We start from the raw sequence: 57,671 nt of genomic DNA on the forward strand, positions 1-57,671 counted from the left end.
CATAAAAAAACTATTGAAATGGACTTAGTTTTCGCTTATATTTGACTTATCAACAATTGACTAGTCAAACATTGATGGCTCAACTAAATATAAAGGGAGAGTAACTATTATGAAACCATACCAACAAACAAACGATTTTAACGAAATTATTTATGGACGTCGCTCCATTAAGACATACGATTCATCCGTAAAAATCAGCAGGGAAGAAATGACTCAAATCATCAATGAAGCTAGCACTGCCCCTTCCTCCATCAACATGCAGCCTTGGCGCTTCCTTGTGGTGGATACTCCAGAGGGAAAAGAAAAACTCGTCCCACTGTCCCGCTTTAACAAAGAAAAAGTCGCTCAAGCTTCTGCTGTCATTGCTGTGTTTGCAGACAAAAACAATTTCGATTATGCAGAAAACATCTATGGAAAAGCTGTTGAGCATGGCTTAATGCCACTAGATGTTAAGGACTTTCAGTTGAAGGCATTCAAACCGATCTATAACAACATGTCCGATGCTGAAATGAACGATGTCATTATGCTTGATGCCGGTCTGGTTTCCATGCAATTGATGCTGGTTGCCCGTGCACATGGGTATGACACCAATCCTGTCGGTGGTTATGAAAAAGATCAAATTGCTGAAGTGTTTGGCTTGGATAAAGAACGCTATGTACCAGTCATGCTACTGACAATTGGAAAAGCTGCAAGCGAGGGATACACCTCCTACCGTATGCCAGCCGAAGAGACCACGTTTTGGGCATGATTCAAAGCGATAGTGCGAGTAGTCTCCACATTGTGATATAGTTGCCTTTAGTTGTTGAATGTCTTGGAAGGAATCTGCCCTTGTTACATGAAGCTTTTCAAGACATTCTGCACCATTCAAGGAGGGGCAAACATGAATTGTTCGCTGGAACAAGAAACCTTATTAATATTACTTAAAAATATAAGCAATCAGCTGAAACCTAAATTTGAACGTTGTACGGGGATCAGCTCCTCACGATACGTTCTGCTGTATCATCTCTATCTTCATGAAGAAGTTACACAAAGCCATTTGCAGAAGGCCATTCATATTGACAGTGCTGCTGTTACACGCCATTTGAAGCAACTGGAAGCAGACGGTTTGGTGTCACGAAGAAGAAACCCCGACGATCATCGGGAAACCTTCGTCCGGTTAACAGAACAAGGGCTAACACATATCGCCAATTTCAAACAGGATCGAAACCAGTTTCTTCATCAGATGATACTGGATTTCAGTGAAGAAGAAGTTGCAATGATGACCGACATGCTTACACGCATGCAATATAATCTGAAGGATCTGTAAATTTACGATGACAGTCAGCCTTCTTCAGATTACTTTTCATAAATGAATAAAACTAGTTAGATGAGATGATACAATATCTCAGATTAACAAGAGATTATAGACCATATATTATTCAGGCAAGATCAAAACAAACCGCTTAGTGTTTCATTACATGGCGGTTTGTTTTAATTTATCAACAGCTAGCTTTTCGAAATATTACAAGTTGGACTAGCACATACTAAGGAAACAGTTGGCTGAAGCTTACATAATGGAGGTCTCATCATGGTATTTACAATCACAATTATCATCGTTGCACTGTTTGCAATATGGGGAGCCGTCGCTCCTGATCAGCTAGCGGATGTGGCTAATGTTGCCTACAACTTCTCTATTCAGAATTTTGGCTGGTTTTATTTGCTAGCGACACTGTTCTTCCTGATCTTTGCTTTCTATCTGGCGTTCAGCCGATTTGGCGGTATTAGGCTTGGGGATGACGATGATGAGCCGGAGTATTCTACGGTTTCCTGGCTGTCCATGCTGTTTAGCGCAGGTATGGGCATTGGGCTGGTTTTCTGGGGAGTTGCTGAACCGCTGTCCCACTATTTATCTGCACCTGAGGGGGCGGTACCCGAAACAACGCAAGCAGCCATACTTTCAATGCGTTATTCCTTTTTCCACTGGGGGCTGCATCCTTGGGCTATCTATACCGTCATTGGCTTAGCACTTGCTTACTTCCAGTTCCGGAAAGGATACAAAGGGCTGATCAGTTCCACCTTTATTCCTCTGATCGGTGAGCGTCTTGCTGCTGGCTGGCTTGGTAAGGTTATTGATATTCTGGCGGTCATATCCACCATCTTTGGTGTTGCGACCTCGCTTGGATTGGGTGCTCTTCAGATCGGCGGGGGTCTGAATCACTTATTCGGTATTCCTAACTCGACTCTGTCTCAGGTTGTCATTATCATCGTTGTAACCGTACTGTTTTTAATCTCGGCAACCTCCGGTCTGGATAAAGGTATTAAGATTCTGAGCAACGTCAACCTCGTTATAGCTTTGTTATTGATGTTGTTTGTATTGGTGACTGGACCGACTTCTTTTATATTTGACACATTCACAACAACCTTGGGCAGTTACATGCAGAATATTATTAACATGAGTTTGAGACTGACGCCGTTCTCAAGAGAAACCTGGATTGGAGCATGGACGTTATTTTACTGGGCATGGTGGATCTCGTGGGCTCCTTTTGTCGGCACTTTTATCGCAAGGGTATCCAGAGGAAGAACCATAAAGGAATTTGTAATTTACGTCATGGTTATTCCAAGTCTTTTCGGATTTATCTGGTTCTCCGTCTTTGGCGGAACAGGACTTCACATGGAATTGTTCAATGCCGCTCATCTGGCGGAGGCTGTCAAGGAAGATACGACAACCGCTTTATTCCTAATGCTGGAGCAGCTGCCTTTGGGCACGATCGTGGCATTCATCGCCACAATGCTGATCATGATCTTCTTTATTACGTCGGCTGATTCAGCTACCTTTGTACTGGGCATGCTCACTTCAGATGGCAAACTGGACCCAAGTACAAGAGTGAAATTAACCTGGGGAATTATGCAGTCCTCCATCGCGGTAGTACTGCTAATCAGCGGGGGGTTAACTGGCCTCCAGACGGCATCCATTGTAACCGCATTGCCGTTCGCTATTGTCCTTATCGGTATGTGTTTCTCCCTGCTCAAGGCTCTAAAGGCTGAGGACAAAGAGCGCCGTCAGAAGGAAAAACGGCAGCGCCAAAAGCTGAAACGACTGCTGGAGGAACAAGAAATCTCGCTGAATGAAATTTCCGGCAGGTAATGTGTACTTGATCTTAAAATTAACAAAAGCCCGCGTTCTTGCGGGCTTTTTATTATTTCATGGTATTGATTTTTTGATTACTTGTTGCTCTTATACCAACTATAAAGAGTAACACCGAAGCCCCAAGAAGAATGAAAAGTGGCAGGTTCCAACTATTTGTTGCATCGTGCAGATATCCTATAAGGGCTGGACCGATTGCGGCAAGAAGATATCCGATCGATTGGGCCATGCCAGATAGTTCCGCTGCTTGATGTGCATTTTCAGTACGCAACCCGAAAAACATCATGGCCAAACTAAAGGCGAAACCTCCACCAATTCCGAGTATGACGATCCACAACAGAATGACATTAGAACTATTCACCTCAACAAAAAAACTATATAGCTAGTATATTGTTTATCTAGATTCTTTTCCATTCCCGTTCAATAGAAGTGATGATATTTTCTTGATAAAATTGTATTAAAAGGATAAAATGACGAGCATCAATGGTTTTATTTGAAGAATGGTATAGCTTATGAAAGGTGGTTTAGCAATGAAAATTCTCATCGTTGGCTATTTTAGCGAGACCTCAAAATCAAATATTGCAAGGTGTTTTCCGCAAGACTGGAACGTTGTAATTGTTCCGCCCGGAAAAGAAATGCTGCATCATATTGAAGATTGCCAAGTAATCATTCCTGAACATATTAAAGTGGATCACAGTCTGCTTTCTAACGCAAAAAAATTAAAATTGGTACAGACAGGTGCAGGATTTGATAATGTGGATGTCCCTGCCTGTACACAGCGCGGCATTTGGGTGGCCAATGCTGGAGGAGTGAATGCACAGGCAGTGGCCGAGCACGTCATGGCACTGATATTGTCTTATTATAAAAACATACCGTTTCTTGATACTTTCATGAAAAACAAGATGGATGAAAATCAATTGGACTATACAGGGAGTGAATTAAAGGGCAAAACGATTGGGATTATCGGTTTGGGTGCTATTGGAAAAAAAGCAGCTGCGTTTTCCAGGGTTTTTGACATGAATGTGCTGGCGTATGCGAGAAATGCCATTGTACAATCTGATGGTTTTGTGAAAATGACGGATTTCGATACTCTTGTAAGTACATCGGACATAGTCAGTGTACATGTACCCTTGAATGAGCAAACCAAACAACTGATCAACAAAGCGGCATTCAAAAAAATGAAAAACACCACTCTTTTTATCAATACAGCACGCGGCGGCATTGTCAACGAAAGAGACTTGATTGATGCATTAAAAAACGGGGATATTTCAGGCGCATGCCTGGATGTGTTTGAATCTGAACCGCTTCCGATTGACAGTGAGCTCCGGAGTCTGGGTAATGTGATACTTACTCCCCATACAGCGGGAATGCCTGATGGTCGGAAATTTCATAAAACAAGATATGATTTCTTTATAAAGAATATAAAACGTGTAGAAAATGGTGAAGAGCCTGAAAGCAAGCTCAATCAATTATGATGTTTTGGTGTAGGGGTACCTTTCCCCTGCCCGTTTTGCACAGCAATTTACCGCAAGATCCGTAGCGTAAGTGTCCACTTTCTTGACAGAGGTACATCATACAGATTGATTCGAACTGTCCCACTATTTATGATTTTGCTTAAGTTGGTATTCAAGTTCATGAAGTTTGATCTATTATTGCCAACGGTTAAATCGGTACCAAGTGTTAATATCTTTCCCTGCGTTAAGCGTTCCCTCACCTCTCGTAATGTTGAGCTGTTAATACTCGTTATCTGGTGTTTTGTAGTAAGCAACTAATTGTGACTGCTTGGATTGCCGTTTTTCCTGGTTGGTCATTTCCAGTTCCGTGTACATTAGATTGGACTTTGCGTCAAGGTAAATGGTGGTCAAGCGTTCACGGACTTAGGTCTGCATTTTTTCAATGCCTAATGATACAGAAAAAAACCTCAGCCGGGTTAACCGAGATGAGGTTCTTTTAACTTTCTAGCAGGTCTCTCACGTATGCTTTATTTAATAACTTCAACCTTTTTATCCCCTGCTGACTTCGCTACTTCTAACGTTGTTGTACCCTGAATAGCGACTATCACGCCAGTAGCCAGCATAGAAACGATTAAAGCTGCACTGAGTGCTGTGGACATTTTCTTCTTGACCATAATCATACCTCCTATATTTATTAAGTAATAAGTGGCTCAAGACGATGACGAGCCGTGGGTGACTAATCAATTACAATATTTCACTTTTTTATTGAGTAATTCACCTAATGATTGTAGTATAACGTACTGACAATGATTGTAAAACAATTTTTTCCATTTGGAGTCTCATCCCATCGTTCCCACCTTACAGCAGTTCAAAATGAAGTTGAGTCTCAGGTAACTTCGTATTTCCTTTCCACTGATTTGCACCGTATCCCAATTCCAGAACCGCAGCAATGCGCTCGTTACTTAGTACACCAAACATTTCAGTACGGCTCGGGTCGTACATCCAGTCATGCAAGGTACAGCGCACACCCAGACTTTGCTCATGAGCCAGCAAGCGGAAATTCTGAATTAGGCAGCAGACAGCTGCAAAGTCCTCTTCCCGCTTATATTGATCCGCCTCTTCCTTCACCAAGACCAGAAGATACGCAGGAGCCTGATTCTGTAATCCCTGCATGATGTCCCCATACGGGTTATCAGCAAAGATGAATCGCCACGGCTCTCGGAGGCCATCATTTGGCGCCCATACGGCATGATTGAGCAACTCAAGGATTAGATCCTGCGATACCGGTTGATCCAAAAACTCACTCGGACCGTCCATGTCTCCTTCCAAATCTGACAATTTCATTTTTACATCCTCCTCTTCTATGTAGACTGTCCTCGCAATACGGTCCACTTCTGCTCGGCTGGTGTTCTTTTCCGACTTCTTGGTGCTTTATCGTAATATCCTATATGAAGAATACCAACAAATCTTTCATCCTCACATAAGCCAATTCCATTGAAGAACCCTTCATGCTGAATCATGGACTCTGTATCCCACAACATTCCTAACCCTCGTTCCCAGCCCAACAGTTGGAAGCTCTGCATCACCCCGCAGGCAGCCGCATAATTACGGTCATTGGTCAGACGATTCGGTCCTACAGTCGACATAACAATGACGTGCGCAGGAATATCGGTAAATCTCTTTTTAAAAACATCCAGAAGTTTCCCTGGAATCAGCTTGCCGAGCTTGCTTTGTGACATCTGTTCCAGCATGCAGTCCACCAACCGTTTGCGTGCTTCTGGAGTTCCGGCATAAACTACACGCCATGAGCCAGACTCAACAAATGGTTGAAGCCTTGTAGCCTTACGCAGTAATTCTACAATTAACTCCTGGTCCACCGGCGTAGAGTTACATTTACGAATACTCCTGCGCTCCCTGATCAATTCCGCCAGACTCATATGCTTCACTCTCCTTTGTTCTATCTGGATTCAATATTTATACTGCTGTCTTGAAGAAATTGATGGATTACTTTTAGCTCCGTTTCCGAATATTTGTCGAGAGTACGATAGAAGCGCTCAGCCTCATGTATATGAAGACGTTCATGCAGTTCAAAGATTTTTTTGCCTTGCGATGATAACCGAAAATAGCTCTCCTTTTTGTTGTCGTTCATTTTCGTACGTTTGACGAATCCTTCCTCTAACAGTTTGTTTCCAATTTTGGTGATACTTGCTTTGGACAAATTCATCGCCTCAGCAATACCCGTGTTGTTAATGGGCTCATTTTTGCCTATGCAATCTATCATATGAACCGCGGTCAAATGCTGAGGGATTTTCTCGATGCTTTCTCGCTGGGCGATACTTAGGAAATGCTCGATTTCTGTATCCTTGTGGTTCTCATACACATGTAAAAAACGGATAAATTGGTCATAAAGCAACTGTTTTGTTCTATCTTTTGAGATCATTCTTTGATCGCTCCTTATTTACTTGTAAACAAAAATATTCTTTAAAAAATAGAGTTATTCTAAATAAATTCTTATATTTAGTTTACTGGTTAACAATATATCATGAATGATAATGCTTATCAACTATATTCTCTGACATTACAACATTACTCTATAATCCAGGACAGAGACCTGCCTTGAACGGATTATCTTTTAATCTGCTCGTTAGTTAAACAAAAGCAGCCGATCACGCTGATCGGCTGCTTTCTTGCTTTCTTAAACTTGGGTTATTGGACTCAGTATCGTTCTCTCTACTTAAATTATATCGTTATTTATTATTTTTTTATAGACTGTTTTTTTTGAAATTCCTACACTATACTGCTAAATACAAAACTAAAAAAAGAGGTGGATCCGTATGGATGACAAAAAAGTGATCATAGACCAAGGTCCTTTTTTTCATGGTACAAAAGCAGGACTGCAAATTGGTGATTTATTAGAACCACAATTTTTATCAAATTACCAAGAAAAAAATTCTAACCATATATACTTTACTGCAACATTAAATGCTGCCAAATGGGGTGCTGAATTGGCACGATCTAATGCAAAAGAAAGAATCTACATTGTAGAACCATTAGGAGATTTTGAAAGTGATCCTAACGTAACTGATAAAAAGTTTCCTGGAAATCCAACACGTTCATATCGATCTAAATCGCCACTTAAAATAATAGCTGAATTAGCTTCATGGGAAAGACACTCTGAAGAAGAGATTAATCACATGATTACATCTTTGAGAAAACTAAGTGAAGAAGGAAAAAATATAATATATGATTGATCCCTCTCGTTTCGTTAAAAAAAAGCCGCTATAATAGCGACTTGAATTGAACAATGTCCCTTCCCACGACACTTCTTTATTTCTTTATTGGAATATCTATGAGATACGCCATCATGGAATAAACTTTATTATTTTACTAATATCCATTTTTGTCGATCAAGTGATGGATTCAGTTCACTTAGGAAAAGTTCGGTCCCATCTTCCGATACTTCTAATGCTTTTTGATGATGAGATGAAGTAATATGAACTGATCCGTCTTTGTTCTCGTGAAGGAGCCAACGCTGGTTGTTGTACCCTAAGTAATGATATAGCTGAAGTTTGTTTTGCCCTATATCCAGATCAAGCGTCTGCCCGGTCGTAGTACGAATTGAATACGAACCTGCTTCGTCGCCTGTCGGAACAAATACCCACTTCTGGACGGAAGCTGCACTTGCATCCTGCAAGGTAACCGGCTCCCCGTTGACAAGGTTAACTGTATAAATGGATTTCTGCGTTGCGGCATTTACAAGGCTGGACTTGGTGAGGTTTGCAGCTTCACCATTGCTGACATTGACGTTCTGATAAGATGCGGAGCCGCCAAATACATTCAGTCCAAAGTGGCCTTCTGCAAAAGTACCATCCATGATATCTATCACTTTTTGACTGTTTACGTGAACTACAATATGCGGACCATTCGCTTCTATTTTCACCTTATACGTTTGACCTGGCTGAATGAAAGTTGGTACTTTTGCAAGAACCTGACGTTCTTCAAATCCTCCATTGATTTTATAGAACAAACGAATGGCCTTCATGTTAGGGTCTAGATTCAGATAATAACCACTGCGACCATCTTCGCTAGCCCTGAACAAAATAGAACCTGCCCCTCCTGTTTCACCGAGCTTCATGTCTGCTTCATACGTAAAGTTCCCAGCCTTCTCTTTGGCAATATAATTCGCATCGCTAAAATATTTACCACGAATCCCATGTTCACTAACTAACCATGAAGCAGCAGACAGATCTTTAGTCCATCCACTCAGGTTTGTCCGGAACTCGCCACCTGAGACTTTAATGAGCACACTACTGGAAGTTTTACCATTCGGAGTAGATACAGTGACTGTGGACTCCCCTTCTTTTTTTGCCTTAATAACTGCATGTGAATTGTCTACCAAGTCTATGGCTATTACGTCGTTATTACTGGAATTCCACTTCAGCGGTTGAACGCCTAGACCTGGGCCATACTCGACCATCGCTTGCAGTGTATCCGACTCGCCTACCCCCAGTTCCCGAACCCTTGTATCCATCTTTATTTGAGCTTTTGAAGGAATGTCCTCATTCCAGACAGATTGAAGTTGATGCACTTTCAAGGAAACAACGTTCACAATCCCACCTTTCACGTAAAAACTCATCGCTCTACTAGCAGGATCCGGAAATATTACATCTGAAAAGACGACTTTGCCGTCGTTACCAAAGGCTTCAACAGAAGACTCATCCACAAGAATACGCATCTTGATCCGGTTATTCTCCATTTGCGCAGGCGCTTCATGTTTCTTACTGAAAAGATTAGAAAAATCCGTTTCACCGGATGCAGTTCGGTCCACAAACATACGACTATCGCTTGCCTTATAACCCACGACCGTCTTCTGATTTGCACCCTCACGAATGTTAAAGCCAAACTCGGTCACTGTGCTGGTTTCAGGGATTTCAATTTCAGCTTCAATTTCGTAAGCACCTGAAATAATACCTTTTAGCAGATTCCCGGAAGAAGGACTCACCGACTTGTTAGAAGCAGAGTACAAAGGTTTACGCAGTGATTCCAATTCTTTGATTGGACTTTGCGCCATCCGAATTCCATCTTTGGTCGTTACCAATGATACTTCTCTCGGAATGGTTAGTTCACCTTTCCAATTGGACGTTGGGAAAGCGAACGGATAGTCCCAATTCGTCATCCACGCCATCATCACTGTGCGATTATCAGGCATATTAGCAAAAGACATCGAAGCGTAAAATTCTTTACCAAAATCTGTTCTTAGCACCTTACCCGCGGGATTATCGTTCACGAATTTACCATCAGCTGTTAAATGACCGATAAAATACTCGGCATCTGATCCGCCTGTTTTGGGATTCGCTCCTGTACTGATCATCATAACCCACTTCTTCTGTGACGTTCCGTCTACCGGAAGTTGGAACAAATCAGGGCATTCCCATACGCCTCCGCGTACGTAATCCCCATATCCCCAATTATCTGTCAATGTCCAGTCAAGTAAATTCGCTGACGTATAGAAACGAATATGATCTCCTCCGGACACAACCATAACCCAGCGGTTATTCTCATTATCACGGATCACTTTCGGATCGCGGAAATCCCAATTCCCAGCTTCATTTCCGCTCTTACCCGGGTTCTCGATCACAATCGGGCGTTCCTTCGAATACTCCCAAGTACGACCTTGGTCTTTACTGTATGCCAGACCTATACGCTGGTTCCCATTCGGGCTATCTGGGTTAAAGGAAGTATAATATGCAATAAGGCCTTTGCCTCCTGAATCTCCGAATAAACCAGATGCATTTGTTATATCCGCAATAGCCGACCCAGACCAGACATGTCCGTGATCATTCCAGGGAAGTGCAATCGGAAGCCGTTTCCAGTTCAGCATATCTTTACTTACCGCATGCGCCCATGTTCCTCCATCCTGATGGAAGAGATGATATTCTCCTTCAAAGTAGACAAGTCCATTTGGATCACTCGCTGAACCACGTATTGGCGTGTAATGATATTGTGGACGATATATCTCATTGTAATATTGGCTCAGTTCCGTCACATAAGTATCCTGAAAGTAAGCCGTCCCCTTTTTTACGACGATTCCGGTACTTCCACTCCTGTAGGTTGAATCTTTCACGTCAATCGCGGCCGTAGTGTATCCGTCCAGGAAGACCTGAATTCGATCTCCCTTTGCCTTGATTTCCACATGATGTTTGGCTCCCATCTGACTCGGATAAGTACGTTGCGAACTTGCAATTACGGTTCCTTTTGTATTCGTCAAACTTACACGGACCTGATCTCCTTCCTTCGTAAGAGTAGCTTCATATCCTTCAGCTCCATCGGTTGAAGATCGAAATGCGAGAGCTGCAATAGAATCAGGACGAAGGGTAATGTTCCCTTCATAAACCATATCAGTCGCCTCTTTGTTATAGATTTGCTGTGCTATGCTCCCCTGTTCTACCGTCCCTCTTTTGCCGTTGATATCAGGCTGCCATTTTCCCTTGTTAGAAATCACCGTCCCCAAATTACCTTTCAGATCGCTCACCACGATGTTCGAAAACAAGGCGGATCCATCCCATACATGGAGTCCAAGCTGTCCGCTTTGATACGAAATGTCCTGAACATCAATTAATGGTTTATATTGATTGCCCCAATATACTTTTAGCGAGGAACCCACTGCCTTCACTTTGAGATGATAGATTTGCCCCATTTCAACAGAAACTTTACGCTCCTCCTTTAATTTCCCATCTCCATTTTTTGCATCTCTTAACCGAATCAGACCTGCTTCCGGAACGATTTGCAGCATGTACGAGCTAAATCCATCCTCATTAGATCGAAACAACAATGTTGCATCCGCCTTCGTATCCCTGATCATGACATCAGCTTCATAGATAAAATCATCGGACACTGTCTCTGAGATGGCCATTACATTTTCTTTAGGCTGTGAAGTCAGCAAGATTCCTTCTGAAGTATCCTCTAATCCACCTTTTCCTTTCACTTGCCAGCCTATCAGATTGGTATTTGATTTGGATGCGCTTTCAAAAATATCAAGCTCCTCCTTTGCCTGTTTATTTGTTTCCTGATCAGCAAGTACAGCACTAGCCGCAAATGATTTAGATGTAAAAATCCCGTTTGAAGTCAGAGTTAATCCCGTTGCCATCAGAAGACATATTGCAAATTTAGATTTATCTTTCATTCCATACCCTCTTTTCTATTGGATTGTGAAGTTGGTTCAAATTTAATTGGTTTTGGACAACCAGTTCAGTTTGGTTGCCCAAAACCGCGCAGTGACCATTAAGGGGAATCAAGCCATTACTAAATTCTAAACACTCTGATTCTCCCAAATGCTTACGAGATCATTGATTTGAAGCGACACGACCTTTAGTTCTCCGCCAATGGCATAGAGTTCCAGCCCTCTACTTCCCAAGTCGGGGAAAATCGTGTCTGAAATGATAGTTGTTCCATTGTTGCCAAAGATCTCTACACTTGACCAATCAACATAGATGCTCAACTGTATCCGTCTATGCTCTGGCTTCATAGGGGCCTTGTGTTTTGTAGCAAAATCGGGATGGAAATCAACAGCGTTTGACTTCGTTCGATCGACAAACAACTCCTCATTCAAGACATTATATCCGATGACTGTCTCCTGGTTGGAAGAGGAAGACTTTCGCACCTTGAACCCAAATTCTATTGGATTACCGATTTCGAATTCCGCAATAATTTCCATCTTTGTAGCAGAAACATCAGACAAAACGTTCATATCTGGTTTAATCGTAATGTCTTGTAGAGACAGAATTGATCTTCTAAGTTGATTTAACTCACTTATGGGTGCTTGAATTAAGCGAAGTCCTTCCGAATACGTCCTGAGCTGAATCTCTCGTGGGATGGACATATGGCCACGCCATTCTTTAGAAGGAAGAGTGGAAGCATAACGCCAATTATTCATCCAGCCGACCCAAATCTTTCGCCCATCCTCATTCGGTATACCATCCCAGGTCACGGCCGCGTAAAAGTCAGATCCGTAATCTATCCATTGGATTGTATCGAATGATTCCAATGTTTCATCTAGTGTAAAAACCTTACCATCAAAGTGACCTATAAAATACATCATGCCAGAACCGCCTGCGGGTGGTTCTGAATCGTTTGGATTTACGCCATTTCTATCTCCGACACTTAGTGTCAGAATCCATTTAGTGGTATTAGGGTCCTCATCCACTTGGAGTTTAAAAACATCAGGACATTCAAATATTCCACGATGGATGCCCGGAATATCAGAACCGAAACCGCTTGCAAAAGACCAATCCTTAAGATTCGAAGATGTGTAAAATTCTACACGGTCGCTAACAGCAAGAACCATTACCCAGTTTGAAGATTCTTCATGCCAGAATACCTTTGGGTCTCGAAAGTCTAGCGTCTCCGTGGGGAATAAAACAGGGTTACCTTCATATTTTGTCCAGGTTCGACCTTTGTCCTTACTGTAAGCGATGCTTTGAACCTGCGGTTTACCGGGTTGAGCGCTGTTATCGTTATTAGTATAAATTGCAACCAATCCTGATCCTGCTTCGTTGAAGAATCCGCTTGTATTGTTCTTATCGACTACCGCGCTTCCCGAAAAGATCGCTCCATCTTCCCCAGGTGAGATGGCTGGTGGAAGTTCATCCCAATGTACTAAATCATTACTTACTGCATGCCCCCAATGCATTCTGCCGAAGTCAGGCTGCGTATCATGGGGAGTATATTGGTAGAAAAGGTGATATTCTCCTTCGTAATAAACCATTCCGTTAGGATCGTTAATCCAATTTTCCTTAGGGGAATAATGTATTTGGGGTCGGTATTCATTTTTATAAATAAAGTTTTCTGGATCTTCGCTGATACTATTTTCACCTGATAAATGTACTTTTTTAATTTTATTCACGCTCCCTTAAGGCTATTTAAAATCTAAAAAAAAGTAATTTGCATTCCTTATTAACAAAATAAGCCACTCGTTTTCATTTGTCAAAGTATTTTTGTTTAAATGAACATTTTTTTTTTATGTATATATCTATTTTAGTTTACATTTGCACAATTTATGATTAATTATAGAAAAAATTAATTTTTAGTTAAGTTGATCTAATCATTTTTTTAATGCTTTAAACCTAATGGTTTACAAATGTAAAAAAAGGTTGTATCTAAACTTCTCTTTACTTGTTCAGCAAAATATCGTTAGTATTAAACCTAATATTACCGATAAAACAAAAAAAGCCGCTAAAATAGCGACTTCAATAGGAATATGCTCTTGTCTCTTAACATGTTCTAAATAAATTAACGGCTCGCTTATGCTTTAACAACTTCAACCTTTTTATCCCCTGCTGACTTCGCTACCTCTAACGTTGTGTTACCTTGGATAGTGACTATTAGGCCAGTAGCCAGCATAGAAACGATTAAAGCTGCGCTGAGGGCAGTGGAAATTTTTTTCTTAACCATAATCATACCTCCGATATCTATTAAGTGGTAATATGCGGCTCAAGATTATGACGAGCCGAGTGTGACTGGTATTACAATATTTCACTTTTTTGTTGGTTATCTACCTGGTGATTGTATTATAACGTACTGACAATGATTGTAAAAGGGTTTTTTCCTTGTGTTCAAATACAATAAAGTATGATTGTTTTCTCAGAATTTTTTTCAAAACTAAAAAATTTGGCGGTCATTCTCCTTGATGTGAAGTATCCACATATTCAATAAACCTTTTCGCTGCTGGGGAAATATTATGATCATCTCTCCACTTTAATCCTATTTCCCAGTACCATCCTTCATCAGTGATAGGGATCCAGACCAATTCATCTAACATCAACCCCAACGTCTTAGGCAGTACTGAAACACCTAGACCTGACTTTATAAAACCGGCTACAGTGATCAGGTCCTCCGCTTCATAAGCCGAAGCAAGAAAAAATCCGGTATGTCGGAACCGGGATATGATCGTTGCTTTTAATCCACAGTTGTTTTTCAATCCAATAAATGGCTCGCCAGACAGCTCTGTCAAACTAAGAGCGCTACAATCTGCATAACGATGTTGGGAGGGAACAACAATGTATAAAGGAACATTTTTAATCGTCTTCCAGTGATGATTATTCAAAGTAGATTCCCTCGATGTAATCATAATATCCGAGAATCCTTGCTCCAGATGTTCATCAATATCTCCTAAGTTCCCTTGTGTCAATTCGAACCGAACTTTGGGATACTTCAATTGATAACTCCGAATTAGGCTAGGGATCAATTCAACACCGAGAATATTTAGATAAGACAACGTAATCACACCAGTATCCGGGTTGGACCACTCTTCGATTTCCTTTAGACCATTTTCAATATTATGTAGGGCCCTACCAATCCATTTAGAGAACATAGTACCGTTGCGGTTCAGCTTAATATTTCGTCCATTTCTCTCAAATAAAGGAGCTCCTATCTCGTTTTCAAGCTTGGCAATTGCATGACTTAACGCCGGCTGAGTAATACCGAGTTTTTTGGAGGCTAAGGTCATATGTTCAAGCTGTGCAACGGTCATAAAGTATTCCAATTGTGTAAGTTCCATTAAAACACCCCTCCATATATTAATAATATTCATCATTTCTATTATTATAATAAATTGGACGTTATGAAAGTAGCAAGTGTAGTATTAGTTCTAGCTCCTCTCGAACAACACATTAAGGTTTAGAGACAGAGCAATTTCAAATTAATCATTGAATACCATCACTAGGAGGAATAGTTATGCATAAAGAGTTTGAGTTCTCTGTATCAGAATTTAAAGGTAAAAGGGTGCTTGTAACCGGAGGAACAAAGGGAATGGGGCAAGCAGTTGTAAAAAGACTTGCAAACGGCGGAGCTACAGTCCTTACTACTGCCCGTTCCCTATCTGCTGACTTGCCAAATTCGGTCAAATTTGTTCAAGCAGATGTCGCCACAACTGAAGGTGTAGAGCAAATAATTTCAGCAGTAAAAGAACAACTTGGAGGTATCGATATTATTGTCCATTGCGTAGGTGGATCAACGACACCACCAGGAGGCGCACTTGTATTGAGTGATGAGGATTGGCTTCATACATTAAATTGGAATTTACTCGCAGCAGTTCGAATTGATCGTGGCTTAATTCCACTTATGTTAGAAAATAATTCAGGAGTTATTCTTCATTTCACTTCCATCCAGAGACGTTTGCCTTTATATGAAACTACACTGGCTTATGCATCTGCCAAAGCCGCGCTGACTAATTATAGCAAGGGATTATCGAATGAATTTTCCCCTCAAGGAATTCGCATCAATACATTGTCTCCCGGATTTATTCAGACAGAAGCGTCTGACGCATTAATTGATCGGATCGCAACGGAAACCGGAAGTCGAGAAAGTGCGCTCGAACAACTTATGACTTCACTCGGAGGTATTCCAATTGGTCGGCCAGGATTTCCTGAAGAAGTCGCTGAGCTGGTCGCATTTCTGGTCTCAGACCGAGCAGCATCGATTACAGGTAGTGAATATGTCATAGATGGGGGAACGATCCCTACCGTCTAAAAACTAATTAATAAAGGGTGAGAACAATATGGATCTCAATCATTTACCGTCTGTAATCGCCAAATACATTACTGCATCTAACAAGCCAGACCCGATAGCATTTGTAGATTGTTTCTCAGAAAATGCCGTCGTGTTGGATGAAGGAAAAAAGCGAAATGGCAAACAGGCGATTCGGGAATGGAGTGATCAAAACCATTTCGCGGCGAATGTAACGTTAAAGCCAACATTAGCAAAAAAAATAGGTGATGAAATTGTGCTAACATGCGAGCTGGATGGTACCTACGACAAGACTGGTCTACCCGATCCACTATTATTGAATTATCATTTTGTTATTGTTGACGATAAAATCGTCAGACTTTCCATTTTTTAAAGATATCCAAATGTAAAAACAATGTTTGGTTCTTAAAATTAGATTCAGTAGTATCAGTCTAAAATTCGTTGGAATAATGCTTTAATTTCTCAGGGGATTTGCTATGATTTCCCTGAGAAATTATTTAATCAAAAGCAGATGATTACATTGTTTACAGTCCGTTTCCACGGGCTTATTACCAACTGGGATGTAAGGTCAATGATTCATATAATGTGCATATAGTTGCTCGAAGGTTGTAAAACGTTCGACTGTTCTGCCGACCTTATCATACTCTTCTAGATAATCATCCATCACTTCAAGGAGCTTCTCTTTCATAACTGGTAAATTATTTGCATCAAAGTACCGCATAAGATCATATTTCTTGGTGCCTTTCTCCATGGCCATTTCATCAAGATATCCATGTGCTCCAAAGGCCGAAAGAAAGACGTAGGAAGCATCGTTCGCTGTAACACCGTTCAAAATTTTATTACGGTAGTTGCACCACAATTCTTCATATGTTCCCCTCAGATTATCAAAGGTCGGAGCCGGTTTAACAATGAAGTTATCACACATCGTGCTATGTAACCTCGTAACGCTATTCAACATATTAAAAGATGTTATTCGAATATCTTCAATGGTATGAGCTTCGATGATTGACATGTATAAGGATTCGAGATCATCTGGAACATAGCGAAACGAGCGTATCTCTTCCAAATATCGCTTGATCCCTCGTTTGATACACGTGTTATTCATACTCACCAAGGCATTGACGAGATTGTACAGAACGCCAGCAGATGCATATCGCACTGAACCGATATCTTCACCAAGCATCGTATCGCTGTATGCTTGCTTAGCCAGATCAATCCATTTATTTGCTCGATTAAGACACACTTCTCCTATCGGATTCGCAAGTGCATCAAGAGCTTTTTGCTGGAAGTTGTTCAATTTCTCCAAATCCTCAGGCTTTGCATAGTAGAGTATTTTCAGGTCGGTTAGGCTCGATACGTTGGGACTCTCCAAGGTGGATTGCTCTTGTATTCTTGAATCCCATGGCGTGCAATAGATGTCATACCCAACATCGTCCAAGATGAAGCAGTCAGATATTTCCCATCCCTTTTCTGTATTATTAATGATAATTAAATCAAGATCGCTCTTCTCGTGAAAGTCCTCGGTGCTAAATGAACCAGTAAGCCCAATAATGGCGATATCATCTAGAAAATCTCTTTTTACGCGTTCAATCACCATGTTAATGAGCAGTTCATTTTTGTCCAGCAGCTTCTTTTTTATGATTTCGTTCATTCGTTACCCCTCTTTGTATGGTCCGGCCGTCCTTTATCACAACAACCTTAACTTGAGTCTATCGATTTAGAGGTGCGGTTACTATGTATAAGATGACTTAAGTCATCTTTGCACAAAATCCGCTAAACCGTCGATACGACGAGTTAGCGGATTTCATTAGTTCCTTGATTAGCTGCTCTCTACTTTACCAGTGAACTCAAGGCTCCAGCTTCCATGACATTTCCCAAAAATCAAGCTCAAAGCGACTGCACATCACGAAAATATCCTCCATCCGTTGGTACGTTTTCTCGCTACAATCTTCTAATAGCTTATCCGTTAACGTCACAAGGGATTGATTGTTGCTGTTGTATTCAGAGGAAGCATATCCTGTGATCCACTCTCCGTAAAAAGGATGCTCAGCTGCACCTGGCTTTTGGGCAAGGACTTGACCAATCTCTGCATAGCTCCATGAGCAGGCCAGAATGGATACAAGTACTTCTGCTATGCCACCCGCATGGGAAACAGAGAGCATATAGTTAGTATAGGCTGCATTTTTCAGGGCAGGTTTTACCTGGAAAACATGATCCTCTGTAATTCCTAATCGCTCCATATAAGAACGATGAATTTTCATTTCACCATTCAGGATGTTATCTACGTTTTCACTAAAAAACTGCATCAATTTGGGGTCGTGCGACTTGACGATACCAAGTGCAAATACGCGGGCATAATCGAACAGATACAAGTAGTCTTGCAGCAAATAATAACGAAATTGTTCGACCGTTAAGGAACCATCTCCGATTCCTCTAACAAAGGGATGCTCGAGACATTCCTTCCACACGGGCTGTGCTGCCTGATATAGTCTCTCTGAAATAGTCAACATGTGTTCTCCAATTCATAATGTACGTATGTAAAAACAAAAAAACGAAACATCCATAGGATGTTTCGCAGACAAATACACTAAAACAAGGGGGTTCGCATGAGCTTCCCAAGTACAGCGTTTCATCGTTGCATCCCTACGTTGGCATTATCCAAGTCAGGTAAGGTCGGTTTAACACCCTCTCAGCCGGTTAAGGCTCCCTCGCAAACGGTTGTATGTAGTTGATTACTTTCTTATCCACATAAAAGAAAAAATAACATTCATTTAGTATATCAAGGTCTGTTTAATACAGTCAAGGCAGATTGTATCGCCCTCATCAGCTTGAGTGACGTATGTAAACGATGAAAACCATCACAACAATGGTTGAGTTTTAGCCACTGTTATGATGGTTTCTATTCTTGCAACTACTGCCAATGGTTTAATGCCCGAGTTTGTTCTTTCCCACAAAAGTGAGTATTCCGTACTGGGAAGTGTTTCTCCAGCTCTCATTGGTCGTATCATTCCACTTGGCTACGTTCTGTTTACCTCCACCCTGGTTGTCGTTAATTTGAAGCTCGAAACCGAGAACATTTCCTGTTTTGGGCGTCAATGATTGTAAATGAATTCTGGCTTCTACGAGGTATCCTTTATTCGTTTTCTTCACAGCACTTACAAGGCGTCCGGGTGAGGCACCGCCTGCAAAGGTTCCTACATTGTCTGCACTGATTCTGAACTGGGCATCATCATATTGAAAATACGGTGTGCGCTGGTGATTCTCGTCCAGGAAAATCTCAACCGAATCCTGATCCCATGGGTTGATACTATCTGTAATGATGTTTGGATCAGTGACGTCGATCAGCAGGTATAGATACTCACCTGACCACATTGCGCGAGCCACTGCCTCTGCACCTTCGCTCTGGTTCAACCGTTTTACTTCAAATGGTGCAGCCTTATTCCATGATGTGTCTTTCTTCCCATCAATCTGAACAATCCCTTGCACAGCTTGTGCAGATTTGGGCATAGGGGCGAGTTGAATCACGCCGTATTTGCTTGTATCCTGTTCCTGAGATTGTGTTCGATCATTCCAGTACAGTGGATTATAAGGTTGTGTCCCACTTGAACCGCCATCAGTCACACGGATATCCAATCCGGCTTCATATTCTGATCCGACTTGGATACCACCCCACGGAATGGACAATTCAACCTGATATCCGGCTTTTGTCTCGCGTACACGATATGAACGCTGCTCCACACCCTCAGCTTTGCCCGACCGCTTAATGATTACGTGTCGGTCATCTGCTTCATATGAAGTGGTCTTGCCATTATTGAGATCAACAAAGATATCTACTCTGTCATTCACATCTGCCTTTGCATCCTGTACATCCACGAGGATATACAGGTTACTATGATCCCATAAAGTGCGGAAACTGGCTGATCCCGTAGAGTCACCCTTCAGTGGAGTAGACACCGCTTTGTTCCAGAGCGGATCTTGTGTCTGTTTTTTGATATCCGGTTTACCCGAAAGTGAGACGGCTCTCTGCGTCAACACAGGCAAACTGGATTCATCCACGAGTCCCCAGTATGCCTTTTTGGCCTTCAGGGCTGAATCAAACAGCATAGCCTGGTTGTTGTAAGACTTCTCATCTTGGAGTCCCCATAAGGTAACTGAAGAAATGTGGTCTTTGTGTTTTTTGTACAAATCCAACAGTTCCTTATATCGATACGCCTGCTTTACTGCAACTTCATCGGACATCTCTTCACCAAATGGAATTCCGCTATCCACATCCAGTTCCGTGATCTGAATATCCAATCCAAGTTCGGCGAACATGCTGATCGTTTTTTCAATTTCCTTGATGGGCGGGGATTCCAGGTTATAGTGGGATTGCAAACCCACACCATCGATGAGCCCTTTCTCTTTCAGTCGTTTGACCAACTGATACATATGCTCTCTTTTCTCAGGGATTTCCGTGAAGTATTCGTTGTAATATAATTTGGCATTCGGATCGGCTGCACGAGCGAATTCATAGGTTTTCTCAATATAATCCGGACCAATTAGTTCATAAAAGGGACTTTTACGTAAACCGTTGGCATCACCATTGCTATCCGCAATCGCCTCGTTTACCACATCCCAGGCATAGATCTTACCTTTGTATCGGGTCATGACGGTTTCAACGTAATCCTGAATCCGGGCAAGTAGTAATTCTCGACTCGCAGGGTTACCCTGAGGATCCTTGAACATCCACTCTGCTGCATCAATATGCCACAACAACGCATGTGCGCGTACGCCCATACCATGCTCCTCGGCGAACTGAACATATTGATCGGCTGCCTCGAACTCATAAACACCTTCGGAAGGAGACATGTACTTCGGTTTCATCTCGTAGGTTGCGGTCAAGCTGTTAAAGTGCTTTGTGAGCAGTTGTCCATATGCGCCTTCCAACTGCCAGCGATACACCGCTGCACCAATGGGGAAATCATCTTGATACAGGTCCTCCAGAGACAGAATCCCTTCTTCAATCTCCAGTTGCTCGGCCAGAGTAATTGATACATCATCCACATAGAACGATAACGTATCTACGCTATCTTCAGAGATGTAGGGTGTTTCGATGAACAAATTCAATTCAGTGGGATCATCGCTATACTGAAATTTTCCGGTGATCTTGTGCCATGTATTCCATTCTGCTTTGGCAATTTTCACGCTACCGATCGGGTTCCAGCTTTCGGCAGTTGTTTTTTTATATGTGGTGAGCTGTAGTGTTTGATCCGTGGTGGGCTCCTGGGTAAGTCTTACATATGCCGCAATTTCATACTCTTGGTTACGCTTAAGCATATCCTTCATGGATAACATCGGTCCATGATAGGAACGCTCACGGTTGGCGACCAGCATACTGGACTGACCTTCGTGTGCCTCCTGCTGTGTCACTGTCAGCCTTTCGTTACCTGTACGTGGAGTCCATCCCTGAAGTGTACCGTCTTCAAAGTTTGTACTCAAATGACCTCCCTCCACTTCCGTAACTGCCTTGGCTGCATGTGAGACATTCGAAAATGGAAGCATGGCGAGTATCAGCACAAGAACCAAGGCTGCAATATTCCATTGACGTAACCGTTTCATACAATTCCTCCTCTTGATTGGGTCTAATTATTTCTGAACGGATTAACATCCAGATAAATAGATTATAGCTCTTTAGACAGCGCTTACATATAACAAATTTACAATAATTACAATAAAATGTTATCACTTGGTAATCTCATGTGGGTTTAGGAAGCTGGAGTTCGTTCGCAAGGGATATCAAAAAACCGCTACATATTTGCAAAAATAAAAGACCGTTTCCCGATAAAATACGAGAAAACGGTCATCGTTAGAAAGTATCTTTTTTCCTGTCTGCTAACAGGCATATAAACTTTGTTTTATAATCGTCCCTCGTGACCCTGATCCTCCTGCACAATTCGTGCAATGTGAATCATCAAATATAATAATTCCTCGTTCGATATGGAGATGTCCAGCATATTCTGCACGTAGGTTTTGATCATCTCCGCGCATTTGTATTCAAGCGGGTGCTCCTTCACCATGTGTTGAAATATAAAATCTTTCGCCGAATTGCCTAGACGCCCTTCTTGTAAACGCTGGATGAAGAATTGCAGATGTGTGACAAGTCTCACATAATGGATGGAATTTTTGTTCAATTGCATATCAAAGGTGTATTGAATCAGGTTAAAAATATCTTTTAACATCTTAACGGATTGCATCGTGCGCTCCATATTCTGCTCATGTGTTTGGGCATTCACGAAATGAAAAGCGATATTCCCTGCTTCTTCTTCCGGCAGTTCAACCCCCAATTCTAGATTCAGCATCTGAACGGCTTCAAGGCCCAGTGCGAATTCGACAGGATGAAACCTCTGGATCTCCCATAACATGCGATTCTGTAATGCTACACCTTTTTTCCATCGTTCAATGGCAAATGACAAGTGATCCATAAGCGTAAAGAAGATTTGATCGTCAAGAGACAGCTTTTCTTTTGCATTGGTAATCAGTTTGTTTATGACATTCACATGTTTTTCTGGCATGTTTTCGATGGTTCGTACGTAAGCCTGGGCAGACGGATTATTTTGCAAAATGAATCGTTTCTGGATGTGTTCTTCATCCAGCCGCTCGCCGACTTTGCCTTTGAATGCCAACCCTTTTCCCATGACAATCATTTCTTGCCCCTGTTCATCTTTGATCAGAAGCAAGCTGTTATTTAATATTTTGATTACTCTCATGCATTCATCACGATCCTTTATTCTTTCGTGACCGCCTGATCCGAATTTCCGATACATCTGCCATTCTGTTTAATGACCTCTTGATACCACGAGAAGCTTTTCTTCTTCAAACGCTTCAAGTCCTTCAGATCCTGTTCACCGCGGTTTACATAGATCATTCCATAACGTTTCCCATACCCCTGATGTGTGCTTACCACGTCAATAACGGACCAAGGGCAATAACCAATCACATCTACTCCATCTGTTAGAGCCAGTCTGATCTGTTCCAGATGTTTCTCGATAAAATCAATCCGGTACGTATCGTTAATGGTGTTATCTGCCTCAAGTACATCCGGGGCTCCAATGCCATTTTCCGTAATTAGAATAGGGAGACCATACCGTTCACATACCTTACGCAATGTCAGCCTTAGGCCAACCGGGTCGATGACCCAACCATATTTTGTTTTTTCGGTATAAGGATTCTCCGCTGCCCGGTAAACTCCCTGCTCACCAAGCATAATTTGCTGATCCCCTGCACGAGCTGTAACATCCGACGCATCTCCGATACTGGCGGCAATGGTTACCGTCGAGTAGTAGTTGATTGCTACCAGATCGGGGCGGCCAGACTGGATATCTTCCATGTCACCCTGCTCAATAACCGGCTCGATGCCGCGTTCCTGTAAATAACTCCAGAATAATGGATTATACCGTCCCCACACCGATAAGTCGAGAAAACCCCATCCGCGAATCGTCTCCCAGTTATGAGCAGCGATTGCATCGGCTGGTCTGGAGGTTGCCTGGTACATGGAAGTCATGTTTAATGCAGGACCAATCTTGCCTTGCGGGAGCATATCATGAAATAGTCGCATCGTTCTGCCTTGAGCTACAAACATGTGATGATTTTGCTGATAAAGTTCCTTACTGGAAGGCAGGCGTCCGCCTTTTGGTGTACCAATAGCACCGGGATGGAGAATCATCGTATTTTGCTCATTAATGGTCAACCAATATTTCACTTTATGCCCGTAATGCTCAAACAAGATACGCCCATACTCGACGAAGGCATCGATCGTCCCCCGGTTGTTCCATCCTCCGGTTTTCTCAAGCTCGTAGGGTAAGTCGAAATGGTACATGGTCACAATGGGCTCAATACCATGGAGCAGCAATTCGTCAATTAATTGGTGATAAAAATCGAGTCCCTTCTCATTAACAGCCCCTGTGCCTGAAGGCAAGATTCGAGTCCATGCAATTGAAAAACGATATGCTTTGAGGCCCAGCTCTGCAAAAAGCTTCACGTCTTCTCTGAATCGGTGATAGTGATCGCTCGCAACCGTGAAATCGGCGGTTCCAGCCGGATGATCACACATATCGATGACGGACAGGCCTTTGCCATCTTTGTTCCAGGCTCCCTCCACTTGATAGGCCGAGGTAGACCCTCCCCACAGAAATTCATTGGGGAATGGTTTGATCTGTTGATATAACATCTCAAGCACTCCTTCATTTTAAAAGTTGATCATGATATATGACGGGACCATATTACGGTTGTTACGAAAGGTGGATAATGGTTGCTCCAACCTCCACAGGATTCTGCTTCTCCAGCTTAATATCCGAGAAACGATCCGAATTGGCGATAATGATCGGGGTTATGACTTCATACCCTTTTGCCTTGATGGCATCGATATCAAAGCGGATCAACAAGTCCCCCCGTTGTACGCGATCCCCTACTTTAATGGAAGAGTCAAAATGTCTCCCCTTTAGGTTGACGGTATCCACTCCAATATGAATGAGCACCTCTTCTCCATCATAACCGTTTAATTTGACCGCATGTTTGGAGTCCATGAAAGCCGTAACTTCACCTGCGATTGGTGCATACAGTTCTCCTTTGGCAGGAATAATGGCAGCACCCTTACCCAGTAATCCCAAAGAGAAGACATCGTCTGGTACACGGTCTAGATGGACTAATTCCCCTTGCATCGGGCTGGCGATCGTAAGTGGGCGTAATTCATTTTGGCTCGGTACATTTACATTTGTTATTGTAGAAGACTGTGTGCTTGGGCTGTTGTCTTGAACAGGCTGCCCGGAAAGTGTCTTGTCATCGTTAACGTTGGTATTTCCTTCTTCTTCATCGTCCACTGGATCTTCAAAACCAATGATCCATGTCAGAGCAAAAGTAACGATAAAAGCGATCAGACAAGTCACAATGGCATGAACGATGTTCATCGGATTGCTGCCAATGAATGCAGGTAACGCGGCAAGCCCTGGAGACACGAAGGCATAACGTACTAATCCGGTCAGACCAGCGTATATCCCTGCTACACCACCACCGATCATTGCGGCAATTAAGGGTTTCTTCAGTTTCAGCGTTACACCGTACAAGGATGGTTCCGTGATACCCAGCACAGCGGTGAAACCGGATGAAGCAGCGAGCTGTTTCAGTTTTTTGTTTTTTGTTTTCAATGCTACAGCAAGGGTGGCCCCACCTTGAGCAATATTGGACGCGAGCATTCCGGGACCGTTGATCATTTCATATCCATTTTTGGTCAGTTGGCTAGTTGCAATCGGCGTCATGGCCCATGCGGTACCTGTTACGATCAGGAATGGTTGCAAAGTTCCCATTAACAAAGGGATCAGCCAACTGGCTCTGGCATTAATCGCTTCTGCACCCATCGCAACCAGATCATTCAGGTACGTTCCGAAAGGCCCAATCGCCACCAATGCAAGTGGTGCTGTAATCAATAGTACAATCATTGGTTTCGTGAAAAATTTGATCATTGAGGGCGATACCCGATCCGCGAAACGTTCAATATAAGACATGAGCCAAACGACGATAATAATCGGCAACACGGAGCCCGCGTAATCGGTTAGTCGAACTGGCACACCGATGAAAAACACGTCTTTTCCTTCCGCCATCAGGGCGCTCCATCCCGGGTGTAACAACACGCCGGCAACTGTCATCGCCAGAATGGGACTAGTTTCAAATTTAATGGAAGCTCCATAAGCCAGCAGAATAGGCATGAAATAAAAAGCCGCGTCCGCAATGGTATTAAGGATATAGTAGTTTTGGCTTTCCGTCGTTACAAGGCCTGTCAGCACAAGTACGGCTAATATCGCTTTGATCATACCCGCGCCAATGATTGCCGGTATTACCGGAGTAAATGTTGTTGAGATCACACTGATGAATCTGGAGATCCAGCTCTGTTTTTGTTTTGGTCCGTTATTTTTGCCAGAATCCGATTTGGATTCCGCACTTCGGGTAGCAGAACCCATCTGCTGAGTGATAACTCGGTAGACCTGCTGCACCTCATTGCCCACAACGACCTGATATTGTCCACCATTGTTCACAACGGTAATGACACCTGGAAGTGCTTTGATTTTTTCTGTCTCCGCTTTGGAGATATCGTGCAGTTCGAATCGTAGTCGGGTTGCGCAGTGCGTAAGCCGAGCGATATTATCCTTCTTCCCAACCAATTCCGTTATCTCTTGTCCCAGCTTGCGATAATCCATACCAATGCCTCATTTCTGAATTTGGATATAAAAAAAGACCAAAACGATATGCCTTCCCCTACTCACATAAGGAAAATGCAAATCATTTTGGTCATGCCTGCTTTACCAGTAACAGCCAAACACTGCTAATATTTAATTCGTTATAGATGTAAACGTTTACTGGATCATAATATCACACAATAAATTTGTTAGCAATCACTTTATTCGACATTTTTCTGCATTTTGATATGAAAATGTTTCTTCATCTGTGACCCTAAGAGTATCTCTAAATAATTGATATTCAGTAAAACATTTCATTTAATTGCTAAATAAGTGTGATTTATGGTACCTTTAAAACAAATAATGATAGGTTGGCTATCATTATTTGGAGATTTCCACAAACTACATTAAAGGATGGCGAGGAGACATGCAGACTGATAACAGATCGATCGTTATTCATCAGGTATCTAATTTAGAGACACCTGAAGAACTTTGGAATCCATATGCTTATTATGAGTACATGCTGGAGAATCATCCCATCTATTTTGACGAGAAGCAGCAAGTATGGAATCTGTATCGTTATGATGATGTCAATTCCGTTCTAACAGACTGGAAACGGTTCTCCAGTGTTCGTAAACGGAGTGTATCCCCGGTTCCACCGGTAGTTACCCGAGTGAACATCAATTCTGTTGATCCCCCTGTTCAACGTGATATTAGAAAGTTAGTCTCTAGTGCCTTCACCCCACGTCAGTTAAAAACCTGGGAGCCTCAAATCGCGGCTATCGTTGATGAGTTAATGCTTGAGATGAAGACGAAAGATGATGTGGACATTGTTCGAGACCTAGGGGTTCCACTTCCTGTTACTGTCATTGCCGATCTACTTGGGGTAGAGAGGCAACACCGGGCACAGATCAAAGCCTGGTCTGACATGTTATTTTTCCCCAATGCCACAGGTAATGAGCAGGAGCAGATGAATGCGAAGTATGCGGCTATGCAAGAATTTAACGAATTTTTGCTCCCCATTGTTCAGCAGAAGAGAAAGCATCCTGCCGAGGACATTATTTCCGATCTCACACTTGCCGAGCTGGATGGGGATCAACTAACCGATGAAGAGGTTGTTACCTTTAGCTTGGGCCTCCTTGCTGCTGGGAACGAAACTACGACCAACATGATAAACAGCCTGTTCTACAGTTTTATGTATGATCAACCCGGAATCTATCAGGATATTGCCGCAGATCCAGAACTGATAGAGAATACTGTTGAAGAATCGTTAAGGTATCGTTTTCCCACGACACTTGATCGTGTGGTAGTAGAGGATACAGACATCCTTGGCGTGCCTATGAAAAAAGGAGATGTTATATTAACCTGGCTGGGTGCAGCCAACAATGACCCTAGACATTTTCCCGAACCTTCCCGCTTTGATATCTACCGTCCCAACAGCAATCGTCATCTCTCGTTTGGCAAAGGACCTCACTTTTGTCTGGGCGCTCCATTAGCCAGGCTAGAGGGCCAACTGGTGCTGAGAGGGTTCACGAATCACTTTTCCAATATTACTGCAAAAATCAAATTTGAAGCGGCAAGCCAGCTCTACCCGGGTACACAGACTCTTCAAAACCTGTCAGCCATCGTAACAACCAAGCTTTTTTGAACTAATTTCATCAAATTAAAAGTGCCCTTACACACAAGCGATTGGCTGTGTGTAAGGACACTTAAATCTTGTTATGCCTTTCTTCTATCTTCAAGCTCTCTAATAATCGTTGGATATTCCTTGTCCAGCTTGTTTTTGTAAAGGAATACTACAAGAAGAATGAATACAACAATGGGGACGTATATATTCAACGCGATGATGGCCTGCTTTGCTCCTTCTCCTTGGGTTGTAGCTTGTTCGACATATCCTCCTAGCGCGAGGAACCATCCAATCATTGCTGTGCCAATGGCTGTGCCTACTTTTGAACCGAAACCGATGACACTATTCGTTAAACCAACAAGTCTTTTGTTAAATTTCCATTCGCCGTATTCAATCGTGTCTGTGACCATTGCTCCACCTACTGCCATTAGCGGAATTGTACCAAGCGTTTGGAAGATAGAACAGATCAGACCCAATGTAATGCTCTCGGGAGCGACTAACCGAACGGCTGCTCCGAGGAGTCCGATTAATATACCGCCGAGGGCTGTATTTCGCTTGCCATAACGTTTGATGAATGGTCCGGACAAGGCAAATCCGATAATAACCGGAATCAAACCAATAGCACCCATGATGCCGATCAGGCTTACATTGCCCCAAATATATTTGGCATAATAACTTCCTGCTGCCACGCCCAGAGCAAACAAAATGCTAGCGAGAGCCATTACGAAGAACATATATACCCAGTATTTATTGGCAAAGAGCAATTTCAGTCCTTCACGAATCGGCGTTTTATCCTGAAACATGCCAAGCTCATCCAATTGAACATTGTTGTACTTTTCCCTATTGGACAGGAATGAAATGAAAATCCCGATTGCTGCAACACCAGCAAAAATTGATGCGAGCAACGTCCAGTCACTTCTGCTATTGCCCATTGCTGTAACGATTGGAACAAATGCAACGGCAACAACCATACCTGCCAGATACCCGCTGCTTGAACGGATAATACCCATTAAGGAACGCTCGTAACTGTTACGCGTTGTTAACGCCATCAAACTGTTATATGGAATCGAGGTTGGAGTAAACACCAAAATGTAGAATACAAGATTCGTAATAATCGCATATATAATTTTGCCTGTAGAACTTATATCCGGCACGGAAAACATTAAGAATAATGAGATGAACATTGGAATGGTCATCCATAACAACCAGGGACGAGCTTGCCCATACTTGGTTTTGGTCCGATCCACCAGTACACCCATACCGATGTCTGCAAACGCATCCAAAACTTTGGTAAGCAGCATTACCGTACCGACTACAGCGGCAGACACGCCAACGACATCCGTATAATAATACGTGATCAAACCCAACAATCCACTTGAAATGTTTAACCCGAACTGTCCCATTGAATCGCCAATTAACTTTTTCGTTGGTATTTCCCGGGGTGGCTGAGTCGGCGTATTATCTACTTTAATATGCTGCTCATTCACTGCAACTCCCATAACACTCGCCTCCGTTACTCTTCATGTTGAATTTCTTTCCTCTTCTATACTTTCATTTTATGTCCTGGCACATATAACAGATATAGCGCATTGTTAAGATCAAATAACGCAATCCAAACAGAAGGTATTCCTGCTGTTTGAATGACAAAAAAACTGACTCAGGTATACTGAATCAGTTTTTGGTCCATATGTTTTATGCACGATCCTTATGAATAAAATGAACCGAAATAGATCAGGAATTGGCTTTAAAACCGCTAGAACCATGATCGAAAGACTTGCTGTTACTCCTTAAAGTGTCAACCCACCGTCTGCTACTATGATAGAGCCTGTCATATAACTGGAGCCGTCCGATGCCAGGAATGCTACGAGTTCAGCCAGCTCTTCCGGCTCCGCAAAACGCCCAATTCTCATATTTGGGAATTCTTCGGGCATATAATCGCTTTCTTGTAACATTTGCGGAACAGCTGCGGTCAGCGAAGTGGCTACACCCCCAGGGCAGATAGCATTTACCCGAATGCCCTTTCTGACGTACTCAATCGCTGCTGCTTTTGTCAATCCGGCAACACCGTGTTTACTCGCTGTATAAGCGGCCAGACTGTGCTCAGCTCGAAGCGCCGTGGTTGATGCTGTATTTATCACATGACCGTAACCTTGTTGAACCATCACGTTGAGAGCGTGCTTCATCCCCAGGAAGATCCCCTTCAAGTTGACGTCAATGATACGGGAGAAATTGTTCAGGGATGTTTCATGGAAAGGCTGGAACTTCTGAATGATTCCTGCATTGTTGAACGCGACATCGATTTTACCAAATGTTTCAATTGCTTTTTGAATATAGTTTTCTACATCCTCTTCCTTGGATACATCAGCTTGAACAAAGATGCCCTCGCCATCCTGCTCCTTCACAAGCGCAAGTGTCTCTTCCCCTGTTGTTACATTGTAATCCACCAGAACGAGCTTGGCTCCTCTCGATGCCATCAACACTGCACTAGCTCGGCCAATACCGCTACCAGCGCCTGTGATGGTAATCACTTTGCCTGCAAGCGAATCGGATTTGGTATTCACAGCTTTGCTCGCTTTAGGAGCCTCTGCAGATTCGAAGGTTACGTTAGCAAGATCCGCTTTCAGTGCGGACAAAATGTCTTCTGGCAGATCGACCTGTGGAACGGCTGCGAGTTGATCCAGCGTAAAATGGGAAGCCATTTTGAATGATGGCTCGTTAATGAATTCAGGTAGATGTTTGGTAAGCAATGTTGTTGCTTCATCATTATTCAATAGTTCCGAAATTTTAATGTTTTCATTGTAAGTTGTCATAGTTGTTTCCTCCAAATTTTATTTTGATAGTTTTACTATTATCTTGATATAAATACTATCATTTTGTGTCTTTTTTTGCAATTCGTCATTTTAATAGATTAGGAACGAGCCCGAAAATGGCTAAAGGACTTATTCTGTTTATGCTGTGTTGCCTCCAGTGTTATGTCACCGAAATAGTCTTTAGCCCATCGTTAAGCTGCTTCTGCTCTTCCTCGGTTAACAGGTTCCACGCCTGGAACGGGCTTAGGAAAAATATCACTCATCTCCTCCAGAATACAAGGATAACCAAGAATCATTGCATTAGGCCGAGTGGAACCCATCATCCTCAAAGCTGCAGCAAGATGGCCCCCTGCGGAGAAGCCGCATACCGCTACTTTTTGAGGATCAATTCTCCAGTCCGCACTGTTGGCCCGCTTGCGTGTCAACGCTTCCTCCGCATCGTTCAATGGTTTTGGAAATACAGCATGCTGATTGAGTGAATTTCACAGGATAAAGACTTGATAACCTTCAGCCAAAAATGCCATAGCAAACGGGTTCAGCTTCTCGATCAGAACAAGCTCTATATCCTCCACCTGGAAGCACAAGTACCGCTGGCCGCTTTTTGGTATTTGCCAGCTCGGGTGAAGAATCCAACAGGTAGAGTGGATTGACATGGCCAAAAGGATACTTCTATTGTAGATTTCAAGTGAGACGATCGACTATAACGCGATACAAAGATTGTGTAGCGTAATTCAAGCCCATTGCTAGTCAAAGACAAAGAAAAAACCGCGAAATCGCGGTTAAGTAGGGCTATCCTCTCGTATTATGATTATTGACCTTCCGTGTGATATCAAATGCATCCGGGTCAGCGAACTGATTCTCATCCCGGTTGACTGAGGAAAAGGAAACAAAGAGCATGTCGCCCTTACGGATGTGCTTGCCACCGAATTCGACATCCTCGGTAGCCCAGCGAATATTACTCACCTCAGCAGGCCATCGGTTTGAGATGATTTGCATTTAAAGAAACGTCATCGTGTTTCGTTTTCGTCGTATCTAGGAGCAATGATTTATTCTATACGATTTGAATGGTCTCCAGCTTGAGATCGAGCTGGTCAAGTTCTTCCTCTGGCGTACTGAACGAAGGATAGGTGGATAGATCACGCAAGCTTGCTTCCCCCATCGGGCCAATTGTCCCCGGGTCCAGCGAAGCCAGCACCGGTGAAAGCTCGTGCAGCATACTCCGGCTATGCTCGTTACGAAGCAGTACATTCAGAGGTGTACGGGTGCTTAACGTTTGTTTGTATGGCACGGATGGTACATAAATAAAATCATACGTGCCACTCACCACTTCGATGATCACTTCATCTTCAACCTGAACGACAATCAGGCCTGTATCCGAAAGTGTAATTCCGTTCATCATCACCTGATCAACCACGGCGCGTGGCAGCTTGATCGTTGCTGTTGCATTAAATGGAACAGAGAAGCTTAAATACAGCTTACCTGCTTCATCAAACCTCCATTCACTGCAATAAGTTCCTGTAGCGGTGTCAATGCGACCTTTAGTCCACTGGATTCTGAAATCAGGCATCGGTGCCAGCAGTGCATGGCGGAAGCCAGGTCGATCCTCTACTGGATTGATCCCCGCCATATGACGATACATCCATTCAACAACGGCACCATAGGCATAGTGATTAAGCGAGTTCATACCATTTTCACTGATTGTACCATCTGGCAAAATGGAGTTCCAACGCTCCCAGATTGTTGTTGCTCCCATATTGACCGCATACAGCCAGCTTGGGTAATCATCATTGAGCAGAAGCGTATAGGCGATATCATTGCTTCCATATGCTGATAGAACCCGGTTCAAATACGGCGTACCTACAAAGCCAGTTCTCAAGTGGTTCTGATCCTTGCGTACACGCAAGCGAATAGCTTCTGCAATCCGTGCTTTATGTTGCTCAGGAACGAGATCCATATACAACGCTATAGCGTATGCGGTCTGTGTATCTACTGCCAGACGTCCATTCGCAGTAAAGTATTCCTTCACAATTGCAGCTCTAACCTCTTGCGCCAACTGGTCATAGGATGCGGCAAGATCATGATGTCCAAGTACTTTGGCAGCCTTGGCTACGATATCTGAAGAATAGGCATAGTAGGCTGAGGCAATAAAGTAATTATCTGTTCCCCCCATTGGAGAGTTCGGATCATCCCCATCTAGCGCAAGCCAGTCACCAAAGTGAAAACCTATCGCCCATAAACGTGTACTACCGGATTCGTCATCCGAACGCTTGATGTAATCTACCCATGTCTTCATGCTGTCAAACTGCTGCTCCAGAATGGATGGGTCCCCGGAATGCAGATACGTGTTCCACGGAATAATGGTTGCCGCATCTCCCCAGGCGCTGGACCCTCCGCCCTGCACACGTCCAACCGGAATGACCATCGGAACCATACCGTTCCGATCCTCTTGTTCCATCCACAGATCATATCCATACTTGTTAAAAAAGGCATACGTATCCATATTGTAATTTGCTGTACCGGAGAATACCTGTGCATCCCCTGTCCAGCCCATGCGCTCATCGCGCTGTGGACAATCGGTAGGGGTATCTAGGAAGTTTCCCTTTTGCCCCCAGAGTGCATTTTCGAACAAACGATTCACGCCAGCATGACTGGTTTCTAAATACCCGGTACGTTCCATATCCGAGTAAACCACACAGCCTGTGAAGTCATTCAGATCCAGTTCGCCTGCCCAGCCTTCAACCTTAACATATCGGAAACCGTAAAATGTGAAATACGGACGCACAATAGCTTCTTCACCGTTTGCTGTATAGATGTACTCCGCCTTAGCCGAGCGAAGGTTCTCCCGGTAGAAATTGCCTTTCTGCAACAATTCGCCATATTGCAAATGGATGACCGTTCCGCTTGGTGCCGTAGTACGGAATTGCAGCCAGCCTACCATATTCTGGCCCATATCAATGACCGTTTCTCCCGCAGGCGTGGTCAAAATTTCGATCGGCTTCAAGGTTTCCTTGATCACGACCGGAAGACTTTTTCTTGCTTGTAAAAGCTCATACCCCATTTCACTTTCCCGAACTGGATAAATCTCAGTCACGTCCAGCGTGGCATCATAGATTTCTCCATCATAGATGTTACCATCCACCACATTCGAGCGGGTGGCATGCCAGGACAGATCTGAAGGGACAACAACTTCTGTTCCATCCGTATACGTAATCACCAGCTCGGACAGCAATGCAAAATGATCACCATACAAATTGGCAGTGGTATCTCCTTCAAAACCAAACCGTCCCTTATACCAGCCATTCCCCAAACGGACATCTATCGCGTTGGACCCTTCTTGCAGCAGGTCGGTAATATCGTAGGTTTGATACTGAAGCCATTTGTGATAGGCATTATAATGAGGGGCCAAGTACTCATCCCCAGCCTTGACTCCGTTTAGTTCCAATTCGTATACTCCCAAACCACAGATGTACGCCCGTGCTTTGGCGATGGGACCTTTGACTTCGAACGTTTTCTGGAGGACTGGATGAATCGTCGGTTCCAGTTCAGGTGTAATCCACTTTGCTGTCCATGGTTCATCCTGCTTCGCCGTTTCAAACCAGGCCGTTTCACTGGTCGCCTTTTCCCCAAGCTCATTCCATAATCGAACTCTCCAGAAGTAACGCGTCCGTGCAGCCAGTTCCAGATCCGGAGAATACGCGAGCGAATCAATATCCTCTGTTATTCCACTATCAAATACAAGTTCTGTAAAAGATTCATCCAGTGCAATTTCTACCTGTGCGGCGATCTGTGTTGTCGCTGTCGTATCCGTAACGGTATAAGAAAAGGTTGGCTTGGTTACCGCAAAACCGAGCGGATTAGTGATGTGATTTGTTTTCATATGAGTAATGTTCATCGATGAAACCTCCCCTTGTCGATTACCTTTCGGAACGTTTAACCATCCTGCTTTAAGGCCGAGTCTGCGCCGATTGGTACCATTCATTCACTTCTTCCGTGATTTTTCTTCCGCCTGAATCCATCCATTTTTTCACGAACTCATCAAAAATGGCGAGTGGCTCCTCTCCATAAATAATGGAGTTGAAGGTGTCCAGTTCCATTTTTTGCAAATAAGTGTTTCGAGCTTGCATTGTTTTTGTCGGGGGCCCCTGAAACAGATTGACTCGATCAATCTGCCGCTGCCTGGTCTCTACAACATTTGCCTTCATAATGGGATACTGCTTCTCATCCTTAGGGTCAATTCCCATACTGAACAAAATGGCGCGATCATGAGAGCTGAGCCCTTCTCGCTTGCCCATTTTCAGAAGAGCTGCTCTGAATCGGGAAGGGTAACTCGCATATTGTCCCATGAGGGTATATTTGAACGTTATCACTTTCCCCCCGGGAATATCGCGGCTGTCACTATCCACCGAACCATCCGGGTTCAGTACATAATCATATCCATTCTGATAGGCACTCAGATACAACGGATTATTCGTCACCGTAGCCTCATACAGATAGTTCTGATACTTAAAAAAAGCCTGCAAGGCTTCTTCAGAAATGTTTGCGCTGATCATTAAAGCCCCGCTGTAAGAGTTTCCTTTGAATCTCGCTGTGGTTCCGTCCATTCCTGCAGGAATCGGATAAGGCACAAACTCAGCCTTCGGATCCTTTTCATTAAGTTGTTGCAGCGGATAATCTCCAAACCAGCGTGGACCAGCTACCATGCCAACTTTGCCATCAAAGATATTTTTATTGACCTGATTGAAGTCCTGCAGAGCTATGTTATTGCTCACATATCCTTTTTTCTTCCAGTCTTGCAGTTTTGCCAGTGCGGTTTTGATCTGAGGCTGGATACTTCCGTACACGAGATTGCCCTGTACATTCTTGCTCCATATACTTGGAATCGCTCCATACGCACCAAATACCCAGGATATGTCTCCGATAGGCGAGGCCAGATACTGGTCCTTGATTGCAAAATCAATACCGTAGGTATTCTGTACGCCATCACCGTCTGGATCATCATAGGTAAAGGCCTTCATTACACTTTCCAGTTCGTCAAGATTGCTTGGTGCCTTCAGGTTCAGATAATCTAGCCAATCCTTGCGAATCCAAAGTACGGACTGCGAGGCTTGCTCCGTAATGATCGGAATCGCCATCCGTTTCCCGTCAATCTCAAAAGGCTTCCATGCTTCTGGCACTTCAGCCATAGCCGCTTTCCAAGTGGATGATGCATATCGATCAAAGGCTTGTCCAGCGTCCAACAGTTTGCCTGAGATCATAAATCCATTGACTGTGTCCATGACATTGGATGAGAACACGTCAGGTAACGTATTGTCAGCAGAGAGCATTAATCGAAGCTTCATATCATAGTCATCGACAGGAGCACTCCATTGGGTCCGAATATCCACGCCAAGCGTTTCTCTGGCCCAACGGATATGTACATTATCGGCAGCAGTTTCGCCATTTTTGTAGATGGTGGTTGGATCATTCATTTTGACTGTTGTTACGATCACACCTGTTTTTACAGGCATAGGCTCTTGTGCTTTACCACTGCATGCGGCGGTAAACAGAATCAAACAAGCAACAGAAAGAGACAGGTATATTTTGCTACTCATGTGCGAAATGCACTCCTTCATCTAATTCATCTTCATCATATCGTGCCAGTTATACAGTCGAAATAACGCTTTTTCAACATTAGATAATTCATTCTTAACCTTCATCTATATTACATTCCAAATCACTTGTATTTCATCCAATGCCAGCCTACAATAAGGTGAATTTACATCGTTGGCAGGAGGCGTTAAGGRTTGAAAAAGAAATACAGGACCTTTATGAACATAGTGGCCATCACGCTGATTATGCTTGTCGCCGTCCTGGTCATGTATACCTTCTCGGTTCAATCCAGTCTGGATACCGTTCAAAAGGATATTGAAACCAACAATCTCAATCGAGTGCAGTTTGTCGTTAACTCACTCGATCAGAGCATAAATCGGCTGAATATGTTATCCATCTCCATGGAAACGGACAATTCTATTGCACTGCTGCGATCCATTGACGTGATGAGTTCCTTTGAGCAGGTACAGTTGATTCAAAATGTTGCTGTGAGAGTCAATTTGCAAAGTTTGTCCGAGGGATGGAATAACAAAATATCGGTCTACTCGGTTCTGTTGAATCAATGGATCATTTCTTCGGAGTTAGATATGAAGACTCCCTCTGTAGATTCACTGAAATCAGGCTGGAACTATGATGCAGCTACAGCTAAATATTATAAATACAAGGTCAGTCCACAGATCATTATTCGGTTGGAGTTCCCGCGCAGCAATCTGGAGGATATAGTTGAGAACTCACATCAGAGCGAGAATGAGACGTTATTCTATAAACCGGACGAGCAATTGATTACTCGCAAAGAGGCTAATTCCATTACCCCTCTCATCATGAAGGAGCTAACCGGTCATCTACAACCATCCTCCGGTACAGAAACCGTTTCGGTTAACGGAGCCCAGTACATTGTCAATTATGTGTACTCTCATCAGCTCGGTTGGTATTTAATTGATTTTATGCCTCTTGATAAAGCGTTACAGCCTATACGAATGACCCAATTCTGGTTTTACTCTGCCTGTGTCATGCTGTTTATGGCGGGGGTCACGATTATTGTTGTTCTTTTCCGCAAGGTACAGATCCCCATACTTGCTCTGTTAAAAGGTGTTCGTCTTTTGAAGCATGGCGACTTCTCTTATCGTATTCAGCGGCAGAGCGGTAATGAATTTGATTACTTATATGGTCAATTCAACGACATGGCCGGACAGATTGAGGATTTGATTGAAAAGGTATACAAGGAAAAAATCGTAGCTCGTGAAGCGGTGCTGAAACAGCTACAAGCCCAGATTAATCCTCACTTTTTATATAATTGTCTCTTTTTCATTAATAATATGACAAGATTGGGCAATGAGGAAGCGGTTACTGCCATGACCCAGAACTTGGCTGAATATTTCAGGTACACCACACGCCTTGACGAGCCGATGACCTGTTTGGAAAAAGAGTTGGGTATCGTTCGCAATTACCTTGAGATACAGAGCTTACGCATGGACCGTCTCTCTTATCAGATTGAGCTACCGGACGAGCTAAGATCTGTCCCGATTCCCAAACTACTCATTCAGCCTTTGGTGGAAAACAGCATCATCCATGGCATAGAAGCCAAGTGGGATTCCGGTTCCATTCATATCACCGTTGAGCGCACGGAACACGGGCTCTGTATTGTGGTTGACGACGACGGGAAAGGCATGACGGAGGAAGAAATTAATGCACTTAAGGCCAGAATATCCGAGCCGCCTGTGGACACGATGGGATGTGCACTCTGGAATATTGCGGAGCGTCTGCGCATTCAGGACGCTACCCATTCGGGTATCCAGTTTGAACAGAGTCCCCTTGGAGGCATGCGTGTCCGATTAAACTGGTCGCTCGCCAATTGGCAGAATGAATCCTTACGTTGACAGAAAAGAGTCTAGTTTGATAGCATAGTTTGAGTTCATTCCAACAAGGAGGTTTTTACAATAGAACCCCGTCAAAGGCTTCAACAAGAGCGCAGTGACCTCAAAACAAGAAGACGAGCAGCTATAATTGAAGCAGCTAAAATTGCTTTTTTGAATAAAGGCTTCGAGCAAGCGACCATGCAGGATATTGCGGACGAGGCAGTACTAGGCGTGGCCACAATTTTTCGCTACTTTCCGCGGAAAGAGCAGCTTATTGTTGCTGTAGCTTCAGATATTGTTCAGTCCGAGGTTCTGGTATTCTCCGATATTATCAGAGGTGAAGGCACCTGCTACGACAAGCTTGGCCGCCTTTTCGACTCGTTAGTTTTTTTCCAGCAGGTAGAAAGCCAGCGAAGTTCCAAATTAATAGAAGCTTTTGAGTGTTACGTCGCAATGTCCAAGTCCCCGTTGGAGGATATCGAGATGTATCATTCTAACTACCAACAGATTATTATGCTTTGTGCAGAGCTGGCTGAGCTTGGTCAAAAGGATGGATCTGTTCGTAACGATGCTAATGTGGTTGAAACGATTAACACGATGATTAATGTCTTTGGCAACTTCTCCAAAAAAACAGCGATGCTCAATGGCATTGAAGCCTTCCAAACAAAAGTGGACGAAGCCGAGCAATTTAATATCCTTAAGAACATATTTTTGGATCATCTCAAGTCCTGAATAGCGGTTCCGATTTTAAGATATAACTGATAGCTGTGCTATGAGGACCGCTGTGAGATCAGATGGAGCAGCCCTCTCGATGATGTGTACATCCTGAATACATCTTATAACATCCTTAGATGGAAAACGCCTATAAGTCATGACTTATAGGCGTTTTTGAGCGTTTTATAGTTGAAGCAGAAGTTTGATTTTACTGACGAACAGCCGCATTTAATCCAGCAAGCAACTGGGAAAGAGTTTCCTCCGTGAAAGCCCCTCCCGTAAACGGAATCAACGAACGAAGCGGCATGTATTTCATGGTTGCCTGAATCATTTCGGAGGATATCGCATCGGATTGTGCCTCTTCCGTTCCCTCTGGAACCAGTCCCTGTAATTGACTCATGACAGCCATCGTTTTTGGATTGGCGAGCAGCTCACCCAGCGTTGTATTACGGTCAAAGGTAGGTACTGGCCCGGTTGTTGTGGACTCCACGTTGACCGTCTGTTGCAGGAGAATGGAACGAGAGGATGAGCCAATCAAAATATCATAGGAACCGCTCTCTACATGCCAGTCCTTCAAATCAACATTATAATAGGCAAAGCTGCGTTTATCCAGTGTGAAGGAAACGCTGCCCTCAGCGTCCGGCTCCAGTCCGATTTTGGCAAATCCCTTCAATTCCTTGTCCGGACGACTTACTACGGTTTGCTGATCCCGCACATACAATTGCACAACCTCTTGACCGTAACGAGTGCCTGTGTTTCGAATCGTAACAGTTACCGTAACCCGATCCGTATCCTTGAACTGTGTATCGTTCAGATTCAGACCGGTATATTCAAACTGTGTATAGCTCAATCCGTAACCAAACGGGAACAACGGTTCAATGCCCTTACGATCATAGTAACGATAACCAACATATATGCCTTCACGGTATTCCACACGATCTCCGTCCCCGGGGAAAAACAGAGCCGAAGGGTTATGATGCACCGATTGCGGGAACGTTTCCGCCAGCTTACCGCTTGGGTTTGTTTCTCCGAACAACAGATCCGCCATGGCTCCTCCAGTTGCCTGACCGCCCAGATAAGCCTCAAGTACTCCCTTCACATCATCAAGCCATGGCATCACAATCGGTGATCCATTGCTTAATACGACAACAAGGTTAGGCTGCTCTGAGGCAACGGCTTTGATTAGCGCCGATTGGTTAGCGGGGATGTCCATGTGAGACCGGTCATATCCTTCCGATTCATAGCGGTCAGGCAGACCAATGAACAGCACAGCGACTTCCGCTGCCTTGGCCGCCTCGACGGCTTCCTTCATCAATAGCGGGTCACTTTCATCTGAAGCAAGCTTGTAGCCCTCAGCATAAGTCACCGATGCATCCGCTTCAGCAAGTAAAACCATCTGTTCATAAGGGTTATCCAGTTGAGTAGGATGGATATGCGAACTGCCGCCGCCCTGATATCTGACCTTCTGACCTAGCTCTCCGATAACGGCAATGCGGCTATTCTTGCTCAGCGGAAGAATATCGTCCTCGTTTTTCAACAAAACCATTGTTTCTCCTGCTACCTCTCTGGCAATCTGATGATGCTGCTCAGAATCAAAGGTTGCTTCTGGACGTTTATGCTCTGCCGTCTTGAAAATAACAGCTAACAACCTCTCCACGGATTGATCAAGCTTTTCTTCGGATAACTCGCCGCCATTCACCGCCTCCACAATTTTACGTGGTCCTTCTCCGTTGGAAGAAGGCATTTCCAGTCCAAGTCCCGCGGCGATGCTGGCTGCGATCTCATTCACTGCGGACCAGTCTGTCACAACAAAGCCCTCATGTCCCCATTCTTTCTTCAGAATGGTATTCAACAAATATTCATTCTCCGACGCATACGTTCCATTCACTCTATTGTAAGAAGACATTACTGTCCATGGCTGCGCTTGCTTGACCGCCTTCTCAAACCCGGTAAGATAGATTTCTCTTAACGTCCGCTCGTCGACCACCGCATCGGTAGTCATTCGGCGATGCTCCTGATTGTTCACTGCAAAATGCTTAAGTGAGGTTCCCACACCCTGGCTTTGCACACCTGAAATATGAGATGCTGCCAGTTCACCCGTCAGGTAAGGGTCCTCTGAGAAATATTCGAAGTTGCGCCCGCATAACGGGGAACGCTTGATGTTCGCCCCTGGGCCGAGCAGAATGGCGACATCCTCCGCTTGCGCCTCTTTACCAATTGTTTCTCCGACAAGTTGAACGAGATCCCGGTTCCAGGAGCTGGCCAACCCAACCGCCGATGGAAAACAAGTGGAGGGAACACTTCCATTCAGTCCCAAATGGTCGGCATCACCTGCTTGCTTGCGTAATCCATGAGGACCATCAGTCATCATAATGGATGGAATATCCAAACGTTCTATAGCATGCGTTGTCCAAAAGCTGCTACCTGAGCATAGTGTTGCCTTTTCGTTTAAAGTTAACTGTTTCACGATTTGCTTGATATCACGATTCATCATCCAGACACTCCTTCATCTATCGGCAGGTATCCTTGACATGCAAAACGGTTATGTAAGGTCCCGCATAATATTGTTTTAGTTCTCTTTTTAATAATACTGTCTCGTTGAATGACATGAAATAGCGCTTTCTTAATGTGATATAACGCAATCTGAATACAAAGAAAGCTTTCATGCCTCGCAAGCCATATGCAGCGGTAATCCGCATAGGTATTTCTGAACATCTGTATCGTTTTCTTAAGATTTGAGGTGAGCCAAGGCGGCATCCATTGAAATGATAGTTCGGCCATCATACAATACAATAAGTGTTGTAACAGCTTGTCTATAGAGGGGGAATTAGCTTGTACGGTTTATTAATAGTGGATGACGAGAAATCGGTTGTTGATAGTCTCGCGCTGACAATTCCCTGGGAAGATTATGGCATCCAGGAAGTGCATAGAGCTTACTCGGCTGCGGAGGCTCTCGATATCGCTTCCAAATACGCTGTTGATATCATGATTACCGATATTCGTATGCCCGAGATGGATGGTTTGGAGCTTATTTTGGAGATTCGGCGATTCTCCAGTAAAATTAGATGTATTATTTTGTCTGGTCACGATGAGTTTGAATATGCCCAAAAAGCAATTCAGTATCAGGCTGCTAATTATCTGCTGAAGCCGATAAATACCGATGAGCTCATCCAAGCTGTAACAAAGGCTATCGCCAATATTGAGCACGAATGGGAACGCATCAGTTCATTTCAGCAAATTCAGCATGCTCTTCACGCCAATATGCCCTTGTTGCGCAATCAGCTGCTCAAGGAACTTCTTCAGAACAAAGCCATGAGCCATCAGATTTTGGCCGGGCGTCTCAGCATGCTGGAGATTCCCTTTGCGTCCTCTGACCCCTTTATTATGATGGTCATTCGGATGGAGGAAGAATTTTCCGGTTATGATCTTCGGTCATTATCCTTGCTCGAATATGCTGTAACCAATATAGCCGAAGAAGTGTTTCAGCATCCGTTCAAGCTGTGGCATTGTATTACAGAGCAGGGATATCTGGTATTTCTGATCAAAAACAGTGATCTGCATGCACTCGATTCAGTCGACTCCCACGCGGTCAGACTGCAAAACAATGTGCAAAAATTTTTAAAGGGAGCCATCTCCATTTGTCTGAGTAAAGAGCAATGCTTCCCTGACCACCTCTCCGATCTGTATTTAGCCTCCGTGTCAGCCATCAATCGGAATGTGGGTAGCAATAAAAGCTATTTTATTACGCTGGACAAAAAGGATGCGGATTCCCATGAACAGCAAAATCTCATTAATTTGTATGAGCCACCCTTGCTCCCTAACTTGCTGGAATCAGGTAATTGGGATGAGGCCATAAGCAAAATTTCCAGAATTCTTTTTTTGAACGAAGTTGGCAAAGAACTGTCCCACGATCAATTGTTTACAGTACTACTCTACCTGTCTTCCACATTCTCGATTTCACTAAAATCGCAGGACACAACGGTCGAGGAAATGCTGGGGGAGGAGTTCGAATTTTTGCTTCGGAAAAAAAGCCAGTTATCCGGCCAACGCATATATAGCTGGGCAGAGAAAATGATTAATCAGCGGCGCAAGCAGGCCTCTAATCAGTTGATGAATGCGCATGAACAAATTACGTCTAAAGTGAGAACATACATTCAGGAGCATTTGGCAGAAGGCATCTCCCTCCAGGTTATTGCCGACTATATCGGCCTGCACCCCGTTTACCTGTCCAAGGTGTACAAAACGGTCACCGGAGAAACGATTGGTGATTATTTGTACAGCTTACGTATGAACAGAGCATCTTACTTGTTACTGAACTCAGACCTCAAAATTGCAGATGTCAGCAAGGCGCTTGGCTTCTTGGCTCCGCCGCATTTCATAAAAATATTTAAAAAGCATTATGGTTGCACACCGCAGGAGTTCCGTACTCGTTAACGAAATGAATGGCAAAAAAACATACTGGGTTTAGCGCTCATTTTAAAAGGAAAATGCACCGGGATTGCTCCCAGTGCATTTTTGCAGTTCATATAAATCTATTATGGCTGCACCGTGTCATACCACTCATTTACCTCTTTGATAATGTTATCGCCACCAGACGATCTCCATTTTGCTACAAATGAATCAAATTCAGCTGCCGGCTTTTTGCCATAAATGATTTCAATGTACGTATCCATCTGCATTTTGGTCAGCAATTCTTGTCTGGACAGCATTGTTTTGGTTGAAGCACCCTGGAAATATTCAGGCACATCAGCATTATTCTGTTCCATACCCACTAGCAGTGCTTTAGATGTAAAGGCTTCCAGTGGATTGTTCTCATCAGCACCAAGAATTCCTGTTGGTGCCAGTGCAGCTAGCTCCTTATTGGATAACATTTCGTTATTCGCCATTTTAAGATTCGCCTCCAGCCTTTTGGAAGGATAGACAGCATCTGAACCGGTAATCGTATATTTCATCGTCCCTACTTTTCCTCCAGGAATTTTGCTCTCCTCCATAACGGGCTTGCCATCCTTAATCACATAGTCGTACCCTTCCTGGAAACCTTTGAACATGAACGGATCTTCAGAGTTATATACCTCGTACAATGCATTTTGATAATGGAAGAATGCCTGCAACGCTTCATCCGAGATGTCCTTGCTGATCAAAATGGCACTTGTGTACGGATCAGCAATGGTACGCATATTGGTGCCATCAACACCCTCCGGAATCGGGTACGGGTTATAGATCGCGTTTGGATCAGATGCCAGCAGCATGGAGCCAGGGTATACCATCATCCAGTTTTCACCGCCAAGCATTCCTACTTTGCCTGATGCGACGTTCTCGGCTACCTTGTTAAAATCGTGCAGGGCAATATCACTGGCAATATACCCCTTGCTCATCCACTCATTCAGTTTACTCAGGCCGGATTTGATCTCCGGCTGAATGGAGCCATACATCAGGTTTCCATCTACACCGGGATACCAACGCTCAGGGATCACCCCGAATAATCCAAATATCCATGATGCATCTCCCATTGGTGCGCCCAGCATCTGTTCCTTCATGGCAAGTTCCAGTGCTACGGTGTCTTTTTTTCCGTTGCCGTCAGGATCAAGGTTGACAAAAGCATCCATCACCTTTTCGAGTTCCTCCAGATTGGTCGGCGCTTTCAGATTCAGCTTATCCAGCCAGTCCTGGCGAATCCAAAGTGTAGACTGTGTTCCTGCTGTTGGCCGCAGTACAGGAATAGCAAACTTTTTGCCATCCTTCATGAAGGGATACCAAGCTGTGGGCTCTTCTGCAAGAGCGGCCTTCCACGTGTCTGATGCGTATTTATCAAACGCTTCTGACACATCCAGCAATTTTCCTGAATCAATAAAGGTGTTAATTGTATTGGACTGCGACGAATTTGCGACAAACAGATCCGGCATTTGATCTCCGGAGGACAACATCAGCTTCAGCTTGGTGTCGTAATCCACAGATGAAGAAGTCCATAGCGTTTTTAGTTCTACACCCAGGGTATCCTTGGCCCAGCGGGTATGGACATTGTCCGTATAATTTTCGCCATTTTTGAATTTGGCTGTTGGGTCTTCCCCTCTCACCATTGTGATGGAAACGGCAGGCTCGATTTTGCCATCCACAATTGAAATTTCCTTCGCAGGTACAGCCAATTTGGCAACCTCCTCTTCACTACTGCAAGCGACTAACAGACTAAAGCTTAATGCCAGAAATAGGCTTCCCCGCATCATTTTTCTCTTGTTCCCCATTGGTCTACCCCCTAATGTTTCACTTCTATTGTGTATTCACACTCTTCCCTTGAAGAAAAAGCAGAATGACCCGAACCGGAGTGTTCTATTGGCATCATGCAGACTATTCTTTGACTGCACCGATGACAATGCCAGCTGTAAAAAACTTTTGAAGCACAGGATAAATTAGCAGAATCGGTATAGCTCCGATTAAAACCTGAGCTGCACGAATGGAGCGGTTGTTGATTGTGGCTATATCATTTACATTGCTAGCATCTACAACAGGCACAGCAATCAGTGACTTCAGCAGCGTGCTGAGCGGTACGTTGTCTCCACGCATGTAGATCGAACCGGCGAACCATTCGTTCCAGTCGTGCACTACCATGAACAATCCGACCGTCGCCAGCACAGGCAAGGACAAGGGTAGAAACATGTTGAAGAACACCTGACAGTGGTTGGCTCCGTCTATAAAGGCAGATTCCTCAATCTCCTTGGGTAATGCCTTGAAGAAATTCATAATCAGAATGAGATAAAATACGTTGACCAGTCCGGGAAGTACCAGCGCCCAGACCGAATTGTACAGGCCCATTTTGGTTACAAGCAGATAGGTAGGGATCAGACCGCCATTAAACAGCATGGCAACCACAAACAGTCCTACAAATGCCTTGTATCCGGCAATTCCGTCTCGGCCTCCCCCTTTGGAAAGCACATATGCAGCCATACAGTTGATCATGAGACCAAGCACCAGACTTAATACGGTACGTTGCACAGAAAGCCATATTGCGGGCATAAAAACCGGATTTTCAAGCGCCTTCAAATAGGAGTTAAAGGTGAGATTAATGGGAAAAAAGGTAACTTTGTTTGCCATAACGGCATCTGTCGAGCTTAACGATATCGCTACAACATGCAGCAAAGGCACAATACAGATCAGCGCCAGCACAACCATTAGAAGGTTATTGAAGACCTGGAACCAGCGCTGAGGCGCGGACATGACTTGCATGAGAACCCCCCTTAGAAGATTTTATAATCAGCTACCTTATAGGCAATGCGGTATGAACCCACAATCAGAATGAGGCTGACTATTGATTTGAACAATCCAATAGCTGTGGAGAAGCTGTAATTACCATCAATAAGACCTACGCGGTACACAAAAGTATCTATAATATCGCCTTTTTCATAAACAAGTGGGTTATATAGATTGAAAATCTGGTCAAAACCTGCATTCAATACTTGGCTTAATGATAGTGTAAGCACAACAGCTATAGTTGGGATTAATGAAGGAAGTGTAATATGTAGCACCTGTTTCCATTTGCCCGCACCATCGATCTGTGCAGCTTCATACAGTGCGGGATTAATACCCGCCATCGCAGCCAGGAAGACAATTGAGCCATAGCCGAACTCCTTCCACACCTCACTGGATACCACCGTGAACAGAAACCAGTTATTGTCACCCAAAAAGAAAATGGGATTGAACCCGAGCGCCTGAAGCGCCTGATTCACAAGTCCGGTGTCCGGATTAAGCAATTCGATGAATATACCGCCCAGCACAACCCAAGACAGAAAGTGAGGAAGGAAAACAAAGGTTTGAACAGTGCTTCGCAGTGCTTTGCGACGGACCTCATTAATCAAAAGAGCAAAGCCCATGGTGGAAACAAAACCGAATATTAACTTTAGCACCGCGATTCGAAGTGTATTCCAGATCACCTGAACGCTATCCGGATACTCAAATAAAAATTTGAACTGCTCCATCCCTACCCACTCGGATTGCATAATACCTAGATATGGCTTGTAGTCTTGAAACGCCATGACCAAGCCTCCCAGTGGTGTGTAGACAAACACAAGAACCAGTAATACAGCCGGACTTAACATCAGATAAAGTTGCCAGCTATCTCCCCTTCGAACGATTTTCTCTTTGCGTTTCTTGGCTGCCAACTCCATAAAAGACTAAGACCTCCTCATACATGAATTTGTTTTAATGGACTTATTGTAAGCGCATACATAAATACAAGATATAGTGTAATACAAAGGAGCCATAGCGTTTTCTTAACTTTTAACGTTTGCTTACCAATTAAAAAGTCGCCAGGATGACGACTTCATTATTTGTTCTCGCTTTATATAACTATCGTTTTCCGATAGGTTGCTGTAGATTTTGTCCAATTTTCCTATAACATGAAAGAACTCATACTCCACACGCCCAAGGATAAACGGTCGCAGCTTGAGCGTGTCTTTTTTACTATCTAACTGACAAGGTTATGACAAATTAGCGGCCTTCTAGGCTCCCACCCATTCCCCTGCTCAATTGCCTACATACAATACATTAGACTAATGAACAGGAGTGATGTGATATGACATTTTTACCTCCTTTTGGACCTGGTGGAGGGTTCGGTGGCCCTGGGGGTCCCGGAGGACCAGGAGGACCCGGCGGACCAGGCGGATTTCCTGGTCCGCCATCGTTCCCCGGGGGTGGAGGCGGCGGACCACAAGGCGTGCAGGCACCCACCGGACCGCCACCATCATTCATTCCACAGCAACCCGCTTCGTTATATGCGGTAGATCCAAGAGCCATATCCGGCTGCCTGTTTCGTTACACATATATTTGGCCGGATCGTGGTCCCGGCTTCTGGATGTACCCGGTATTTGTAGGTAGAAATTCGGTGGCTGGCTTCCGTTGGAATGGCTTCTTCTGGCTATACACCGGCATTGATCTGCAGCGAATCAGCTCGTTTAGTTGTTTCTAGAAGTAAATCCCCCTGTATGCGGATTAATCCACATACAGGGGGATTTAGATTTATGGAATATTCACCTTGTCTAAAGCAACTTAATCAGCTTTTCTAGCTCATCAACCAAACTCTTTGCAAGTTCAAAATTAGTATCTTTTAAAGCCAATTCAATTTTCATTTCAACAGACTTTTTCTTTTGTTCATTTTCTAGATAGTTTTCATCAAAATGACTCGTATAAATCATCTGTCTAAATTCTTCTATACTCATTTTACTAATCGTTTTGTCCTCGATAATTAAAACATAATCCATACCATTTACAACAGAATAGAAATCATGAGAAATCATGATAATCGCACCTTTGTAGTCTTCAATGGCTTTCTCCAATGCGATTTGTGTATAGATGTCCAGATGGCTTGTCGGTTCATCTAGGAGCAATACGTTGGCTTGACTGGCAGAAACTTTAGCCAGTTGAAGCATGTTTTTTTCTCCACCAGATAAAGATTCAATCTTTTGATCAAGGATTTCTCCTTCAAAGCCATAGTTTGGAAGATACGATCTAATTTCATCATACGTTTGAAAGCCGGAATCAATGAATTCATTTAGGATGGTATTCGAATCTTTTAGCATTTCGCCTTGAACCTGAGATAAATAGGCCACTTTAACATCAGCATTTATTTCAATGGCATCCTGATTATTTTTAAAGATTTCTCGGAGTAAAGTCGTTTTCCCGGTACCGTTAGGACCGATCAGGGCTACTTTATCTGTCGATTTGATCTCAAAGTTCACATTTTCCAAAAGCAACTCGTCAAAGGAAACGTTATAGTTATTGACGTTAACCACAACGGTGTCTTCCATTTCCTTATCGATTCCAAAACGGATATTCGGCTGTTTGATATCGACAAATGGCTCTTTTATTCGACGTGCTTCCAATCTCTCTTGAAACTTGACTCTGGCTTTTAACGCTCTGCCTCTGGAGGCTTCGGAATTATATGTGGCGATCTCTCTAAGATTGTCGATGATGTGATCATATCTCTCAATTTCCTCAGCTTCAGCAACTGCGATTTCTTGCAGTTCGATCTTAGACTGAAGCAGTGAGAAGTTGTAATCGATATATCGCCCGTCAAACTCTTGGAGCTCTGTGTTTTCTAGGTGTATGATTTTGTTGAAACAATGGTTCAACAGATATCGGTTGTGCGTAACGACCAGCAACATTCCCTTGTGTGTGTTAATCAATTTTTTAAGCGCGTTCAGGTTTTCAAAGTCTAAAAATACATCAGGTTCGTCCATTATCATGAAGTCTGGACGATTCAGCATTTCCTTCATCACTTGAATAAGTTTGAATTCCCCACCGCTTATAGCGGATATACTAAGCTCTTTGAGCTTCATGAGGTTGGCAAGGTTTAACTGTTTATTGATGTTTTTTTCGAAATTGTCTCCATCCATCGCTTCGAAGGCATCCAAAGCCAATTGAAGCTTTTCCATCAGGGAATCCATATCCGATGTGGTGGCCATCTCCGCATAAATCGCTGTAATTTCATCTTGTATCTTGATGAATTCTTCTGCGATATATTCAAAAACGGTCATTTCTTTTGTTCTGTCTACTTGCAAAAACTGACTCACATACCCGATTCTGCAATCGGGGTCTATCTCTAACTTGCCCTCGAACAAATATCGTTCCGGATCCATCAGGATATCGATCAATGTACTTTTTCCACTTCCGCTTGTTCCGATAAAAGCACAATGTTGTGCCTCTTCAAACGTAAATGAAATGTTTTTATATAGTTCCTTTTGTGGAAATGAGAAGGATAGGTTTTCAACTTTTATCATAGTGTTACCTTTCTTTATAACTAAATTGGTGGCTAATATTAAATATATTGTCGAACACAGACTTTTAGAGTAACACTGTTTACCACCAAGTACAATCGATTTTTAGCACTTACCCTCACTTTGAAACTCTAATACGTTCTATAGAATGATGGCTAGTGGACGGTGGTTTCTTCGTAAAACACTACTGACATACTGTTGTCAGTAGTGTATTTGTATAGTTGGAGTAAGCAATTGTAAAGGAGTAGAAGTAAATGCGAAGTGTTTTTGGTCGAAAATGTAATACTTATTATAGGAAGGATGATATCTCGTGAATTTTGCTTCTGTGCGCATCATTACTGATGACGTGGATCGTCTTGCCGAGTTCTATGAGAAAATCACGGGTGTTTCGGCGGAACGCCCTGCACCTGTCTTTGCCGAACTCGTTATGCCATCGTGCACTCTAGCGATCGGCCACTCCCAGACGGTGCAACTGTTTGGCGCTGGTTCCGCTGTGGCGGCCAACAATCGTACTGTCATTATTGAGTTCCACGTCCACGATGTCGATGCCGAATACGAGCGCTTGAAGCCGTTTGTCGATGAGTGGGTAAAGGAACCTACCACAATGCCGTGGGGGAATCGTGCTGTGCTGTTTCGCGATCCTGACGGTAATCTGGTTAATCTCTTCACGCCGGTGACCGAGGAAGCAATCCAACGGTTCAGTGGTAGGCTATAAAGGACAGTTGAAATGAGCTCACCAGAGGGAGGCATGCTTTCTAACGATCTCAATAAATGCTTCTACTTGGGGAGAGATCCACTTGTTTTTGGGATACAGCAACTGTGTAGCTAGATTTTGTTTGTACTGCTGACCTGAAAGTTTTTCCTCCTTCAGCTCCTTCTCTACCGTAATTCGAGGTAACAAGGATATACCCATACCGCTCAATATCGACTGTTTCACAGCTTCAATACTCCAGAATTCAATATTGGAAGTAATCCCAATCTGATACTCTTCAATGCATTGTTCAAATAATGTGCGATAACCGCAACCTCTTTCGGTAAAAAGTAAATTGCTTCGTACAATGTCCCGTTGTAGCTCAAATGAATTGGGGTACAGCAGCATCATGGGCTCCTCAGCCAATTTCTCACTGTACAGATTGGGATCATGTACCTCTGTCCCCAGCATGAAGGAAATATCACTTTTACCTTGCATCAAATTCTCTTTATAATGTACGGAATCTAATTGGTGCCACTCGATATTGACATGAGGATGCAATTTTTTGAACTCTTCAATAATAGGTGGAAAACGATAGATCAACAACGTTTCCCCAATACTGATCACGATATTACCCGTTAATTCACCTTGTGCAGCAGTCACTTCCTTAATCATGTGATACAGGTCAAGCATTTTCTGTGCATGTGGCAACAATTTTTTTCCGGTCTCCGTTAAAATAACCCGCTTACCAATTCGATCAAATAAAGGGTAGTTAATCTCCTCTTCCAACGCCTTAATATGCAATGTAATTGTAGATTGCGCGTATCCAAGATGTTCAGCAGCTTTGGTAAATCCCTCGTGTTCCACAATTGTAATAAATGTGACCAAATGACGTATTTCCATCATTGGCTCCCTTCTTTGTAACATCATTAAAACTGATCGTTTACATATAAACTATCAATTTCACTAATGGAAAGCAATCGTTTATATTCAATGTAGCTCATTAAGAGCCCATTTCATTTTTAATCTCAAATGTTTATGGAAGGGAGTAATCACTATGCAAACAGCAGCAACGTCATCCATCTTGATTAATGGATATCGAATCGCTTATGAACAATATGGAGAAGGCTCTCCCATATGGCTCCTTCATGGAACACCGTCTTATAGCTATGAATGGAGAAAAGTAATACCCGCTCTGGTTCAAAAAGGATATAAAGTCTACGTACATGACCTTCTTGGATATGGAGCATCCGAAAGACCACTCGAAGCAGATACTTCTGTGGCAGCACAATATACGCTGTTTAGTCAGCTTTTAGACGAACTCGGAATGGATCGTTTACATGTCGCAGCCCACGATCTAGGTGGAATTGTTGGAGTCCAACTAGCCTTGGAACAGCCTGAGCGTGTACAATCGCTTACGTTACTCAACATGCCCAGCTATGATTCGTGGCCCTCACCAACCTGGAAGAAAATTATCGAAGAACAGCTTGAACAGGTTGAACAAATGTCCCGTGCTGATTTTGATACCATGCTAAAGAAACAATTATCCATGGCAGTGTATAATAAAGAGCTTATGACTGGCAATGCACTGGATGCATATCTGGAACCCCATACAGGTTCATTGGGCAAAGCCTCTTTTTTCTCCCATCAGGTAGCTCATTATAATGCAAAATATACTGAATCCTATGGAACAGATTTACCCAAGCTGAAAGTTCCCGTTCAAATTTTATGGGGGGAAGAAGACGAATGGCAGCCCCTTATGTACGCAAAGAGGCTTGTCCAGGATATTCCCCATGCCTGCCTACATGTCATTCCCAAAGCTGGTCATTTCGTAATGGAAGATGAGCCGGGGCAATGTTCTGATTATATCGACCGTTTCTGCAATAAACATCCGTGAGTAGGTTTGTATATTGAACAGAATCTCTAAGAGAAAAATTAAGCGCTCCACTGGCATAAAGCTGGTGGAGCCTTTTTTTGGTTAATGGCAAGGTGTCCTTGCATACTGTTAGTTTATAATCTGCGTATATGTATATACAAATTTAGGATTAGTCTTCATTTCCCCCTTCAATATTACGATAAATAGTATGGGGTTATACGAATAGCCATATTTACTTTATTACATCCAAGGGGGAACCGTACGTGAAACAGACTCGCAAAAAAAAGATGGATTTAAGGTTCAAACTGTATTTGATTATTCTGGTTCCGCTACTGGCCATGGGCGGTCTAATCATATGGGCAACCATCGACTCCAGTGAAAATGCATCATTAATGACCATGCAGCATAACAATCAGCAGCTGGCTGTGAATACCGCCTCTCAACTAGGTCAGGAGTCGGAATTAATTAAGACATTATCTTCTCCTGCTTCAGAGGAGAGCAACGAATATAAAAGTCTTAGGGACGAACTCGTTAAAGTTAGGCTTCAATCGGGAGCCTTGTATGTTTATATGTATAACAAAACTTCGGACGGGTGGATCTACACCGTAGATGGAGCGAATTGGGACGATACGGAATATAGTCCTTACGGCACTGCAATGGAATTCAATCCCCAGATTCAGGAACGCTTGTTACGCGGTGAAGTCGTCACAACAGGCATTGTAGATGATCCAACTTGGGGACAGCTATTGTCCTCCTTTACACCAATCAAGGATTCGCAAGGTGCTGTCATTGGCTATCTGGGCATTGATATTTCTGCTGGAGCAGTGAATCAAGTCTCCGCGACATCTGTGAATAATGCTTATCAGACCATTATCCCGATTTTTGTGGTTGTACTGATTCTTTCTTTGGTCATGATGTTATTCGTAGTACGAGGTATTCTTAGACAAGTACGCGATATTAAGTCAAGTCTCGAGCAGGTTGCTGATGGGAATCTTACAGTCGTATCCACACACATGTCCAATGATCAACTCGGTGACATTAGTGATTTGATTAACATCATGGTTGCCCAATTGACGAACATTCTGATGGGAATACAGCAAGGTTCAAATACATTACAGCAGTCATCAAAAGATATTTCGGAAACCGCTCAGACAAACCAGCGTCAGAGCGAAGAACTTTCCAGAGCGATCGAGGAAATTGCCATAGGTTCAATGAAACAGGCTGAAGAGACAGAACACTCCGTCCAGCATTCAGAGAATCTCGGCAAAATAATGGATGAAGTAGGTTCATATGTGAAACAGTTTACTTATACTTCAGAGCAGCTATCTTCTGTTCAAGTACAAGTTACACGTGAACATGAGGTTCTGCTTGAGAAGGGCCGAGAGAATGCCAAGCGTGTTGAGCATCAACAGGATATTTCCAGGTCTCTGACGACTCAATCCGAACTCGCTTCCTCTATTAGCGGTCAGATTCACAACATTTTAAAACAAACTCAAATACTATCCCTGAATGCTTCAATTGAAGCAGCCCGGGCTGGAGAAGCGGGTAAAGGCTTTGCAGTCGTTGCTGGGGAAATGGGACAGCTCGCTCAACAATCCGAACGTTCGATCCAGGAGATTGATGAGATCCTGGGTTCATTTGTTCAAGAGATACATCGGATGGGCAGTCATTTTGATGCGAATATGGTAGCTGTTAAGGAACAGGAGAAACAAATCGCTGATTGTCTCCAGGCATTTGGACAGGTTAGCCGCTTATCGACCGAAGTGCATGAGTTGGCTCAGAGTTTGGACAGCCGGACGATGGATATGCACTCTATTCGTCAGGAGTTGGAACAGAATCTCAGTTATATTGCTTCCGCAACCGAGGAAACTTCAGCCATGGCCGAAGAAGTCACGGCTAGTGCTGTGGAGCAGCAGCGATCGGCAAGCGAACTGTCGAACATCTCCGGGGAACTCGCTGGTCTTGCAGGCAACCTCAAATCATATTCCGATCAATTTCAGATCGAAGTCACTAAATAATTTCCCAATCTCATTAAGGGTGTTGTTAGATGACAATTTAGAATCGCCGCCGGAAACGTAACTTTCTTGGAGCGTTAATTTTTCGGAGGACTCAGGGTTCTGATCAGCACATAGAATGACCGTGTTCTTGTCCTATGTCACGTTGACTTATTAACGATTCCTCATTTATAATTCGGACATTAAGTAGCCTGACAGACATGGATTACCATGGATGCTTGGGATATCGATCTGTAAACAAACTCAAACTCAACAGTGAAAGATGTGAATGCATTATGGTTAAAGAGAAATTATACTACGGTAAAGATATCGAGGTTATGTTTAATTCGGAAGTCTGCATTCATTCCGGTATTTGCGTAAAGGGCCTCCCTGCTGTTTTTGATTTAAGCAAGCGTCCTTGGGTTGATCCTGATGGTGACACTTCGGAGGCCATTGCCCGGCATATTGACACATGTCCAAGCGGAGCATTGACGTATAAGCTTCTGGACGGTGAATATTCAACAAAGAAAGAGGATGAACATGCATAACGTAGAACATGAACCTGCCAATAAAAGATTCCTTATTCAAGATAACGGTGACATTGCTGCGGTGATGACCTATGTAATCTCGAGTCCAGAGCTATACATCATTGATCACACTTTGGTGGAAAATGCTTACCGAGGACAAGGGCTTGGCGATGAACTTATCAAAGCGATGGTGGAATACGCGCGGGAAAACGGTATTAAGATTTTACCTCTATGTCCGTTTGCCAAGGGACGTTTCGAACGTATTTCCGAATACGCGGATGTTCTCCATCAATAAAACGAATATTCGCAGTTGATTTTCATGGGATTACACAACAATAAAAGGCGCCTATATCATTCAAACCATGATATAGGCGCCTTTTTACGTATCCTACTTAAACTTTAATGCTTAATCCAACAATAGTTTCAAACGGTCGCAACACCAGTGGCAGCAAGCCATTCTCATAGTTGGTAAGCCAGATCTCTGAGAAGTTGAGGCCAAGCTCATCTTCCTCAAGCTCCACCATGTGTTCAGAAAGATTGATTACTACCAGCACCTGTTGATCTGCCAGTGTACGTGTATATGCATATACACTCGGATGATCCGGCATATGAAGCTCATAAATACCATAAGTCAACGTATCGTGCTCTTTTCGCAGCTGAATCATTTGTTTATAAAAGTGAAGGATGGAACCTGGTTCCTGGAGTTGTTTCTCTACATTAATATGGACGTAATTGTCATTCACTTTTAGCCATGGCGTACCGCTGGTAAACCCGGCCTCTTTGGCCGAAGACCATTGCATCGGCGTTCTGGAATTATCGCGACTCGAAGCCCAGATGATGTTCATGATCTCCTCATGCGACATCCCCTCATCGCGTTTGATCTGATATAAATTCCGATCGGCTATGTCGTTATAATCCTCTATCGAAGGGAAAGCCACGTTTGTCATGCCTATCTCTTGCCCCTGATATATGAAAGGGGTTCCTTGCATGAAAAAGTACATGGCTCCAAGTGCTGTGGCACTTTCATACCAATACTCCGTATCATTTCCCCAAGATGAAACTTTGCGAGGCTGATCGTGATTTTCAATAAATAAAGCATTCCAGCCGACGTCTTCCAGTGATTTTTGCCACTTGGTCAAGACGTTTTTCAGTTTGGGAACATCCAGTTGCCTGTCTGTACTGTTTTTCCAAAGGTCCAGGTGTTCGAATTGAAAGACCATATTAAATTTCCCTCTGACTTCACAGATCCAATCCAGCAGATCTTCTTGGTCCTCTACCTTAACTCCATTTGCTTCCCCAACAGTCACGACGTCATATCTGGATAATGTGTTCTCTTTCATTTCTTGCAGATAACTCTGGATTCCCTTCACATTCATATGCTTTTCAAAAGAAGAGATGTATTTGACGCCTTCTCGGATTGGCATATCCAAGAGGCCCTCTTCTTTGTGAATATGGCTGATTGCATCCACACGGAAACCATCAATCCCTTTATCCAGCCACCAATTCATCATTTCATATATGGATTTCCGAACTTCCTGATTTGCCCAATTCAAGTCTGGTTGTTTCTTGGAGAACAGATGGAGATAGTACTGTCCGGAAGCTTCATCATATTCCCATGCAGAAGCGCCAAAGATGCTCTCCCAGTTATTTGGTTCGTCTCCATTCTTCCCATCTCTCCAGATGTACCAATCTCGTTTGGGATTATCCAGCGAAGCTCTGGATTCAATAAACCACGGGTGTTCGTCACTTGTATGATTGATCACCAAGTCCATGATGAGTTTCATGCCGCGGTGATGCACTTCATGCAGTAATTGATCAAAGTCCGCCATCGTGCCGAATTCATCCATAATGGAACAGTAATCACTGATGTCATAACCATTATCGTCGTTAGGTGACTTATACATCGGACAGATCCATATCAGATCAATACCGAGATCTTGAATATAATCCAGTTTAGATATGATCCCCTTGATGTCACCAACCCCATCTCCGTTGGAATCCATAAAACTTCTCGGATAGATTTGATAAGCTACTGCTTCTTTCCACCATACTCTTTTCATTGAATACAATCCTTCTTTCTCGACCACTTTATAAACCGCACGAATCAATCACACAGGCCACTACGAGAACAGTACCATCTTCCGATCGCTGTTATCCCCAGATTTTTTGATTCCCCTTTTTCAAGGGAAAAATCCGGTGATAAAGGCGAGCGCTTCGCTTCTCCAGATTGGTTCTGCCTCTCCGTTAACGTGTGTCTGTTTTTCGCGGATTATATAGACTTTATTTATAGTATTATGTTTCTAAGCCTTGATAAGGTACATTCTTGCTTCATATGGACGTAATTCGCTCTCCGAGAGTTCACCTGTATAGTTAGCTATCAAAAGCTGATAGGACCCTGTTAATTGCTCCTGAAGCGGAAGTTCAGTCGTATATCCTTGGAAATTGCATACCACAAGAATTGTCGTACCATTTAACGTTCGGGTATATGCAAACACGTCTGGGTTCTCTGGAAAGATGAGCTCATAATCACCATATACAATGACTTCATGATCTTTTCTGAGTTGGATTAACTTCCGGTAATAATGGAATATGGATTCAGGGTTATTCAAACTTTCCTCGGCATGGATCTGCTTATAATTTGGATTCACCTTAATCCAAGGTTCCCCTTGTGTAAAACCCGAGTTATCGGAAGTATCCCATTGCATAGGTGTGCGTGCATTATCACGTCCCTTGGCGTAGATCGACTCCATCACACTTTGTTCAGGATAACCTTTCCCCATTCTTTCCTTATAAAAGTTGAGCAATTCAATATCCCGATAATCCTCGATCGCATATTGAACATTCGTCATACCCAATTCTTCACCCTGATATATGTAAGGCGTACCTTGCATGCCATGAAGAAGGGTAGCCAACATTTT

Annotated in this window: 44 protein-coding genes, 2 pseudogenes and 1 riboswitch (1 of these 47 only partly in view); of the genes and pseudogenes, 17 read left to right on the forward strand and 29 right to left on the reverse strand. The window is 43.4% G+C overall.

Annotated features, from left to right (window positions below; all coding sequences use genetic code 11):
* Positions 1 to 109: 109 nt before the first annotated feature.
* The 3 genes from AC1DE7_RS19235 (at position 110) to AC1DE7_RS19245 (ending at position 3,124) form a co-directional block, all read left to right on the forward strand.
* The gene (locus tag AC1DE7_RS19235; protein ID WP_047843193.1) at positions 110 to 748 is read left to right on the forward strand and encodes a nitroreductase family protein; all 639 of its coding nucleotides are present in this window, start codon (positions 110 to 112) and stop codon (positions 746 to 748) included.
* A 132-nt stretch (positions 749 to 880) separates the two neighbouring features.
* Positions 881 to 1,306 (forward strand): MarR family winged helix-turn-helix transcriptional regulator, encoded by a 426-nt coding sequence (locus AC1DE7_RS19240; RefSeq protein WP_036615356.1) that lies wholly within the window; start codon positions 881 to 883, stop codon positions 1,304 to 1,306.
* A 261-nt stretch (positions 1,307 to 1,567) separates the two neighbouring features.
* On the forward strand, positions 1,568 to 3,124 hold the full coding sequence (locus tag AC1DE7_RS19245; RefSeq protein WP_036671491.1) for a glycine betaine uptake BCCT transporter: 1,557 nt from the start codon (positions 1,568 to 1,570) through the stop codon (positions 3,122 to 3,124).
* A gap of 52 nt (positions 3,125 to 3,176) precedes the next feature.
* On the opposite strand, the pseudogene AC1DE7_RS19250 reads toward AC1DE7_RS19245, so the two are convergent.
* A pseudogene (locus tag AC1DE7_RS19250) lies at positions 3,177 to 3,479 on the reverse strand (MFS transporter); the annotation flags it as partial.
* 175 nt (positions 3,480 to 3,654) lie between these two features.
* On the opposite strand from AC1DE7_RS19250, the gene AC1DE7_RS19255 reads away from it, so the two are divergent.
* Positions 3,655 to 4,599, forward strand: coding sequence for an NAD(P)-dependent oxidoreductase (locus AC1DE7_RS19255; protein WP_477534980.1), 945 nt, complete (start codon positions 3,655 to 3,657; stop codon positions 4,597 to 4,599).
* A 506-nt stretch (positions 4,600 to 5,105) separates the two neighbouring features.
* Here the strand turns inward: AC1DE7_RS19255 and AC1DE7_RS19260 are convergent.
* From AC1DE7_RS19260 to AC1DE7_RS19275, 4 genes are all read right to left on the reverse strand, one after another.
* A complete protein-coding gene (locus AC1DE7_RS19260; protein ID WP_179087923.1) occupies positions 5,106 to 5,252 on the reverse strand; it encodes a hypothetical protein in 147 nt (48 codons plus the stop codon).
* A gap of 184 nt (positions 5,253 to 5,436) precedes the next feature.
* Positions 5,437 to 5,922, reverse strand: a complete 486-nt coding sequence (locus AC1DE7_RS19265; protein WP_253508780.1) for a nitroreductase family protein — start codon at positions 5,920 to 5,922, stop codon at positions 5,437 to 5,439.
* A 17-nt stretch (positions 5,923 to 5,939) separates the two neighbouring features.
* Positions 5,940 to 6,515 carry a nitroreductase family protein gene (locus AC1DE7_RS19270; protein ID WP_253508778.1) on the reverse strand — a complete coding sequence of 192 codons (576 nt, stop codon included), beginning with the start codon at positions 6,513 to 6,515 and terminating at the stop codon, positions 5,940 to 5,942.
* Between the two features lie 20 nt (positions 6,516 to 6,535).
* On the reverse strand, positions 6,536 to 7,018 hold the full coding sequence (locus tag AC1DE7_RS19275; protein WP_253508776.1) for a MarR family transcriptional regulator: 483 nt from the start codon (positions 7,016 to 7,018) through the stop codon (positions 6,536 to 6,538).
* 394 nt (positions 7,019 to 7,412) lie between these two features.
* Here AC1DE7_RS19275 and arr point away from each other — a divergent pair, with 394 nt between their 5' ends.
* The gene (arr, locus tag AC1DE7_RS19280; RefSeq protein WP_253508774.1) at positions 7,413 to 7,829 is read left to right on the forward strand and encodes an NAD(+)--rifampin ADP-ribosyltransferase; all 417 of its coding nucleotides are present in this window, start codon (positions 7,413 to 7,415) and stop codon (positions 7,827 to 7,829) included.
* A gap of 128 nt (positions 7,830 to 7,957) precedes the next feature.
* On the opposite strand, the gene AC1DE7_RS19285 is transcribed toward arr, so the two are convergent.
* From AC1DE7_RS19285 to AC1DE7_RS19300, 4 genes are all read right to left on the reverse strand, one after another.
* Positions 7,958 to 11,761: a GH32 C-terminal domain-containing protein gene (locus tag AC1DE7_RS19285; protein ID WP_477534981.1), complete on the reverse strand. Its 3,804-nt coding sequence runs from the start codon at positions 11,759 to 11,761 to the stop codon at positions 7,958 to 7,960.
* Positions 11,762 to 11,887: 126 nt separating this feature from the next.
* Positions 11,888 to 13,480 (reverse strand): glycoside hydrolase family 32 protein, encoded by a 1,593-nt coding sequence (locus AC1DE7_RS19290; protein WP_477534982.1) that lies wholly within the window; start codon positions 13,478 to 13,480, stop codon positions 11,888 to 11,890.
* 398 nt (positions 13,481 to 13,878) lie between these two features.
* Complete coding sequence (locus AC1DE7_RS19295) at positions 13,879 to 14,028, reverse strand: hypothetical protein (protein ID WP_164783315.1); 150 nt, start codon at positions 14,026 to 14,028, stop codon at positions 13,879 to 13,881.
* A 223-nt stretch (positions 14,029 to 14,251) separates the two neighbouring features.
* Positions 14,252 to 15,133 carry a LysR family transcriptional regulator gene (locus AC1DE7_RS19300; RefSeq protein ID WP_339187046.1) on the reverse strand — a complete coding sequence of 294 codons (882 nt, stop codon included), beginning with the start codon at positions 15,131 to 15,133 and terminating at the stop codon, positions 14,252 to 14,254.
* 176 nt (positions 15,134 to 15,309) lie between these two features.
* Here AC1DE7_RS19300 and AC1DE7_RS19305 point away from each other — a divergent pair, with 176 nt between their 5' ends.
* Entirely contained in the window at positions 15,310 to 16,104 is a 795-nt protein-coding gene (locus tag AC1DE7_RS19305) for an SDR family oxidoreductase (protein WP_047843184.1), read from the forward strand.
* Between the two features lie 28 nt (positions 16,105 to 16,132).
* Complete coding sequence (locus AC1DE7_RS19310) at positions 16,133 to 16,474, forward strand: nuclear transport factor 2 family protein (protein ID WP_047843183.1); 342 nt, start codon at positions 16,133 to 16,135, stop codon at positions 16,472 to 16,474.
* 195 nt (positions 16,475 to 16,669) lie between these two features.
* Here the strand turns inward: AC1DE7_RS19310 and AC1DE7_RS19315 are convergent, their stop codons facing one another.
* The 6 genes from AC1DE7_RS19315 to AC1DE7_RS19340 all read right to left on the reverse strand — a co-directional run bounded on the left by AC1DE7_RS19315 (position 16,670) and on the right by AC1DE7_RS19340 (position 26,327).
* Positions 16,670 to 17,752, reverse strand: coding sequence for a nucleotidyltransferase domain-containing protein (locus AC1DE7_RS19315; protein ID WP_315372943.1), 1,083 nt, complete (start codon positions 17,750 to 17,752; stop codon positions 16,670 to 16,672).
* A gap of 196 nt (positions 17,753 to 17,948) precedes the next feature.
* Positions 17,949 to 18,611, reverse strand: coding sequence for a thiaminase II (gene tenA / locus AC1DE7_RS19320; protein ID WP_477534983.1), 663 nt, complete (start codon positions 18,609 to 18,611; stop codon positions 17,949 to 17,951).
* 112 nt (positions 18,612 to 18,723) lie between these two features.
* Positions 18,724 to 18,821, reverse strand: a riboswitch (TPP riboswitch).
* A 205-nt stretch (positions 18,822 to 19,026) separates the two neighbouring features.
* Positions 19,027 to 21,699, reverse strand: a complete 2,673-nt coding sequence (locus AC1DE7_RS19325; protein ID WP_477534984.1) for an endo-1,4-beta-xylanase — start codon at positions 21,697 to 21,699, stop codon at positions 19,027 to 19,029.
* A 296-nt stretch (positions 21,700 to 21,995) separates the two neighbouring features.
* Positions 21,996 to 22,847, reverse strand: a complete 852-nt coding sequence (locus AC1DE7_RS19330) for a PRD domain-containing protein (RefSeq protein WP_253508745.1) — start codon at positions 22,845 to 22,847, stop codon at positions 21,996 to 21,998.
* A gap of 17 nt (positions 22,848 to 22,864) precedes the next feature.
* Entirely contained in the window at positions 22,865 to 24,307 is a 1,443-nt protein-coding gene (locus tag AC1DE7_RS19335) for a glycoside hydrolase family 1 protein (protein ID WP_477534985.1), read from the reverse strand.
* A 61-nt stretch (positions 24,308 to 24,368) separates the two neighbouring features.
* Positions 24,369 to 26,327, reverse strand: coding sequence for a beta-glucoside-specific PTS transporter subunit IIABC (locus AC1DE7_RS19340; protein WP_477534986.1), 1,959 nt, complete (start codon positions 26,325 to 26,327; stop codon positions 24,369 to 24,371).
* A 406-nt stretch (positions 26,328 to 26,733) separates the two neighbouring features.
* On the opposite strand from AC1DE7_RS19340, the gene AC1DE7_RS19345 reads away from it, so the two are divergent.
* Complete coding sequence (locus AC1DE7_RS19345; RefSeq protein WP_047843172.1) at positions 26,734 to 27,954, forward strand: cytochrome P450; 1,221 nt, start codon at positions 26,734 to 26,736, stop codon at positions 27,952 to 27,954.
* A 71-nt stretch (positions 27,955 to 28,025) separates the two neighbouring features.
* Here the strand turns inward: AC1DE7_RS19345 and AC1DE7_RS19350 are convergent, their stop codons facing one another.
* From AC1DE7_RS19350 to AC1DE7_RS19375, 6 genes and pseudogenes are all read right to left on the reverse strand, one after another.
* A complete protein-coding gene (locus AC1DE7_RS19350; protein ID WP_053061566.1) occupies positions 28,026 to 29,432 on the reverse strand; it encodes an MFS transporter in 1,407 nt (468 codons plus the stop codon).
* A gap of 288 nt (positions 29,433 to 29,720) precedes the next feature.
* Positions 29,721 to 30,494 carry an SDR family NAD(P)-dependent oxidoreductase gene (locus AC1DE7_RS19355; protein ID WP_047844343.1) on the reverse strand — a complete coding sequence of 258 codons (774 nt, stop codon included), beginning with the start codon at positions 30,492 to 30,494 and terminating at the stop codon, positions 29,721 to 29,723.
* A 440-nt stretch (positions 30,495 to 30,934) separates the two neighbouring features.
* Positions 30,935 to 31,204: pseudogene (locus tag AC1DE7_RS19360) on the reverse strand (alpha/beta hydrolase); the annotation flags it as partial.
* 328 nt (positions 31,205 to 31,532) lie between these two features.
* Positions 31,533 to 31,739: a cytochrome P450 gene (locus tag AC1DE7_RS19365; RefSeq protein ID WP_047843171.1), complete on the reverse strand. Its 207-nt coding sequence runs from the start codon at positions 31,737 to 31,739 to the stop codon at positions 31,533 to 31,535.
* Between the two features lie 55 nt (positions 31,740 to 31,794).
* On the reverse strand, positions 31,795 to 34,635 hold the full coding sequence (locus tag AC1DE7_RS19370; protein ID WP_477534987.1) for an alpha-L-rhamnosidase: 2,841 nt from the start codon (positions 34,633 to 34,635) through the stop codon (positions 31,795 to 31,797).
* Between the two features lie 52 nt (positions 34,636 to 34,687).
* A complete protein-coding gene (locus AC1DE7_RS19375; RefSeq protein WP_477534988.1) occupies positions 34,688 to 36,334 on the reverse strand; it encodes a type 2 periplasmic-binding domain-containing protein in 1,647 nt (548 codons plus the stop codon).
* Positions 36,335 to 36,526: 192 nt separating this feature from the next.
* On the opposite strand from AC1DE7_RS19375, the gene AC1DE7_RS19380 reads away from it, so the two are divergent.
* Positions 36,527 to 38,209, forward strand: coding sequence for a sensor histidine kinase (locus tag AC1DE7_RS19380; RefSeq protein WP_047843168.1), 1,683 nt, complete (start codon positions 36,527 to 36,529; stop codon positions 38,207 to 38,209).
* Positions 38,210 to 38,359: 150 nt separating this feature from the next.
* Positions 38,360 to 38,920 (forward strand): TetR/AcrR family transcriptional regulator, encoded by a 561-nt coding sequence (locus AC1DE7_RS19385; RefSeq protein WP_053061564.1) that lies wholly within the window; start codon positions 38,360 to 38,362, stop codon positions 38,918 to 38,920.
* A 190-nt stretch (positions 38,921 to 39,110) separates the two neighbouring features.
* Here AC1DE7_RS19385 and AC1DE7_RS19390 read toward each other — a convergent pair whose 3' ends face one another.
* On the reverse strand, positions 39,111 to 41,393 hold the full coding sequence (locus AC1DE7_RS19390; protein ID WP_047844342.1) for a beta-glucosidase: 2,283 nt from the start codon (positions 41,391 to 41,393) through the stop codon (positions 39,111 to 39,113).
* A 341-nt stretch (positions 41,394 to 41,734) separates the two neighbouring features.
* Here AC1DE7_RS19390 and AC1DE7_RS19395 point away from each other — a divergent pair, with 341 nt between their 5' ends.
* The gene (locus AC1DE7_RS19395; protein ID WP_477534989.1) at positions 41,735 to 43,336 is read left to right on the forward strand and encodes a response regulator transcription factor; all 1,602 of its coding nucleotides are present in this window, start codon (positions 41,735 to 41,737) and stop codon (positions 43,334 to 43,336) included.
* A gap of 101 nt (positions 43,337 to 43,437) precedes the next feature.
* On the opposite strand, the gene AC1DE7_RS19400 is transcribed toward AC1DE7_RS19395, so the two are convergent.
* The 3 genes from AC1DE7_RS19400 to AC1DE7_RS19410 form a co-directional block, all read right to left on the reverse strand.
* Complete coding sequence (locus AC1DE7_RS19400) at positions 43,438 to 45,141, reverse strand: type 2 periplasmic-binding domain-containing protein (RefSeq protein ID WP_477534990.1); 1,704 nt, start codon at positions 45,139 to 45,141, stop codon at positions 43,438 to 43,440.
* Positions 45,142 to 45,244: 103 nt separating this feature from the next.
* Positions 45,245 to 46,120 (reverse strand): carbohydrate ABC transporter permease, encoded by an 876-nt coding sequence (locus AC1DE7_RS19405; RefSeq protein WP_477534991.1) that lies wholly within the window; start codon positions 46,118 to 46,120, stop codon positions 45,245 to 45,247.
* A gap of 11 nt (positions 46,121 to 46,131) precedes the next feature.
* Positions 46,132 to 47,058, reverse strand: coding sequence for an ABC transporter permease (locus AC1DE7_RS19410; RefSeq protein ID WP_477534992.1), 927 nt, complete (start codon positions 47,056 to 47,058; stop codon positions 46,132 to 46,134).
* A gap of 407 nt (positions 47,059 to 47,465) precedes the next feature.
* On the opposite strand from AC1DE7_RS19410, the gene AC1DE7_RS19415 reads away from it, so the two are divergent.
* Positions 47,466 to 47,858 (forward strand): hypothetical protein, encoded by a 393-nt coding sequence (locus tag AC1DE7_RS19415; RefSeq protein ID WP_036671465.1) that lies wholly within the window; start codon positions 47,466 to 47,468, stop codon positions 47,856 to 47,858.
* A gap of 70 nt (positions 47,859 to 47,928) precedes the next feature.
* Here the strand turns inward: AC1DE7_RS19415 and AC1DE7_RS19420 are convergent, their stop codons facing one another.
* A complete protein-coding gene (locus tag AC1DE7_RS19420; RefSeq protein WP_477534993.1) occupies positions 47,929 to 49,668 on the reverse strand; it encodes an ABC-F family ATP-binding cassette domain-containing protein in 1,740 nt (579 codons plus the stop codon).
* Between the two features lie 307 nt (positions 49,669 to 49,975).
* Here AC1DE7_RS19420 and AC1DE7_RS19425 point away from each other — a divergent pair, with 307 nt between their 5' ends.
* Complete coding sequence (locus tag AC1DE7_RS19425) at positions 49,976 to 50,380, forward strand: VOC family protein (protein WP_100527578.1); 405 nt, start codon at positions 49,976 to 49,978, stop codon at positions 50,378 to 50,380.
* An 18-nt stretch (positions 50,381 to 50,398) separates the two neighbouring features.
* Here AC1DE7_RS19425 and AC1DE7_RS19430 read toward each other — a convergent pair whose 3' ends face one another.
* Positions 50,399 to 51,259 (reverse strand): LysR family transcriptional regulator, encoded by an 861-nt coding sequence (locus AC1DE7_RS19430; RefSeq protein ID WP_477534994.1) that lies wholly within the window; start codon positions 51,257 to 51,259, stop codon positions 50,399 to 50,401.
* A gap of 154 nt (positions 51,260 to 51,413) precedes the next feature.
* Between AC1DE7_RS19430 and AC1DE7_RS19435 the strand changes: the two genes are divergently transcribed.
* From AC1DE7_RS19435 to AC1DE7_RS19450, 4 genes are all read left to right on the forward strand, one after another.
* On the forward strand, positions 51,414 to 52,253 hold the full coding sequence (locus AC1DE7_RS19435; protein ID WP_477534995.1) for an alpha/beta fold hydrolase: 840 nt from the start codon (positions 51,414 to 51,416) through the stop codon (positions 52,251 to 52,253).
* A gap of 242 nt (positions 52,254 to 52,495) precedes the next feature.
* Positions 52,496 to 54,250 carry a methyl-accepting chemotaxis protein gene (locus AC1DE7_RS19440; RefSeq protein ID WP_477534996.1) on the forward strand — a complete coding sequence of 585 codons (1,755 nt, stop codon included), beginning with the start codon at positions 52,496 to 52,498 and terminating at the stop codon, positions 54,248 to 54,250.
* A 272-nt stretch (positions 54,251 to 54,522) separates the two neighbouring features.
* Entirely contained in the window at positions 54,523 to 54,774 is a 252-nt protein-coding gene (locus AC1DE7_RS19445; protein WP_340982454.1) for a (4Fe-4S)-binding protein, read from the forward strand.
* A complete protein-coding gene (locus AC1DE7_RS19450) occupies positions 54,767 to 55,048 on the forward strand; it encodes a GNAT family N-acetyltransferase (protein ID WP_036615433.1) in 282 nt (93 codons plus the stop codon). Before AC1DE7_RS19445 ends, AC1DE7_RS19450 begins: the two co-directional genes overlap by 8 nt.
* Before the next feature lie 97 nt (positions 55,049 to 55,145).
* Here AC1DE7_RS19450 and AC1DE7_RS19455 read toward each other — a convergent pair whose 3' ends face one another.
* Together AC1DE7_RS19455 and AC1DE7_RS19460 are read right to left on the reverse strand one after the other, a co-directional pair.
* Entirely contained in the window at positions 55,146 to 56,813 is a 1,668-nt protein-coding gene (locus AC1DE7_RS19455; RefSeq protein WP_340982455.1) for a glycoside hydrolase family 13 protein, read from the reverse strand.
* A gap of 240 nt (positions 56,814 to 57,053) precedes the next feature.
* Positions 57,054 to 57,671, reverse strand: the 3' portion of a protein-coding gene (locus tag AC1DE7_RS19460; RefSeq protein WP_340982456.1) for a glycoside hydrolase family 13 protein. 1,011 nt of this gene lie beyond the right edge of the window; the window shows 618 of its 1,629 coding nt (coding positions 1,012-1,629); its start codon lies off the right edge, out of view; it ends in the stop codon at positions 57,054 to 57,056.

Source organism: Paenibacillus sp. 10L310, assembly GCF_056395745.1.

Excerpts from the sequence above, each read along its gene's own strand:
- AC1DE7_RS19255 (WP_477534980.1), top strand. The coding sequence starts at position 3,655 with ATGAAAATTCTCATCGTTGGCTATTTTAGCGAGACCTCAAAATCAAAT.
- AC1DE7_RS19415 (WP_036671465.1), top strand. The coding sequence starts at position 47,466 with ATGACATTTTTACCTCCTTTTGGACCTGGTGGAGGGTTCGGTGGCCCT.
- AC1DE7_RS19325 (WP_477534984.1), bottom strand. The coding sequence starts at position 21,699 with ATGAAACGGTTACGTCAATGGAATATTGCAGCCTTGGTTCTTGTGCTG.
- AC1DE7_RS19300 (WP_339187046.1), bottom strand. The coding sequence starts at position 15,133 with ATGGAACTTACACAATTGGAATACTTTATGACCGTTGCACAGCTTGAA.
- AC1DE7_RS19245 (WP_036671491.1), top strand. The coding sequence starts at position 1,568 with ATGGTATTTACAATCACAATTATCATCGTTGCACTGTTTGCAATATGG.
- AC1DE7_RS19235 (WP_047843193.1), top strand. The coding sequence starts at position 110 with ATGAAACCATACCAACAAACAAACGATTTTAACGAAATTATTTATGGA.
- AC1DE7_RS19305 (WP_047843184.1), top strand. The coding sequence starts at position 15,310 with ATGCATAAAGAGTTTGAGTTCTCTGTATCAGAATTTAAAGGTAAAAGG.
- AC1DE7_RS19450 (WP_036615433.1), top strand. The coding sequence starts at position 54,767 with ATGCATAACGTAGAACATGAACCTGCCAATAAAAGATTCCTTATTCAA.
- AC1DE7_RS19375 (WP_477534988.1), bottom strand. The coding sequence starts at position 36,334 with ATGAGTAGCAAAATATACCTGTCTCTTTCTGTTGCTTGTTTGATTCTG.
- AC1DE7_RS19445 (WP_340982454.1), top strand. The coding sequence starts at position 54,523 with ATGGTTAAAGAGAAATTATACTACGGTAAAGATATCGAGGTTATGTTT.
- AC1DE7_RS19430 (WP_477534994.1), bottom strand. The coding sequence starts at position 51,259 with ATGGAAATACGTCATTTGGTCACATTTATTACAATTGTGGAACACGAG.
- AC1DE7_RS19370 (WP_477534987.1), bottom strand. The coding sequence starts at position 34,635 with ATGAACATTACTCATATGAAAACAAATCACATCACTAATCCGCTCGGT.
- AC1DE7_RS19335 (WP_477534985.1), bottom strand. The coding sequence starts at position 24,307 with ATGTTATATCAACAGATCAAACCATTCCCCAATGAATTTCTGTGGGGA.
- AC1DE7_RS19260 (WP_179087923.1), bottom strand. The coding sequence starts at position 5,252 with ATGGTCAAGAAGAAAATGTCCACAGCACTCAGTGCAGCTTTAATCGTT.
- AC1DE7_RS19410 (WP_477534992.1), bottom strand. The coding sequence starts at position 47,058 with ATGGAGTTGGCAGCCAAGAAACGCAAAGAGAAAATCGTTCGAAGGGGA.
- AC1DE7_RS19390 (WP_047844342.1), bottom strand. The coding sequence starts at position 41,393 with ATGAATCGTGATATCAAGCAAATCGTGAAACAGTTAACTTTAAACGAA.
- AC1DE7_RS19340 (WP_477534986.1), bottom strand. The coding sequence starts at position 26,327 with ATGGATTATCGCAAGCTGGGACAAGAGATAACGGAATTGGTTGGGAAG.
- AC1DE7_RS19365 (WP_047843171.1), bottom strand. The coding sequence starts at position 31,739 with ATGCAAATCATCTCAAACCGATGGCCTGCTGAGGTGAGTAATATTCGC.
- AC1DE7_RS19345 (WP_047843172.1), top strand. The coding sequence starts at position 26,734 with ATGCAGACTGATAACAGATCGATCGTTATTCATCAGGTATCTAATTTA.
- AC1DE7_RS19350 (WP_053061566.1), bottom strand. The coding sequence starts at position 29,432 with ATGGGAGTTGCAGTGAATGAGCAGCATATTAAAGTAGATAATACGCCG.
- AC1DE7_RS19310 (WP_047843183.1), top strand. The coding sequence starts at position 16,133 with ATGGATCTCAATCATTTACCGTCTGTAATCGCCAAATACATTACTGCA.
- AC1DE7_RS19435 (WP_477534995.1), top strand. The coding sequence starts at position 51,414 with ATGCAAACAGCAGCAACGTCATCCATCTTGATTAATGGATATCGAATC.
- AC1DE7_RS19420 (WP_477534993.1), bottom strand. The coding sequence starts at position 49,668 with ATGATAAAAGTTGAAAACCTATCCTTCTCATTTCCACAAAAGGAACTA.
- AC1DE7_RS19455 (WP_340982455.1), bottom strand. The coding sequence starts at position 56,813 with ATGAAAAGAGTATGGTGGAAAGAAGCAGTAGCTTATCAAATCTATCCG.
- AC1DE7_RS19315 (WP_315372943.1), bottom strand. The coding sequence starts at position 17,752 with ATGAACGAAATCATAAAAAAGAAGCTGCTGGACAAAAATGAACTGCTC.
- AC1DE7_RS19405 (WP_477534991.1), bottom strand. The coding sequence starts at position 46,120 with ATGCAAGTCATGTCCGCGCCTCAGCGCTGGTTCCAGGTCTTCAATAAC.
- AC1DE7_RS19240 (WP_036615356.1), top strand. The coding sequence starts at position 881 with ATGAATTGTTCGCTGGAACAAGAAACCTTATTAATATTACTTAAAAAT.
- AC1DE7_RS19275 (WP_253508776.1), bottom strand. The coding sequence starts at position 7,018 with ATGATCTCAAAAGATAGAACAAAACAGTTGCTTTATGACCAATTTATC.
- AC1DE7_RS19400 (WP_477534990.1), bottom strand. The coding sequence starts at position 45,141 with ATGGGGAACAAGAGAAAAATGATGCGGGGAAGCCTATTTCTGGCATTA.
- AC1DE7_RS19330 (WP_253508745.1), bottom strand. The coding sequence starts at position 22,847 with ATGAGAGTAATCAAAATATTAAATAACAGCTTGCTTCTGATCAAAGAT.
- tenA (WP_477534983.1), bottom strand. The coding sequence starts at position 18,611 with ATGTTGACTATTTCAGAGAGACTATATCAGGCAGCACAGCCCGTGTGG.
- arr (WP_253508774.1), top strand. The coding sequence starts at position 7,413 with ATGGATGACAAAAAAGTGATCATAGACCAAGGTCCTTTTTTTCATGGT.
- AC1DE7_RS19270 (WP_253508778.1), bottom strand. The coding sequence starts at position 6,515 with ATGAGTCTGGCGGAATTGATCAGGGAGCGCAGGAGTATTCGTAAATGT.
- AC1DE7_RS19295 (WP_164783315.1), bottom strand. The coding sequence starts at position 14,028 with ATGGTTAAGAAAAAAATTTCCACTGCCCTCAGCGCAGCTTTAATCGTT.
- AC1DE7_RS19265 (WP_253508780.1), bottom strand. The coding sequence starts at position 5,922 with ATGAAATTGTCAGATTTGGAAGGAGACATGGACGGTCCGAGTGAGTTT.
- AC1DE7_RS19285 (WP_477534981.1), bottom strand. The coding sequence starts at position 11,761 with ATGAAAGATAAATCTAAATTTGCAATATGTCTTCTGATGGCAACGGGA.